This is a genomic window from Salipiger sp. 1_MG-2023 (assembly GCF_030547555.1).
Lineage (GTDB): Bacteria > Pseudomonadota > Alphaproteobacteria > Rhodobacterales > Rhodobacteraceae > Salipiger.
This window is the reverse complement of record NZ_JAUOQN010000042.1, coordinates 1-41,728: the sequence shown is the minus strand read 5'-3', so window position 1 is coordinate 41,728 and position 41,728 is coordinate 1. Positions and strand designations below refer to the sequence as shown.

Annotated in this window: 45 protein-coding genes and 1 tRNA gene; 34 read left to right on the top strand and 12 right to left on the bottom strand. The window is 64.9% G+C overall.

All coding sequences use genetic code 11. The features are described from left to right. Nucleotides 1-209: 209 nt before the first annotated feature. Nucleotides 210-575: a hypothetical protein gene (locus Q4543_RS17485; RefSeq protein ID WP_303440412.1), complete on the top strand. Its 366-nt coding sequence runs from the start codon at nucleotides 210-212 to the stop codon at nucleotides 573-575. A 100-nt stretch (nucleotides 576-675) separates the two neighbouring features. On the opposite strand, the gene Q4543_RS17480 is transcribed toward Q4543_RS17485, so the two are convergent. Next, nucleotides 676-752: transfer RNA gene (locus tag Q4543_RS17480), tRNA-His, on the bottom strand. A 329-nt stretch (nucleotides 753-1,081) separates the two neighbouring features. Between Q4543_RS17480 and Q4543_RS17475 the strand changes: the two genes are divergently transcribed. Beyond that, entirely contained in the window at nucleotides 1,082-1,276 is a 195-nt protein-coding gene (locus Q4543_RS17475; RefSeq protein WP_216004989.1) for a DUF6324 family protein, read from the top strand. Here the strand turns inward: Q4543_RS17475 and Q4543_RS17470 are convergent. Then, nucleotides 1,273-1,737 carry an MmcB family DNA repair protein gene (locus Q4543_RS17470; RefSeq protein ID WP_216004988.1) on the bottom strand — a complete coding sequence of 155 codons (465 nt, stop codon included), beginning with the start codon at nucleotides 1,735-1,737 and terminating at the stop codon, nucleotides 1,273-1,275. The two genes, Q4543_RS17475 and Q4543_RS17470, sit on opposite strands and share 4 nt — an antisense overlap. Nucleotides 1,738-1,849: 112 nt before the next feature. Between Q4543_RS17470 and Q4543_RS17465 the strand changes: the two genes are divergently transcribed. After that, on the top strand, nucleotides 1,850-3,139 hold the full coding sequence (locus Q4543_RS17465) for a hypothetical protein (protein ID WP_303440411.1): 1,290 nt from the start codon (nucleotides 1,850-1,852) through the stop codon (nucleotides 3,137-3,139). Between the two features lie 5 nt (nucleotides 3,140-3,144). Continuing rightward, nucleotides 3,145-3,879 (top strand): hypothetical protein, encoded by a 735-nt coding sequence (locus Q4543_RS17460; protein WP_303440413.1) that lies wholly within the window; start codon nucleotides 3,145-3,147, stop codon nucleotides 3,877-3,879. Nucleotides 3,880-4,252: 373 nt separating this feature from the next. On the opposite strand, the gene Q4543_RS17455 is transcribed toward Q4543_RS17460, so the two are convergent. Beyond that, entirely contained in the window at nucleotides 4,253-4,573 is a 321-nt protein-coding gene (locus tag Q4543_RS17455) for a hypothetical protein (protein WP_303440410.1), read from the bottom strand. A gap of 291 nt (nucleotides 4,574-4,864) precedes the next feature. On the opposite strand from Q4543_RS17455, the gene Q4543_RS17450 reads away from it, so the two are divergent. From Q4543_RS17450 to holA, 6 genes are all read left to right on the top strand, one after another. Then, the gene (locus Q4543_RS17450) at nucleotides 4,865-6,043 is read left to right on the top strand and encodes an efflux RND transporter periplasmic adaptor subunit (RefSeq protein ID WP_303440409.1); all 1,179 of its coding nucleotides are present in this window, start codon (nucleotides 4,865-4,867) and stop codon (nucleotides 6,041-6,043) included. A gap of 4 nt (nucleotides 6,044-6,047) precedes the next feature. Beyond that, nucleotides 6,048-9,143 carry an efflux RND transporter permease subunit gene (locus tag Q4543_RS17445; RefSeq protein ID WP_303440408.1) on the top strand — a complete coding sequence of 1,032 codons (3,096 nt, stop codon included), beginning with the start codon at nucleotides 6,048-6,050 and terminating at the stop codon, nucleotides 9,141-9,143. 14 nt (nucleotides 9,144-9,157) lie between these two features. Beyond that, nucleotides 9,158-10,540, top strand: a complete 1,383-nt coding sequence (locus Q4543_RS17440; RefSeq protein ID WP_303440406.1) for an efflux transporter outer membrane subunit — start codon at nucleotides 9,158-9,160, stop codon at nucleotides 10,538-10,540. A gap of 110 nt (nucleotides 10,541-10,650) precedes the next feature. Beyond that, nucleotides 10,651-13,221 carry a leucine--tRNA ligase gene (leuS, locus tag Q4543_RS17435; protein ID WP_303440404.1) on the top strand — a complete coding sequence of 857 codons (2,571 nt, stop codon included), beginning with the start codon at nucleotides 10,651-10,653 and terminating at the stop codon, nucleotides 13,219-13,221. Next, the gene (lptE, locus tag Q4543_RS17430) at nucleotides 13,208-13,693 is read left to right on the top strand and encodes an LPS assembly lipoprotein LptE (protein ID WP_303440403.1); all 486 of its coding nucleotides are present in this window, start codon (nucleotides 13,208-13,210) and stop codon (nucleotides 13,691-13,693) included. The genes leuS and lptE overlap by 14 nt, the downstream gene beginning before the upstream one ends. After that, nucleotides 13,690-14,718: a DNA polymerase III subunit delta gene (gene holA, locus Q4543_RS17425; protein ID WP_303440401.1), complete on the top strand. Its 1,029-nt coding sequence runs from the start codon at nucleotides 13,690-13,692 to the stop codon at nucleotides 14,716-14,718. Before lptE ends, holA begins: the two co-directional genes overlap by 4 nt. Here holA and Q4543_RS17420 read toward each other — a convergent pair whose 3' ends face one another. Beyond that, nucleotides 14,719-15,894: a hypothetical protein gene (locus Q4543_RS17420; protein ID WP_303440399.1), complete on the bottom strand. Its 1,176-nt coding sequence runs from the start codon at nucleotides 15,892-15,894 to the stop codon at nucleotides 14,719-14,721. Nucleotides 15,895-16,008: 114 nt separating this feature from the next. On the opposite strand from Q4543_RS17420, the gene ybgC reads away from it, so the two are divergent. From ybgC to folD, 15 genes are all read left to right on the top strand, one after another. Further along, the gene (ybgC, locus tag Q4543_RS17415) at nucleotides 16,009-16,395 is read left to right on the top strand and encodes a tol-pal system-associated acyl-CoA thioesterase (protein WP_216004977.1); all 387 of its coding nucleotides are present in this window, start codon (nucleotides 16,009-16,011) and stop codon (nucleotides 16,393-16,395) included. Next, a complete protein-coding gene (locus tag Q4543_RS17410; protein ID WP_303440398.1) occupies nucleotides 16,396-16,743 on the top strand; it encodes a hypothetical protein in 348 nt (115 codons plus the stop codon). Nucleotides 16,744-16,845: 102 nt separating this feature from the next. After that, nucleotides 16,846-17,541, top strand: a complete 696-nt coding sequence (gene tolQ, locus Q4543_RS17405) for a protein TolQ (RefSeq protein ID WP_216004976.1) — start codon at nucleotides 16,846-16,848, stop codon at nucleotides 17,539-17,541. Between the two features lie 3 nt (nucleotides 17,542-17,544). Next, the gene (tolR, locus tag Q4543_RS17400; RefSeq protein WP_303440397.1) at nucleotides 17,545-18,021 is read left to right on the top strand and encodes a protein TolR; all 477 of its coding nucleotides are present in this window, start codon (nucleotides 17,545-17,547) and stop codon (nucleotides 18,019-18,021) included. 10 nt (nucleotides 18,022-18,031) lie between these two features. After that, a complete protein-coding gene (locus Q4543_RS17395; RefSeq protein WP_303440395.1) occupies nucleotides 18,032-19,291 on the top strand; it encodes a cell envelope biogenesis protein TolA in 1,260 nt (419 codons plus the stop codon). Nucleotides 19,292-19,410: 119 nt separating this feature from the next. Beyond that, complete coding sequence (tolB, locus tag Q4543_RS17390; RefSeq protein WP_216004973.1) at nucleotides 19,411-20,733, top strand: Tol-Pal system beta propeller repeat protein TolB; 1,323 nt, start codon at nucleotides 19,411-19,413, stop codon at nucleotides 20,731-20,733. A gap of 108 nt (nucleotides 20,734-20,841) precedes the next feature. Further along, on the top strand, nucleotides 20,842-21,375 hold the full coding sequence (gene pal / locus Q4543_RS17385) for a peptidoglycan-associated lipoprotein Pal (RefSeq protein WP_303440392.1): 534 nt from the start codon (nucleotides 20,842-20,844) through the stop codon (nucleotides 21,373-21,375). A 4-nt stretch (nucleotides 21,376-21,379) separates the two neighbouring features. Then, nucleotides 21,380-22,216 carry a tol-pal system protein YbgF gene (gene ybgF / locus Q4543_RS17380; protein WP_303440390.1) on the top strand — a complete coding sequence of 279 codons (837 nt, stop codon included), beginning with the start codon at nucleotides 21,380-21,382 and terminating at the stop codon, nucleotides 22,214-22,216. Nucleotides 22,217-22,229: 13 nt separating this feature from the next. Then, nucleotides 22,230-23,498: a tRNA lysidine(34) synthetase TilS gene (gene tilS, locus Q4543_RS17375; RefSeq protein ID WP_303440388.1), complete on the top strand. Its 1,269-nt coding sequence runs from the start codon at nucleotides 22,230-22,232 to the stop codon at nucleotides 23,496-23,498. A gap of 85 nt (nucleotides 23,499-23,583) precedes the next feature. After that, nucleotides 23,584-25,494 carry an ATP-dependent zinc metalloprotease FtsH gene (gene ftsH, locus Q4543_RS17370; protein WP_216004970.1) on the top strand — a complete coding sequence of 637 codons (1,911 nt, stop codon included), beginning with the start codon at nucleotides 23,584-23,586 and terminating at the stop codon, nucleotides 25,492-25,494. Further along, nucleotides 25,491-26,267 carry a methyltransferase domain-containing protein gene (locus tag Q4543_RS17365; protein ID WP_303440385.1) on the top strand — a complete coding sequence of 259 codons (777 nt, stop codon included), beginning with the start codon at nucleotides 25,491-25,493 and terminating at the stop codon, nucleotides 26,265-26,267. Before ftsH ends, Q4543_RS17365 begins: the two co-directional genes overlap by 4 nt. 12 nt (nucleotides 26,268-26,279) lie before the next feature. Then, nucleotides 26,280-26,876 (top strand): MOSC domain-containing protein, encoded by a 597-nt coding sequence (locus tag Q4543_RS17360; protein WP_303440383.1) that lies wholly within the window; start codon nucleotides 26,280-26,282, stop codon nucleotides 26,874-26,876. A gap of 69 nt (nucleotides 26,877-26,945) precedes the next feature. Further along, on the top strand, nucleotides 26,946-28,616 hold the full coding sequence (locus tag Q4543_RS17355; RefSeq protein WP_303440381.1) for a formate--tetrahydrofolate ligase: 1,671 nt from the start codon (nucleotides 26,946-26,948) through the stop codon (nucleotides 28,614-28,616). Nucleotides 28,617-28,735: 119 nt separating this feature from the next. Further along, nucleotides 28,736-29,032: a chorismate mutase gene (locus Q4543_RS17350; protein WP_303440379.1), complete on the top strand. Its 297-nt coding sequence runs from the start codon at nucleotides 28,736-28,738 to the stop codon at nucleotides 29,030-29,032. A 10-nt stretch (nucleotides 29,033-29,042) separates the two neighbouring features. Next, nucleotides 29,043-29,939: a bifunctional methylenetetrahydrofolate dehydrogenase/methenyltetrahydrofolate cyclohydrolase FolD gene (gene folD, locus Q4543_RS17345; RefSeq protein ID WP_303440378.1), complete on the top strand. Its 897-nt coding sequence runs from the start codon at nucleotides 29,043-29,045 to the stop codon at nucleotides 29,937-29,939. On the opposite strand, the gene Q4543_RS17340 is transcribed toward folD, so the two are convergent. The 4 genes from Q4543_RS17340 to Q4543_RS17325 all read right to left on the bottom strand — a co-directional run bounded on the left by Q4543_RS17340 (nucleotide 29,936) and on the right by Q4543_RS17325 (nucleotide 31,976). Further along, a complete protein-coding gene (locus tag Q4543_RS17340) occupies nucleotides 29,936-30,349 on the bottom strand; it encodes a PaaI family thioesterase (RefSeq protein ID WP_303440376.1) in 414 nt (137 codons plus the stop codon). The two genes, folD and Q4543_RS17340, sit on opposite strands and share 4 nt — an antisense overlap. Then, a complete protein-coding gene (pdeM, locus tag Q4543_RS17335) occupies nucleotides 30,346-31,050 on the bottom strand; it encodes a ligase-associated DNA damage response endonuclease PdeM (protein WP_303440373.1) in 705 nt (234 codons plus the stop codon). Before pdeM ends, Q4543_RS17340 begins: the two co-directional genes overlap by 4 nt. A 156-nt stretch (nucleotides 31,051-31,206) precedes the next feature. Beyond that, nucleotides 31,207-31,542, bottom strand: a complete 336-nt coding sequence (locus tag Q4543_RS17330) for a helix-turn-helix transcriptional regulator (protein WP_303440370.1) — start codon at nucleotides 31,540-31,542, stop codon at nucleotides 31,207-31,209. Nucleotides 31,543-31,547: 5 nt separating this feature from the next. After that, on the bottom strand, nucleotides 31,548-31,976 hold the full coding sequence (locus tag Q4543_RS17325; protein WP_303440368.1) for a thioredoxin family protein: 429 nt from the start codon (nucleotides 31,974-31,976) through the stop codon (nucleotides 31,548-31,550). A gap of 520 nt (nucleotides 31,977-32,496) precedes the next feature. Here Q4543_RS17325 and Q4543_RS17320 point away from each other — a divergent pair. The 9 genes from Q4543_RS17320 (at nucleotide 32,497) to Q4543_RS17280 (ending at nucleotide 38,341) form a co-directional block, all read left to right on the top strand. Beyond that, on the top strand, nucleotides 32,497-32,625 hold the full coding sequence (locus Q4543_RS17320; protein WP_256444186.1) for a hypothetical protein: 129 nt from the start codon (nucleotides 32,497-32,499) through the stop codon (nucleotides 32,623-32,625). A 53-nt stretch (nucleotides 32,626-32,678) separates the two neighbouring features. Continuing rightward, nucleotides 32,679-33,287, top strand: coding sequence for a hypothetical protein (locus tag Q4543_RS17315; RefSeq protein WP_303440365.1), 609 nt, complete (start codon nucleotides 32,679-32,681; stop codon nucleotides 33,285-33,287). Between the two features lie 105 nt (nucleotides 33,288-33,392). Further along, nucleotides 33,393-34,310, top strand: a complete 918-nt coding sequence (locus tag Q4543_RS17310; RefSeq protein WP_303440363.1) for a cation diffusion facilitator family transporter — start codon at nucleotides 33,393-33,395, stop codon at nucleotides 34,308-34,310. A 118-nt stretch (nucleotides 34,311-34,428) separates the two neighbouring features. After that, nucleotides 34,429-35,058, top strand: a complete 630-nt coding sequence (locus tag Q4543_RS17305; RefSeq protein ID WP_216004958.1) for an ATP-dependent Clp protease proteolytic subunit — start codon at nucleotides 34,429-34,431, stop codon at nucleotides 35,056-35,058. A 151-nt stretch (nucleotides 35,059-35,209) separates the two neighbouring features. Then, nucleotides 35,210-36,475, top strand: coding sequence for an ATP-dependent Clp protease ATP-binding subunit ClpX (gene clpX / locus Q4543_RS17300; RefSeq protein WP_216004957.1), 1,266 nt, complete (start codon nucleotides 35,210-35,212; stop codon nucleotides 36,473-36,475). A 229-nt stretch (nucleotides 36,476-36,704) separates the two neighbouring features. Then, the gene (locus Q4543_RS17295; RefSeq protein WP_303440359.1) at nucleotides 36,705-37,067 is read left to right on the top strand and encodes a RidA family protein; all 363 of its coding nucleotides are present in this window, start codon (nucleotides 36,705-36,707) and stop codon (nucleotides 37,065-37,067) included. Between the two features lie 83 nt (nucleotides 37,068-37,150). Then, nucleotides 37,151-37,534: an NADH:ubiquinone oxidoreductase subunit NDUFA12 gene (locus Q4543_RS17290; RefSeq protein ID WP_216004955.1), complete on the top strand. Its 384-nt coding sequence runs from the start codon at nucleotides 37,151-37,153 to the stop codon at nucleotides 37,532-37,534. Nucleotides 37,535-37,538: 4 nt separating this feature from the next. After that, nucleotides 37,539-37,985: an outer membrane lipid asymmetry maintenance protein MlaD gene (gene mlaD / locus Q4543_RS17285; RefSeq protein ID WP_303440356.1), complete on the top strand. Its 447-nt coding sequence runs from the start codon at nucleotides 37,539-37,541 to the stop codon at nucleotides 37,983-37,985. Further along, nucleotides 37,985-38,341 (top strand): DUF2155 domain-containing protein, encoded by a 357-nt coding sequence (locus Q4543_RS17280; protein ID WP_303440353.1) that lies wholly within the window; start codon nucleotides 37,985-37,987, stop codon nucleotides 38,339-38,341. Before mlaD ends, Q4543_RS17280 begins: the two co-directional genes overlap by 1 nt. Here Q4543_RS17280 and aat read toward each other — a convergent pair. From aat to Q4543_RS17260, 4 genes are all read right to left on the bottom strand, one after another. Next, on the bottom strand, nucleotides 38,305-38,937 hold the full coding sequence (aat, locus tag Q4543_RS17275) for a leucyl/phenylalanyl-tRNA--protein transferase (RefSeq protein ID WP_216004952.1): 633 nt from the start codon (nucleotides 38,935-38,937) through the stop codon (nucleotides 38,305-38,307). The genes Q4543_RS17280 and aat overlap by 37 nt on opposite strands. Before the next feature lie 34 nt (nucleotides 38,938-38,971). Further along, nucleotides 38,972-40,327 carry an acetyl-CoA carboxylase biotin carboxylase subunit gene (gene accC, locus Q4543_RS17270; protein ID WP_216004951.1) on the bottom strand — a complete coding sequence of 452 codons (1,356 nt, stop codon included), beginning with the start codon at nucleotides 40,325-40,327 and terminating at the stop codon, nucleotides 38,972-38,974. Nucleotides 40,328-40,336: 9 nt separating this feature from the next. Continuing rightward, the gene (gene accB, locus Q4543_RS17265) at nucleotides 40,337-40,825 is read right to left on the bottom strand and encodes an acetyl-CoA carboxylase biotin carboxyl carrier protein (protein ID WP_216004950.1); all 489 of its coding nucleotides are present in this window, start codon (nucleotides 40,823-40,825) and stop codon (nucleotides 40,337-40,339) included. A gap of 155 nt (nucleotides 40,826-40,980) precedes the next feature. Next, nucleotides 40,981-41,460, bottom strand: coding sequence for a hypothetical protein (locus tag Q4543_RS17260; RefSeq protein ID WP_303440346.1), 480 nt, complete (start codon nucleotides 41,458-41,460; stop codon nucleotides 40,981-40,983). Nucleotides 41,461-41,728: the final 268 nt, after the last annotated feature.

Genomic DNA, 41,728 nt, shown 5'->3' with positions numbered 1-41,728 from the left:
GCGCGACTGACAAGCTCGGCCCGCCGGTGAGCGCGAGGCCCGTCGTGAGCTACACCATCAGTTGGGACATCATCGATTTTCGTGCCTTTGCGCATCCCATGTGCGCGGCGTCAGGCGGATCCGGTCTGGCGTATCCACGACCTTCGGCCAATTGTCACGTCAGCTAGGTCGGGACTGATTCCCGAAGAAACCACAAAGAAGGATACTGAGTGAAACCCGCTGAAGCGTTTGAAAGTCATAGTCTGACCGAGGCCGAGATGGCCTATATCGTCGGGGTTGAAGAAGATACGTTGCGGAACTGGCGCAGGAACGGCGAGGTGCTTGAGGGAATATCGCGAGACTTCTACATCTTCAGCAACACCTATGAGGTCTATAATCAGGCGAATCCCCGCACCTATATTTCTTCCAAGAGTAGGGCATTCGAACTTCCAAGTGATGTCGTGGACCGCGCGGAGCAAGTGATCGCTGGCAGTCAAGGTGCACATGCCGCCGCAGAGATGCGGCAGGCCTACGATGCTGAAGTGACGCGGTTGCGCGATGCTGGCCAAGTCTGGTCAGCAAGAACCCAAAATTAACAGCAACAGCTAAGGGCGCGATGTTGCTCTGGCATCCCACCAAAACAAGAATCCCCTATCGCTAGGGGCTTTTTATATCAGGCAAGTCTTTGATTTATAATGGTACCGCCTACCCGGCTCGAACGGGTGACCTCTTGATCCACAATCAAGCGCTCTAACCTACTGAGCTAAGGCGGCACGATGGAGGGGGACATAACGCCCACTCAAATTGATTGCAAGTCGGAATTCCGCAGGAAAAGCGCGCGATCCCAGCATTGTTCGATCAGCGCGGTTCCCTAGCCGTGCGCGGGGCGCGTTGCGTACGGCGCAAAGCCGTTTTCGCGCGCGTCGAGCCTGCCATGTGTGCCGACCAGCCAGCGCCGGTTCGGCGGGATGCAAACGGTGATGCGCACCCGGACCATAGCTGCGCGACCTCAGGCGCGCGCTTGCAAATCAAGCGCTCCGGCGCTAGGCCTGCGCGATCTTTTTGGCCTCCTCCGGGGGGCCGCGACAGGGACATGTGTATCATGGGCATCAATACCGAACGCGACGTCGAGGCGAACCTTCAGATCGGCCCCACCGACAAGGGCATGGTGCGGCTGTTCGTGCTTGCCGGAGACCTTGAGATTCCGATGGATTTCCATCCTGAGGAAGCGGAAGAGATCGCCGAAGAGCTGCGTGCCGCCGCCGCCACCGCCCGCAAGGTCAAGACCCGGCGCTAACCGGCACCATCCAGAAGCGCCCCGGGATCGCGCAGCGCCTGAAGACGGCGCGCCGCATGGACCGCAAAGCGGCGCACCAGCGCATTGCGCCGGGCGCCGGGCAGTTTCGATTCCGGCCCCATGCGCAGGATCTCCGCATCATAGGCATCGGCGATGATCAGCCCGGTGCCATCGGGCAGCAGATCGGTGGGAAACTGCTCGTCGACGGCCCAGAAATAACGGTCGCACCAGTCAAGATAGCCCTGCCACTTGCCATCCGACAGGAAATCGGCGCGGCTGCTCTTGCATTCGATCACCCAGATCTCGCCCTTGGGCCCCAGCGCCATCACGTCGACGCGTTTGCCGCGTTCGGGCACGAATTCTTCGATTACGGCAAAGCCGTGCCCCGCCGACAGGTGGCGGCACACGCCCCGCGCAAGCAGCTGGCCGGGCATCAAAAGCGGATCAGGGGCGCTCATCATGCGCTGATGATATGAACAATACGTGAACGAAAGCAAGCCCGCCGCGGCTCACCCTTCCTTGAGCGCCGCGCGCACCTATCTGACACAGGTTGCAACCCAGGGAGTTCCCGCGATGACCGAAATCCACGGCTCCAAGGCCCGTGGCGTACGCCATGCCCGCGAACTGCAAGACCACTTGATCTGGCTCGACACGTTTTCGGGCACTGCGCTCGGGGTGCTGGCGGTGGCGTCGGGAATCTATACCTATCTCGGGGTCTCGTCGCTGCTCGATGACAACGGCGCCATGTCCGTGTTCGCTGCGGTTGCCTATTCGGTCGCGGTCTCGGTGGGGATCTTCGTGTTCTGGTCCTACCTGATGCGGCTGTTTCCGGCGGTGAAGACCGCCCGCGCGCGCACCGGGCTGCTGGCGGCGATGGGGGCAGGGTGCCTTGCCATCGTCGCGATGTCGTCATGGCTCAACGCTGCGGCGCTGGCTGGCTCGGCGGCGGTGGAACAGCATCTTGCCAAGACGGTGCAGGATTATCAGGCTTCGCTCGAGCGCACGCATGAAATCGCCCTGTCGGCGCAATCGCTGGAACGCGATGTCGCCCGCGTGCGCCAGAGCTTCGAGGATCTGTCCGAACAAGAGGCCGCCGGCACGCTGTCGGGCCTTGCCGGGCGCGGCGCGGTGTTCCGGGTGCTGCGCCAGAAATCCGCCGAACTGACGGGGCTGGAAACCCAGATCGCCGGGCAGACGCCGCTGGTGCAGCAAGCCTTTGAACAGGGCAACGCCATCCTGTCGCGGATGCGCGCGCTGACGGTCGAACCCGGTCCGGTCGAGGCCCGCTCGGTGGAATTCTCCGAAGCCGCGGTGCAGTTGCAGGGGCTGCTCGCGCAGCTGCGCCAGCTGTCGGTGGCGCCGCTGGTGGAACGGGCAGCGCAGGATCTGTCGGCCTCGGTGGTGTTGCCCGATCTCGACGGCAGCACCGAAGAGATTCGCGGCAATCAGACCGCCACGATCGATTCCGTGCTTGCCGCGCTGGCCAGCCGCGCCGCAACGCTCGAACAGGCCGCGCGTGCGGTCACGGCGATGGCCCCCGCGAGCGAGGTCACCTACACGCCGGTCTCTTCCGCCGACGCGGTGATCCTCTATGCACGCAACTTCGTGCCGTCCTGGGCGGGGGCAATCGCCATCGACCTGCTGCCCGCGGTGCTGGTGTTCATCGTCGCCGTCACGCAAGGGGTGATACGCGAGAACCGCGAGGGCAGCGGCATCGAAGACAGCATGAGCCTTGCCGAACTGCGCGCTGCCCTGGCCGCACTGCGCGATGTCGAAGCCGACCTCGCCAAGCTGCCCCCCACGCCAGACCCCGCCGCAGGAAACGAGCCTGAGATCCCGCGCCTGCAAGGTCGGGCAAGCTGATGGCGATGGGCGTGGGCCGCGTCCTCAGCGGCATCCTCGGGGTCCAGATTGTGCTGGGCGCGCTTCTGGTGGTCGGAGACGTGCAGGACGGGCTGCGCATGCCCTCCTTCGGCCCCTCTGCTCCGCGTCTCAGCGAGCCGGTGCGGCCCGGCGATCAGCGCCGCCTGTACAATCCAGACTACCAGCGCCCGCCGCTCGACCCTGCCCGCAATCCCGGCGACTTGCCCAAGCGGCTGATCCTGACGCAGGACAGCGGCACCACATGGCGACTAGAAGGCACCATTGCAGGCGGCGACGCAGAGCGCATCATCGACCAGCTGACCGCCGCCGATCCCGCCATCGCCACCCTGATCCTGCAAAGTCCGGGCGGCTCTGTTCAGGACGCTCTGCAGATCGGACGCCACCTGCGCGATGCGGGCATCGGCACGGCGATGCTTCGCGGCGAGATCTGCTATTCCGCCTGTCCCTACCTCTTCGCGGGCGGCGCCGAGCGCCGCATCGAAGATGGCGCCTCGCTTGGCGTGCACCAGCATTACTTCGGCGAAAGCACGATCCTGCCCGCCTTCGTCGCCGTCGAGAGCATCCAGCGCGGACAAGGCGAAGTGATGACCTATCTCAATGACATGGGGATTGATCCGATGGTCATGCAACACGCCCTGACCACCCCGTCAGACGAGATCTACGTGCTGCTTCCCGAAGAACTCGACCGTTACGGTTTCGAAACTGCCGCAGACAGTTGATGCCCTGCGCCGCGCCCGCCCTTCATCTTGCCAGATAAACTCCGGGGGGTGAGGCCGCAGGCCGAGGGGGGCTGGCCCCCCTGAAACGCCACCCCTCCGCAGCAATTTCAACGAAAGATGACAACAAGGGATTGCCGGAACCGGTCCGCGCCCCTACATGGCGGTCAGGCGGGTTTCTGCGCTCCTCGTGCACGGTTGCATTCCGGTGGCCTTAAGCAATTCCGAGGGAGCTGGCTCTGTCCGGGCCCTGGCCCGTTTACCTGGCGCCCACCTGTACATACAGGTCCTCGGGAATGAGATAACCCCACGGTTGCCGCGGTTCCCGCCACTTCGCCTGACGCTGAAAAGAAAAACCGCCCCGCGGGGCGCTCGATCAAAGCGGGCGGCCGCGCGCCGACGGCGCTTTGATCCGCACTGTCGCGGGTTCCATCGTCGCGACCCGCATCCGTTTGCCGCCAGAGGGCGCCGCGCCGTCATCGCCCATCCGCATGATCGAGATCGCGAACTGCACCCCGGCAAACACCAGCCCGTTGAACAGCCACAGCAGGAACACCGCAAGCAACCCCGCCTTGCTGCTGGTCACGAGGTGATACAGGTTCGCCACGTTCAGCCACAGCAGTAGCCCGACGAACACGGCCGACAGGGCAAAGCCGGCGACAACCTGAATGATATAAAGACGGATGAGCTTGGGCATCACGCAATACTCCCTTGGCATATTTTTCATGCTACGGTGTATGTCGCTACCTTGATGCCGTACCGCTGCAAGCCGGATGCACCATCACGAGGGCGACTTTATCACGATAATGTAATATGATGGCGAGTGAAATCGGCCCATTCGTCGCAGTTTTGCACCACCCGCGCAGCGTCATGAAAATATTCCTCTTTGCGCGGCGGAAGCTGGGGTTTGCTGCGTTCACATAAGAATTGACTCCAATTTGGAAGTTCAGTTTCAACCCCGCGCCGGATCATTGTCTCGAGAGGTTCCATGCAGTTCTTTCTTCGCACCATCCCCCGCGCTGCTGTTTGCGCGCTTGCTCTGTCCCTTGTCGCGCCTGCCGCGGCGCAGCAGGGGCCGGGCGCGTCGGGCCCGGGAGGCGGTGCAACCGCTGTCGGCATTGTCACGCTGCAAAAGCAGAACGTGCCCTTCACCACCACCGTGCCGGGCCGCGCCGTTGCTTACCAGCAGGTCGACATCCGCCCGCGGGTCGGCGGCATGATCTCGGAAATCGTCTATCAGTCCGGCCGCCCGGTCAAAGCGGGCGACGTGCTGTTCCGCATCGAAGACGATACCTATCAGGCCGATGTTGACGCCGCGCAGGCGTCGGTCGATCTGTCGCAGGCCTCGGTCGAAGATGCCCAGCAGACCGTCGATCGCTACACCCGTCTGCTTGGCACCGGCATCACTCAGGAAGAACTCGGCACTGCGCAGGTCGCGCTGAAACAGGCGCAGGCGGATCTCAGCTCGGCGAAAGCCGCGCTTGCGGTGGCGCAGCTTGACCTAGAGCGTACCCAGATCACCAGCCCGATCGATGGCTTTCCCTCGGTGCCGGATGTGTCGGTTGGCACGCTGGTGACCGCGGCGCAGACCGACGCGCTGACCACGGTGACCCAATCCAACCCGATCTATGTCGATGTGGCCGAAAGCAGCCGCCGCATCGGCGAGATCCGCAACCAGATCGAGGCCGGCCAGCTTCAGCGCGGCGAAAGGCTTCAGGCGGCGCTGGTGCTGGAAACCGGCGAGACCTATGCGGGCGAGGGTGAGATGATCTCGCCCGGTGCCACGGTCTCGACCACCACCGGAACCCGCGAGATGCGCCTGAAATTCGCCAATGAAGAACATCGCATCGTGCCCGGCCAGTTCCTGCGCGTCGACATGACGCTTGGCAGCATGGAGGCGGTGCTGGTGCCGCAGGGCGCCACCTCGCGGTCGGCCACAGGCGCGCTGACCGCCTTTGTTGCCATGGATGGCAAGGCCGAGCAGCGGACCCTGACCGAAGAGGGCAGTTATCAGAACAGCTGGGTGGTGACCGATGGGGTCGTCGCGGGCGAGTCGCTGATCGTGGACGGGCTGAAGACCCTCCAGAATGGCGCGACCATCACCACCACGCCGGTGAGCATCGACGAAAACGGCGTGGTCAGCGATACCGCCACCAACGGGAACTGATCTGATGGGCCTCTTTTTCATCCGCCGCCCGATCTTTGCCTATGTTCTGGCGATCATGACCGTTCTGGCGGGCATCTACGGCTATTTCAGCCTGCCCGTGTCGCAATATCCCGATATCGCGCCGACCACGGTGCGCATCTCGGCCAGCTATTCCGGCGCCACCGCCTCGGCGGTCGAAAACTCGGTGACCCGCGTTATCGAAGACAACATGACCGGGCTCGAGGGCATGCTCTACATGACCGCCCAGAGCTCGCAGGGCTCGTCGTCGCTGTCGCTGGTCTTTGATGATGGCATCGACCCGTCGCAGGCGCAGAATGACGTGCAGTCCAAGGTCAGTCAGGTCGAAAGCCAGCTTCCCAGCGCGGTACAAAGCGCCGGGGTGACGGTCACCCGGTCCAGCTCGTCGATCCTGATGGTCGGCGCGCTGGTGTCGACCGACGGCAAGTACAGCTCTCTCGAACTGGCCGACATATTTGAAGAAACGCTCGAGGGGCCGATCCAGCGCACCGACGGCGTTGGCAGCATCAACCAGTTCGGCTCGGGCTATGCGATGCGGGTCTGGCTCGATCCGATCTCGCTGGCGCGCTACCAGCTGACCGCGACCGATGTGGTCACCGCCGTCACCAACCAGAACACCACCGTGTCGGTCGGCTCGCTCGGCGATCAACCCACGACGCAGGGCCAGCAATTCACCGCGACGATGACGGCGCAAAGCCAGCTGACCACGGTCGGAGAGTTCGAGAACATCCTGCTCAAGACCGACGAAGACGGCGGCGCGGTGCGCCTGTCGGATGTGGCCACGGTCGAGATCGGTCAAGAGGATTACGGCGGCGATTCGCGCTTCAGCGGGCTGAATGCGGCCGGCTTCGGGGTGAACCTTGAAACCGGAGCCAACGCGGTCGACACCGCCGCCGCGGTGCGCGAAACGCTTGCCAGACTGGAAAACTCGCTGCCCGAGGGGGTCGAGTTCCGCACCGCCTACGACACCTCGCCCTTTGTCGAGCTGTCGATCGAGCAGGTCTACGACACGCTGATCGAAGCGGTGATTCTGGTCACCGCCGTGCTGATCATCTTTTTGCAAAGCTGGCGGGCGACGCTGATCCCGCTGGTCGCGGTTCCGGTGGTGCTTGCGGGCACCTTCGCGACGCTGATGATCACCGGCTATTCGATCAACACGCTGACCATGTTCGCCATGGTGCTGGCCATCGGCCTGCTGGTCGATGACGCCATCGTGGTGGTCGAAAACATCGAACGCATCATGCAAGAGGACAAGCTGTCGGCCCTTGAGGCCACCAAGCGCAGCATGGGCGAGATCACCTCGGCGCTGTTAGGCATCAACGTGGTGCTGGCGGCGGTGTTTCTGCCGATGGCGTTTTTCGGCGGATCGACAGGGGTGATCTATCGGCAATTCTCGATCACCATGGTGTCGGCGATGGCGCTGTCGCTGATCTTTGCCATCGTGCTGTCACCGCCGATGGCCGCCCGGCTGCTCAAACCGTCGCACGGGCCGACACGCTTTGCGCCCGCGCGCTGGTTCAACGCCGGCATGGAACGCTTTGTCGATGGCTACACGGCGGGCGTGAAGGCCAGCCTGAAAGCCCCGGCCATGATGCTGCTGGTGCTGGCGCTGGTGCTGGGCGGCGCATGGGCGGTCTATTCGCGGCTGAACAGCTCGTTCATTCCGACCGAGGATCAGGGCGTGCTGATGACCGTGGTCCAGCTGACCGAAGGCTCGACCAGCCAGCAGACGCTGGAAACCGTCAAGCAGATCGAAGACTACCTGCTGACCGAGGAAACCGGCGCGGTGGAATCGACCTTTGCCGCCTTGGGTTTTGGCTTTGCCGGAACCGGTCAGAACAACGCCATGGTCTTCGTCAAGCTGAAGGATTTCGAAAAGCGTCAGGGCGATGACACCTTGTCGGCTGCGGCTTTGGCGGGGCGGGCGAATGCACGCTTTGCCGGGCATCGGGCGGGGCAGGTGATGTTCCGCCAGCCGCCCGCCATTCAGGGACTGGGCAACACCGGCGGCTTCACGATGTATCTTGTCGATCAGGCCGGCAACGGCACCGATGCGCTGATCGAGGCCGCCAAGGATCTGGTTGCCGCGGCGCAGGCCGACGGGCGGGTGGTCAACGCCTCGGCGCGCGGCACCGACAGTGAAAGCGCGCTGCGCGTCGCCATCGATCAGGAAAAGGCCGAAAGCTTCGGCGTGTCCCTGTCGGCTGTGAACAGCATGCTCTCGACCATCTTCGGCGGCACCGAGGTCAACGATTTCGTGCTGGGCTCGTCGCTGCGGCCGGTCATCGTGATGGGGGATGCGAAGTACCGGATGCAGCCCGAGGACGTGATGAAATGGTACGCCACGAACTCGGTTGGCGAGATGGTGCCGTTCTCGGCCTTCATGACCACCAGCTGGGAGCCGGTGTCGCCCAGCCTGCAACGCTACGGTGGCAGCTCGGCGATCGAGATTTCTGGCTCGCCGGCGACCGGGCTCAGCTCTGGCGAGGCGATGGAGGCCATGGAAGAGCTGGTTTCGAGCCTTGATGGCGGCTACGGTGCGGCCTGGACCGGCATCAGCTATCAGGAACGCCAGTCCGGCACGCAGGCGCCGGTGCTGTACGCGATTTCGGCGCTTGTCATCTTTCTGGCGCTCGCAGCCCTTTATGAAAGCTGGACGATTCCGTTCTCGGTGATGCTGGCGGTGCCGGTCGGGGTGCTCGGTGCGCTTACGGCAGCGTGGCTTTTTGGTCAGTCTAACGATGTTTATTTCAAGGTCGGCATGCTTACGACGATCGGACTTGCAGCGAGGAATGCTATCCTTATCGTAGAATTCGCCGAAACCCTGCGGGCGCAGGGTCGAAGCGTTATCGATGCGGCCGCAGAAGCCGCGCGACTGAGGCTACGTCCGATCCTGATGACCGCGCTGTCCTTCATCCTCGGCGTTTTGCCGCTTGCCACTGCGACAGGGGCAGGGGCCGCCGCCCAGAATGCCATCGGTACCGGGGTAATCGGGGGCATGGTGGCGTCAACATTCATCGGCATCTTCATGGTGCCAGCGCTTTACGCGCTCATCATGCGACTGGTCGTGAGGACCAAGTAGAGAGACTCGAGCACATGACATTCCGCAATTTCGCCTTTGTCCCGCTGATGGTCGGCCTGACCGCCTGCACCGTCGGCCCGGACTACAAGGCCCCCTCGGCCGTGCTGGCCACCAGCTTTGCCGAAAGCGGCGCCGTCCCCATCGGCGATGCCTCGGCGCAATACTGGTGGCGCAGCTACAATGACAGAATCCTGAACGATCTGATCGAACAGGGGCTTTCGCAGAACCTCGACATCAAATCCGCCATTTCGGCCGTAAAGGAAGCGCAGGCCGCCGCCCGCGTTACCGGCGCGCCCGAGCTGATCTCGGGCAACGTGTCGGGCAGCCGCACCATCTCGGGCAATGAAAACACCGACAGCAACAGCGTCACCGACACCGGCAGCTTCAGCCCGGCGGTGATCCTTGATCTATTCGGGGGCGTGCGCCGTCACCGCGAGGCGGCGTTGCTGGACCTTGAATCGGCGCAGCTGGATGTCGGGACGGCGCGGCTGGCCTACCTGTCGTCGGTTGTGTCAAATTACATCGATCTGCGCTATTACCAGAACGCGCTGGCGATCACCCGGCAGACCATCCAGACCCGCCGCGATACGCTCGGGCTGGTCCAGAGCCAGCGCGAAGCGGGCGCCGCCACCGCGCTGGATGAAGCACAGGCACAGGCGGCGCTGGATGAAAGCCTCGCCAGCCTGCCTGGGCTCGAAAGCGGTTTCTACGCGGCATCTTACGCGATTGCGACGCTGCTGGCCGTCCCGGTGCAAAACATCGAAGACAGGCTGGAACGCGGTGCCGCGCAACCCAGTGTCAGAGCCGGATCAAACGTTGGGGTGCCGGCGGACCTGCTGCGCAACCGCCCCGACGTGCGCGCGGCGGAACGCAGCTACGCCTCCTCGGTGGCGGATATCGGCGTGGCCGAGGCGGATCTCTACCCGTCCTTGCAGCTGAGCGGCACGATCTCGCGATCGAATGCGGTGACCGGCTGGTCCTATGGGCCATCGGTCTCGATCCCGGTGCTGAACCGGCCGACGCTGCTGGGCGCGCGCGATGCCGCCATTGCCGCCGCCGAAAGCGCCGAGATCGACTGGCGCGCCACGGTTCTGGATGCGGTCGAGGATGTCCAGACGGCGCAGACCGACTACCTGCGCAATCTCCGCGCCGTGGCCGCCTATCAGCGCAGCGTCAACAGCTATGAGCGCGTGGTGTCGCTGTCGCGCGAAACCTACAACGGCGGCACGACCACGCTGCTTGACCTGCTCGATGTGCAGCGCTCTCTGGCCAGCGCGCGCCTGACGCTGGCGTCCAACCAGCGCGATCTTGCGGCAAGCTGGGCCACGTTGCAAGTTGCGGCGGGCAAGGGCTGGGCACTGGGCACAGCCGCACCCGCGCCGTCCAGCGACAGCTGATCGGGCCTTGGGCGGGGCGATTGCGTCCCGCCCTGCCAGCCGGGGCTTTACGCCCGTGCGCGCAGACCCTATCACCCGTGGCAAACCCGTCCGCCTATAGGGATAAGAGAATGTCGCGTTACGACCCCGCCGAAATCGAGCCGAAATGGCAGGCCGCCTGGGATGAGGCCCTGACCTTCAAGGCGTCCGACGACACGTCGAAGCCGAAATATTACGTGCTGTCGATGTTTCCCTACCCGTCCGGGCGCATCCATATCGGCCATGTGCGCAACTACACGCTGTCGGACGTGATTGCGCGCTACAAGCTGGCGGGCGGGCACAACGTGCTGCACCCGATGGGGTTCGACGCCTTCGGCATGCCGGCTGAAAACGCCGCGATGGCCAATGGTGGCCACCCCAAGGACTGGACCTACGGCAACATCGACGACATGGTTGCCCAGATGAAGCCGATGGGCTGGTCCTTTGACTGGTCGCGCAAGTTCGCCACCTGTGACGAGGATTATTACGGCCAGCAGCAGGCGCTGTTCCTCGACATGCTCGAGGCCGGGCTGATCTACCGCAAGAACGCCATGGTCAACTGGGACCCGGTCGACATGACCGTGCTGGCCAATGAGCAGGTCGAGAACGGGCGTGGCTGGCGCTCGGGTGCTCTGGTGGAACGCAAAGAGCTGACGCAGTGGTTCTTCCGCATCTCCGATTTCTCGGACGAGCTGCTCGAAGGGCTGGACACGCTGGATGACTGGCCCGCCAAGGTCAAGCTGATGCAGGCCAACTGGATCGGCCGCTCGCGCGGGCTGCAATTCGCGTTTTCGACCGTCAATGCGCCCGAAGGCCATGACCGGATCGAGGTTTACACCACCCGTCCCGACACCCTGCTGGGCGCGAGCTTTGTCGGCATCTCGCCCGATCATCCGCTGGCCAAGGTGCTGGAGCGTGACAACCCCGACGTTGCCGCCTTTACCGCCGAATGCCGCAAGGGTGGCACCACCGAAGAAGCGATCGAGACCGCCGAAAAGCTGGGATTTGATACCGGCATCACCGTGCGCCACCCCTTCGATACGGCGGTCGAGTTGCCGGTCTATATCGCCAATTTCATCCTGATGGATTACGGCACCGGCGCGGTCTTCGGCTGCCCCGGCCATGACGCCCGCGACCATGAATTCGCGACCAAATACGGCCTGCCCATCGTCGAGACCTTCGAGCCCGTCGAGGGCGGCATCGACATCAAGGCCGAGCCCTTTGTGCCGCAGAAAACGGAAAAGGTCCGCTACACCCGGCTGATCGCGGGCGAAGAGATCCAGACCAGCGAAGAGGCGGTCGAGGCCGCCGTGGCCTTCTGCGAGGCCAATGGCGTCGGGCAGGGGGTCACCAAGTACCGCCTGCGCGACTGGGGCCTGTCGCGCCAGCGCTACTGGGGCTGCCCGATCCCGGTGGTGCATTGCGAGACCTGCGGCACGGTGCCCGAAAAGAAAGAAAACCTGCCTATCGCGCTGCCTTACGACAATGGCGGTGAGGCGATCGATTTCGCGATCCCCGGCAACCCGCTTGACCGGCACCCGACATGGCGCGATTGCGCCTGCCCGTCCTGCGGCGGGGCGGCAAAGCGTGAAACCGACACGATGGACACCTTCGTCGACAGCTCGTGGTATTTCGCCCGCTTCACCGCGCCGCGCGCGAAAACGCCCACCGACATGGACAAGGCGGGCTACTGGATGACCGTCGACCAATATGTCGGTGGCATCGAACATGCGATTTTGCATCTGCTCTATTCGCGCTTCTTCACCCGCGCGATGATCCAGACCGGCCATCTGCCCGAGTCCTGCGCCGAGCCGTTCAAGGCGCTGTTCACCCAAGGCATGGTGACCCACGCCATCTACCAGACCACCAGCGACGCGGGCCGCCCGGTCTATCACTACCCCGAAGCGGTCACCATGAAGGACGGCAAGGGCTTTCTGGCAGACGGCACCGAGGTCGAGATCATCCCCTCGGCCAAAATGTCGAAATCCAAGAACAACGTGGTCGATCCGGTCGCCATCATCGAGCAATACGGTGCTGACACCGCGCGCTGGTTCGTGCTCTCCGACAGCCCGCCCGAGCGGGATGTGGAATGGACAGCCTCGGGTGCCGAGGCCGCCAACCGCCACCTTGGCCGCGTCTTCCGCGCCTGCGCCGAGATCGCCGAAGCCGAGGTGCCGCCCACCGGCGAAGACGAGGCGCTCGCCCGCGAGATGCACAAGGCGATCCGCGATGTGACGCTGGCCGTCGAAAGCTTTGGCTTCAACGCGGCCATCGCGCGGCTTTACGCCTTTACCAACGCGCTGACCAAGTCGCGTGCCGGAAGCGAGACCAAGCGCGCGGCAGCCAAGGCGCTGGCGCAGCTGATGTCGCCGATGACGCCGCATCTGTCGGAAGAAATCTGGTCGCTGCTGGGCGGCGAGGGGCTGATCGCCAACGCGCCGTGGCCTGTGGCCGATGAGGCCATGCTGGTCGAGGACAGCGTGACCCTGCCGATTCAGGTCAACGGCAAACGCCGGGGCGAGCTGACCGTGCCGGTCGACATGGCCAAGGACGAGATCGAAAAACTGGTGCTGGCCCATGCCGCCGTCGAGCGCGCGCTGAACGGGGCCGCGCCGAAAAAGCTGATCGTTGTGCCGGGGCGGATCGTCAATGTGGTCGCCTGATCGCCGGTGGGTCCTGCTGGGGCTGGGGGCGCTGGCCGCTTGCGGCTTCACCCCGGTCTACGGGCCGCAGGGCGGCGGCAGCAAGCTGCTCGGCAGCATCGCGCTGCCCGATCCGGAGGATAGTGACGACTACGCCTTCAACCTGCGCTTCGAGGAACGCATGGGCCGCGCTTCCGGCCCCTATGCGCTGGTGCGCGACATCACGGTGAATTCCACCGGGCTTGGCAGCCTCGCGGACGGGACCACCACGCGCTATCAGCTGACCGGGCGCGCAACCTACGCGCTGATGCCGGCTGGCGGCAGCGAGGTGCTGATCTCGGGGCGGACCGACGCGTTTACCGGCTATTCGGTCACCGGCTCCAGCGCCTCGCGGCAGGCGTCGCAAAGCGATGCGCGCCAGCGCTTAATGATCCTGCTGGCGGATCAGGTCATCGATCGGCTGCTGCTTGACGCGGACGAGCTGGCGCAATGAAACTGACGGGGCGGGACGCGCAGGCTTTCTTTCGCAAGCCCGACCCGACCCGCGCGGGCGTGCTGCTGTTCGGCGATGACACCATGCGCGTCGCGCACCGCCGCCAGCAGGTCATCGCCGCGCTGATCGGCCCCGAGGGCGAGGCCGAGATGCGCCACACCCGCATTCCCGCCGCCGATCTGCGCCGCGATCCGGCGCTGCTGCTGGATGCGATCAAGGCGCAGGGGTTTTTCCCCGGCCCGCGCGTTGCCTTTGTCGAAGACGCTGGCGACGGGCTGGCCGACACGCTGAAACCCGCGCTTGAGGATTGGCGCGAGGGCGATGCGCAGGTCATCGTCACCGCCGGTCAGCTCAGCGGCAAATCCAAGCTGCGCAAGCTGTTCGAGGGGCATCGCAACGCGCTGTCCATCGGCATCTATTCCGAACCCCCGGGCCGCGAAGAGATCGAGGCGGCGCTGCGCAAGGCCGGGCTTGAACAGATCGACCGCGCCGCGTGGGATGCGCTTGAATCGCTGGCGCGGGCGCTCGAACCGGGCGATTTCCGTCAGGTTTTGGAAAAGGTCTCGCTTTACAAGCTGGACGATCCCGCGCCGCTGACCCCGGATGAGGTGATGGCCTGCGCGCCGGCCTCCATCGAAGCAGAGCTGGATGACATCCTGCATGTGGTCGCCGAAGGCCGTTCGGCCGAGATCGGCCCGCTGATGCAGCGGCTGGAGGCGCAGGGGATGAACCCGGTGACCTTGCTGATCATGGCGATGCGGCATTTCCGGGTGCTGTATACGCTGGCCTCGGCGCGGGGCGGGCCCTCGGCGGCGGTGCAGAGCCTGCGCCCGCCGCTGTTCGGGCCACGGCGCGAGCGGATGCTGCGGCAGGCGCAGGGCTGGTCGGCCGATGGGCTGGAACGAGCGCTGGGGATGCTGATGGACACCGACCTGTCGCTGCGCTCGGCCGGGCAGCGCGCCCCGGCCATGGCGCTGGTCGAGCGCGGCTTTGTGCGGCTGGCATGGCTGGCCAACCGGCGCTGACTATTCGATTGGCACCCCGAACAGCGTGATCGCCGCGCCGAGCAGCGCCAGCGCGCCAAACAGCGCCGCCCTTGCACCGCGCGCCCCGCGCCATGCGATCAGGCATTGCAGCGCGTAATAGGCGGCAAAGGCCCGCGAGGCATAGGCGATGATCTGGAACACATCCGCGCCCCATGTCAGCATCAGCCCGAACCCGACCAGCGCCGCATAGCAGACCCGCAGCGGCACCCGCCGCCGGGTCAGCTCCTCGACCAGCCCGCCTGCGCCGCCGGTGTCGGCCACCGCCGCGCTGAACTGCGCCGCCAATGCGGCCGCCGTCAGCAGCAGCGGCAGGATTGGCGACACCTGCGCCATCATCCCGATGATCGCTGTCTCGTCCAACGCCCCGTCTGGCGTATCGAAGGCATAGGCCAGCATCGCCACATAGACCATGTAGATCGCCGCCGAGACGATCTGCGCCAGTTTCATCGACCGGATGCGGGTAGCCGCGTCGTATTCATCGCCAAGATAGCGCGAGGTTTCAAAGCCCTGCACCGTGACGATCAGGCCGAAACCGATGGCGAGTCCGGTCCAGCCGGTCTCGCTTGGCGCATCGATCCGCAGGCGGCCCTGCGACGCCAGCCCGGCGACATACCATGCCAGCCCCGCCAGCAACCCGGCGATGATGGCCAGCTTCAGCCCGACGCTGACCTGCTCCAGCCGTTCGAGCGCCGCAAACCCCTTGCGCCAGCCGATGACAAGGATTGCCAGCAGCACCGCGCTGGTCAGCACCCGCGCATGCACTGTGTCGTTCCACGGCGTCAGATGGGTGCCAAAGGCGCCCAGAAGGTTGAGGTAATAGGCGACAGAAATGAAATAGGCGACGGCCAGTGCCCATGAGGCCAGTGTCTCGACCCGCTCTTCGAAGGCGCTGCGCGCGCCCGCCGCGCGGCGGGCGATGTTGGCCCGTATCGCCGCGCCAAAGCTCCAGGCCACAAGACACAGCGCCGCCATGGCCAGCGGGGCAAAGCCCCCGTAGGCAGCGTTCAGCACCGGCCCGAGCACGAGGAACCCGCTGCCGATGATCGACGCCAGTGGGGTGATCGTGGCGCGCCACAGCGTGGCTTTTGCCAACCGGGGCCAAGCGAGGAACGCACCCGCGCTCAGGGTGATCGCAAGGATGAGGATCGTCTGCATGACGCGAGGTTTAGGCGCTTTGAGCGCGCCGGAAAAGCGCGGGTTGCGCTCTGCGCCTGCGACACATACGCTCGCGCCGGGACAGGCAGGACATCCACGCAAGAGGCGGGCGCAATGCATGAATTCCGGGTGCAGGTCTATTACGAAGACACCGATATGGCGGGCATTGTCTATCACGCCAACTACCTGAAATACATCGAACGGGCCCGGTCGGACTGGGTCCGCAGTCTTGGCGTCGACCAGAACGCGCTGCGCGAGCACGAGGGCGTGGTGTTCGTTCTGCGCCGGATCGAAGCCGATTACCGGGCCCCCGCCAGATTTGGCGAGGATCTGATGGTGACCACCCGCACCGCATCGGTCAGCGGTGTGCGGCTGGTGCTGCATCAGGAGGTGCTCAAGGCCGGCGCGCCGCTGTTCACCGCCGAGGTGACACTGGTTGCCATGACCCTCGACGGGCTGCCGACGCGCCTGCCGCAGCAGATCCGGCGCAAGGTGCACTGATTGCGCCGCTCTGGCATGGGCCACGTCATGTCGCCCGATGCCGAAGGCGGGATCGGGGATGTCCGGATCGAAGTCGAGCTGCGTGGCAACGGAGCTGATGGGCGGGGCATTCTGCTGACAAGAGAGCTTGCCCCCGAACCGCTGCGCGACGCACCGGGCCGAACTGCCAATGGCAAGGGCATCCTGCTCTCTGCCCGTCCTTTGCCCGCAGATCGCGGCTGCATCACCGGCGGCAAGCACATGTGCGATGCGCCCGCTGCGTGGCCCGGCGTTGATCATATGCCCTCCACATGGCGGGCCACTCGGCGCACATCCGCCGACGATAATTCGTCCCGCGTCAGGATGTAACGACCCACACGTCAATGTGTTGGCGTTGGCTCTGCAAATCCGTTAGAATCACGGATAACGAGAGCCTCGTACACAGGGGCCCGACGAGAGAAGAGCAGGCTTATGGATCCAAACACCCTTGCGGTCGCGCAGGAGATAGATTTCTCCATGTGGGGCCTTTTCGCGCGTGCCACGCTGACGGTGAAGCTGGTGATGCTGATGCTGGTGCTGTCCTCGATCTGGGGCTGGGCGATCATCGGCGAAAAGCTGGTGAGCTACCGCCGCGCCCGCCGCGAGTCGCGCCGCTTTGACGAGGCGTTCTGGTCGGGCGAGCCGCTCGACGAACTGTATGACCAGATCGGCGCAGCGCCCAAGGGCCGCTCGCAGCGGGTCTTTGCCGCTGGCATGACCGAATGGCGCCGCTCGCATCGGGAAGATGGCGGCATGATCGCCGGGGCGCATGCCCGAATCGACCGTTCGATGGACGTGGCGATCCTCAAGGAATCCGAAAGCCTGCAAAAGGGCCTGCCGGTGCTGGCGACGGTCGCGTCTGCCGCGCCCTTCGTCGGGCTGTTCGGCACGGTCTGGGGCATCATGCATGCCTTCATCGAGATCGCGCAGCAGCAGGACACCTCGCTTGTGGTCGTGGCCCCCGGCATCGCCGAGGCGCTGTTTGCCACGGCGCTTGGCCTTGTCGCGGCGATCCCGGCGGTGATCTTCTACAACAAGCTCTCTGCCGACAGCGACCGGATCATCGCCGGATACGAAGCCTTTGCCGACGAATTCTCGACCATCCTCTCGCGCCAGCTGGATTCCTGATCCATGGGCGGGGGTGTGATGAAATCGAGCGGCGGCGGTCGCAGGCGGCGGCGCGGCAGCGGTGCCAACCGGCCCATGGCCGAGATCAACGTCACCCCCATGGTCGACGTCATGCTGGTCTTGCTGATCATCTTCATGGTGGCGGCTCCGCTGTTGACGGTGGGCGTGCCGGTCGAGCTGCCCAAGACGGCGGCGAGTTCGCTGCCCGCCGATACCGAAGAGCCGCTGACCGTGACCATCACCGCCGAGGGTCTTGTATCGATCCAGACCACCGAGGTCACGATGGAAGAACTGGTGAGCCGCCTGCGCGCCATCGCGGCCGAGCGGGCCGATGATCGCATCTTCCTGCGCGCCGACGGGGCGGTGCCCTATCAGACCGTCGCTCAGGTGATGGGGGCGCTGAACAGGGGCGGCTTTTCCTCGATCGGTCTGGTGACCGACACTGGCGGCCCCGCGCTTGACGGCGCGAGCGGCGGTTGAGGGGGCGCGATTGCGCAGATCACTTGCCATATCCGGAGGGGCGCACGCCCTCGTGATCCTGTGGGCGTTGCTTGGCAACGTCTTCCGGCCCGATCCGCCTGAATTCGAGGTCGCCGATATCTCGGTGATTTCCGAGGCGGAGTTCGCAGCGATGACAGAAGCGGCGCGTGCGCCGAAGGTTCAGGATCAGGTCGAGGCGCCCACCTTGGCGCCCGAACCCGTGCCTGCGCCCGAACCCGTGCCTGCGCCTGACCCCGTGCCAGAACCGGAGCCAGCGCCCACGCTCGATCCCGAGCCGACGCCCGAGCCTGAGCCGACGCCCGCGCCAGAACCCGAGGCAGCGCCCGAGCCGATTCCGGAGCCTGCGCCTGCGCCCGAAACAACCCCCGAGCCCGCTGTGGTGCCCGAACCGCAACCCGTTCCCGAACCGCAGCCGGTGCCCGAGCCGCTGCCGCCTGCACTCGAAGAGGTGCCGCAGGTTCTTGCGCCCGTCACCGCGCCGCGCCCGAAACCGCGGCCCGCGCCGCGCGTCGCCGCCGAGCCGGTGATTGCCCCCGCGCCGGATGTTGCGGAGGCCGAAACCCGTCAGGACGCCGCCGAGCCCGAGGCCGTGGCGCCTGAGATCGTGGAAGAGACCCAGGAAGCAACCGCGCCGCCGGAAACCGCGACCGAAATCGTCACCGAGGCCGAGGAACCGGCTTCGGCCCCGGCATCCTCGATGCGGCCCAAGACCCGCCCGCGCGACATCGCGCAGGCGCAGGAAACTCCGCAGCCCGAGGCCCCAGCCGCCGCGGCAGCCGACAAACCCGCCGCTGCTAAGCCAGCGGAAAAGCCCGCCGCGAAACCCGCGACGCAAAGCGCCGAGGTCAAGGAAGCGGTCGCCGATGCCATCGCCGAAGCGCTGGCGGGCGGCGGAGCACCGACGCAGGGGGCAGCGCCCTCGGGGCCGCCGCTGACCCGCGGCGAGCAGGACGCGCTGCGGGTCGCGGTGCAGCGTTGCTGGTTGGTCGACGTGGGCAGCGAGGCCGCCAGCGTCACGGTGACCGTCGCGATGGATATGGAGCCCAACGGCCGTGTGGTCAGCTCCAGCCTGAAGCTGCTCAGTAGTAGCGGCGGCAGCGGCGCGGCCTCCGAGGCGGCGTTTCAGGCGGCGCGACGCGCCATCCTGCGCTGTCAGGGCGACACGGGTTACACGCTGCCCTCGGACAAGTATGAGCAGTGGAAGCGTATCGAGATGACCTTCAACCCCGACGAGATGAGGCTGAGATGAGCATAGAGGCGGCCAGACATCGCGCATCGCTGCGTCTTGCGGGATTTTCAGGGGGGCCGTCGCACCCCGATGCGTCACAACAAGAGGGGCGAGATGCCCCCAGAGACATGAGGTTCGGAATGAAACAGCTGATGGCGCTTTGCCTTGCCCTTCTTGCGGTGGTGGCGTTGCCCGCCGCATCGCAGGCTCAGAACGGCCCGCTGCGGATCGAGATCACCGAAGGCACGATCGAGCCGATGGCCTATGCCGTGCCCGATTTTGTCGCCGAAACGCCGGGGGCGTCGCAATACGCTCAGCAACTGGCGCGGGTGGTGGCCGACGATCTGAGCGGCACCGGCCTGTTTCGCGAAATCCCGCGCGAGGCGCATATCAGCCGGGTGACCTCGTTCGAGGCTCCGGTGCAGTTTGCCGACTGGCGCGCCATCAACGCGCTGGTGCTGCTCACCGGCTCGGTCGCCGAGCAGGGCGGGCGCATCACGGTGAAATTCCGCGTCTGGGATGTGTTCTCGGGCACCGAGCTGGGGCAGGGGATGCAATTCGCCGCCACCGCCGACGGCTGGCGCAGGCTGTCGCACAAGGTGGCCGATCAGGTCTACACCCGCCTGACCGGCGAAAGCGGCTATTTCGACAGCCGCGTGGTGTTCGTGTCTGAAAGCGGCCCCAAGGACCAGCGCGCCAAGCGGCTGGCGATCATGGATTACGACGGTGCCAACGTGCAATACCTGACCGATTCGCGTTCCATCGTGCTGGCGCCGCGGTTCTCGCCCAGTGGCGACCGGGTTCTGTATACCAGCTACGAGACCGGCGAGCCGCGCATTCATGTGCTCAACGTCGGTTCGGTGCGCAGCCAGATCCTGCAGAACGGCGGCGGCGTCATGAGCTTTGCGCCGCGCTTTTCGCCGGATGGCAGCCGGGTGGTCTATTCGGTGACCTCGGGCAGCAACACCGACATCTACCTGATGGAGCTTGCCAGCGGTGCGACGCGGCAGCTGACCTTCACGCCCTCGATCGAGACCGCGCCGAGCTTTTCGCCCGATGGCAGCCGGATCGTGTTCGAAAGCGACCGCTCGGGCACGCAGCAGCTGTATATCATGTCGGCAGCGGGCGGCGAGGCGACGCGGATCAGCTTTGGTCAGGGGCGTTATGGCACGCCGGTCTGGTCGCCGCGCGGCGATCTTATCGCCTTTACCAAGCAGCTGTCGGGGCGCTTCCACATCGGGGTGATGCGCACCGATGGCAGCGAAGAGCGCCTGCTGACCGCCTCGCCGCTTGATGAAGGCCCGACATGGGCCCCCAACGGGCGGGTGATCATGTTCAGCCGCGAGACGCTGGGCGCGCAGGGCACGTCGTCGCTGTATTCGGTCGATGTCGCCGGGCGCAAGCTGACCCGCGTGCGCACCCCCGATGGCGCCTCCGACCCGGCCTGGGGCCCGCTTCAGTAACAGGGTGCCCGGGAAATGCGCCTATGGTTCATCCCGGGGATGCTGCAACCGTTTTCAAGACGTCACCGCCATGTTAAGACATCGGCAACATTCGAGCAGGACATCTCCATGCATATCTTCTCCAAGGCTCTGATCCTCACCGCCGTTCTCGGTCTGGCGGCCTGTACCAATGGTGGCCGCTTCGGCAGCGGCAACGGCGCTGGCGACGGCTACGGTTCAGGCGTCAATGGCGGCGTTTCCGGCGGCGTGCTGCCGGGATCGGCGAACGATCCGGCCTCGCCCGCCTATTTCAACCAGACCGTCGGGGACCGCGTGTTCTTCGCGGTCGATCAGTCGACCCTGAGCGCGCAGGCGCAGGCCACCCTTGACGGTCAGGCGCAATGGCTGATGACCAACAATGACTATCTCGCCGTGATCGAAGGTCACGCCGACGAACAGGGCACCCGCGAATACAACATCGCGCTTGGCGCTCGCCGTGCCAACGCCACCATGGAATACCTGATCTCCAAGGGCATCGCGCCGAACCGCCTGCGCTTTGTATCTTACGGCAAGGAACGCCCGGTCGAGGTTTGCGCCTCCGAGGCGTGTTATTCCAAGAACCGCCGCGCCGTGACCGTGATCTCCATGGGCATGGGCAGCTGATCCGATGCGCCTGACCGCCCTTGCCGTCTCGCTCGCGCTTGCTGCGAGCGGGGCCATCGCCCAGGACAGCCAGAGCCTTGCCGACATCCGGCAGGATCTGACCGCGCTGTCGGGACAGCTCTCCGGGCTTCGCCAGGAACTGAGCGCATCCGCCAGCAATGGCGTGCAGGTGAGCGGCTCTGTGCTTGACCGGATCAATGTCATCGAGGCGGCGCTTCAGCAGCTGACCGCGCAAACCGAGCAGCTGTCGCATCGCATCGAAACCGTTGTGCAGGATGGCACCAACCGTATCGGCGATCTGCAATTCCGGCTTTGCGAGATCGAGCCGGGCTGCGACATCGGCGTTCTGGGCAGCACGCCCCCGCTGGGCGGCGCGGCCCCAGAGACGGCGGTGACCGCGCCCGCGCCAGCCCCCGCAGCGCCCTCCGGGGCGCTGCCGTCGGGCGGCGCAGAACTGGCCGTGGCCGAGGAAGCAGACTTCAGGCGAGCCCGGGAGGCGCTCGCCTCGGGTGACTTTCAATCCGCCGCGAACCAGTTTGCGGCCTTCCGCGAGACCTTTCCGGGAAGCCCCCTCGAAGCGGCCGCCCTCGTCAGCGAGGGCAACGCCCTGAGCGCCACCGGCGATGTCAAGGAAGCGGCCCGCCGCTTCCTGTCGGCCTATGCCAATTACCCGGCCAGCGAGGCGGCACCCGAGGCGCTGTGGCGTCTGGGTGCATCGCTGGGCCAGCTTGGCAGCACCAGTGAGGCCTGCGTGACCCTGTCAGAGGTCGAGACGCGCTATCCCGGCACCGACCCCGTGGCCGAGGCCAAGGCCGAGATGGGCCGTCTCGGCTGCCAGTGAAAGGCCGCAGCGGGTGAGCACGCTCGACCAGCGCTTCGCCGAGGCGATGGGCGCGGCGCTTGGCCCTGCGTTTCCATCCGAGATCGCGCTTGCGGTTTCGGGGGGCGGCGACAGCATGGCGATGCTGACCCTTGCCCATAACTGGACGCATCGCTGGGGCGTGCGGCTGCGCATCGTTACAGTCGATCACGGGCTGCGCCCCGAAGCCGCGCAGGAAGCTGCGCTGGTGCGCGCGACCTGCAACGAGCTGGGCCACCCTCATGATATTTTGCACTGGCAGTGGGACGGGCAGGGCAACCTGATGGATGCCGCCCGACGCGGGCGTCTGACGGTCATCGGCGACTGGTTGCAGGGCACGCGCCATCTGCTGCTGGCCCACACCCGCGATGACGTGGCCGAGACCTTTTTGATGCGACTGGCGCGAGGCTCGGGGGTCGATGGCCTGTCCGCGATGGCGCCCTTGCGGGACATCGCCCGGCCTGATGGCAGCAGTTTCAGCGTGCTGCGGCCCTGCCTCGACATGGGGCGCGACGAGCTGCGTCATTATCTGCGCACGCTCAAGGGCGCTTGGGTCGAAGACCCGTCCAATCAGGATGACCGCTACGAGCGGGCGCGCCTGCGCAAGCTGCTGGCCACGCTGGGTGCGCATGGGCTGGATGCGGCGACGCTGGCACAAACCGCCAACCGGATGTCGCGCTCTGCCGACGCCTTGCGCCAGCGCGCCGCCGACGCCTGGACACGCATCGGAACCGAGGATAGCGCCGCCGCGACGCTGAGCTTTGAGCGCGACTCGTTTGCCGCGCTCGACCGCGACACGCAGGCCCGCCTGCTGGCCGCCGCGCTTCAGTTTGTCGCGCAGGCCAGCTATCGCCCACGCAGCGCAGCGCTTGAGTCATTGCTCGACCGTCTGCTTGCCGGCGGGGCTGGCACACTGCATGGCTGCGAGGCGCGCTGCGGGCGCAGCAATCTGCGGATTTTTCGTGAATATGCTGCCGTTGCAGCAACGCGTACCCCGGCAGCGGCGGGCCTGTGGGATGGCAAGTGGCTGATATCGCATCCTGATTGCGCTGACCTGACGGTGCGCGCCCTTGGCGATGACGGCTGGCAGCAAGCGGAAGCTGCCCGTGAACACGGCCCCGCCCATGCCATTTCCCGCGGTCTTCCCTCGCTGTGGCGGGGCGATAGGCTGGTGGCCTGCGACGCGCTGAACCTTGGTCCGGGGGGCACCGCAACACTGGTTCCGGGCGCGCGCGGTTTCGCGGGGTTTCTCCTTTCGCGGTGAATCACGTTGAACCGGGGCGCGCAGTCTCTATGTTGTAACAAACGCGTTCCTGTCAGGGGCGCGCGACGCATGTTTGGAGGATTCCTTGGGCAACGCACGCAATATCGCCTTCTGGGTGGTCCTGTTTCTACTCATTCTGGCTCTGTTCAACCTGTTTTCAGGGGGTGGCAGCACCCTTCAGAGCCGCGAAATCAGCTATTCGGATTTCGTGAACTCGGTTGAGGACAACAGTGTCAGCTCGGTCACCATAGACGGCGAGCAGATCCGCTATCGCAGCAGCGACGGCAACGATTACGTCACGGTCAAGCCCGAGGACGCGCAGGTCACCGATCTGCTGATCGACAACAACGTGACGGTGCGGGCCGAACAGCAGGAACAATCGGGCTTTCAGGCCTTTCTGCTGAGCCTTCTGCCCTTCCTGCTGCTGATCGGCGTATGGATCTATTTCATGAACCGGATGCAGGGTGGCGGCAAAGGCGGCGCCATGGGCTTTGGCAAGTCGAAGGCCAAGCTGCTGACCGAAAAGCACGGGCGGGTCACCTTTGACGACGTCGCCGGGATCGACGAGGCCAAGGAAGAGCTCGAAGAGATCGTGGAATTCCTGCGCAACCCGCAGAAATATTCCCGCCTTGGCGGCAAGATCCCCAAGGGTGCGCTGCTGGTTGGCCCTCCGGGCACCGGTAAAACGCTGCTGGCGCGTGCCATCGCGGGCGAGGCCGGCGTGCCGTTCTTCACCATCTCTGGTTCCGACTTTGTCGAGATGTTCGTCGGCGTCGGCGCAAGCCGGGTGCGTGACATGTTCGAGCAGGCGAAAAAGAATGCGCCCTGCATCGTCTTCATCGACGAGATCGACGCCGTGGGCCGCAACCGTGGCTCTGGCTATGGCGGTGGCAATGACGAGCGCGAACAGACGCTTAACCAGCTGCTGGTCGAGATGGACGGTTTCGAAGCCAACGAGGGCGTGATCATCGTTGCCGCGACCAACCGGCGCGACGTGCTTGACCCCGCGCTGCTGCGTCCGGGCCGTTTTGACCGTCAGGTCATGGTGGGCAACCCCGACATCAAGGGCCGCGAAAAGATCCTTGGCGTGCATGCGCGCAAGACCCCGCTTGGCCCGGATGTCGATCTGCGCATCATCGCGCGCGGCACCCCCGGGTTCTCGGGCGCGGATCTGGCCAACCTCGTGAACGAGGCGGCGCTGACCGCCGCCCGCGTTGGCCGCCGCTTTGTCACCATGGAAGATTTCGAGAACGCCAAGGACAAGGTCATGATGGGCGCCGAGCGTCGCAGCATGGTCCTGACCGCCGAGCAAAAGGAAAAGACCGCCTATCACGAGGCCGGTCACGCCGTGGTGGGCCTTTTGCTGCCGCAATGCGACCCGGTCTACAAGGCCACGATTATTCCGCGCGGCGGTGCGCTTGGCATGGTGGTGTCGCTGCCGGAAATCGACCGTCTGAACTGGCATCTCTCCGAGTGCGAGGAAAAGATGGCGATGACCATGGCTGGCAAGGCCGCCGAGATCATCAAATACGGTGCGGCCAACGTGTCGAACGGCCCGGCGGGCGACATTCAGCAGGCGTCGGCACTGGCGCGGGCCATGGTGCTGCGCTGGGGCATGTCGGACAAGGTCGGCAACATCGACTATTCCGAAGCGCATGAAGGCTATCAGGGCAACACCGCCGGCCTGTCGGTTTCGGCTCACACCAAGGAGCTGATCGAGGACGAGGTGAACCGTTTCATCACCGAAGCCTACAACCGCGCCTACCAGATCCTGACCGATCATAACGAAGATTGGGAACGTCTGGCGCAGGGCCTGCTGGAATACGAGACCCTGACCGGCGAAGAGATCAAGCGCGTGATGCGCGGCGAACCGCCCCATTCGACGAGCAAGGACGACGATTCCGACGACACGCCGTCGATCACGGCGATCCCCAAGACCAAGCCCAAGGCAAAACCCGAGGGCGACGGCAGCATGGAACCCGAGCCCACCGCATGAGTGAAAGCGTCCATCGCGACTGGGACCCCGGACTTTATCACAAGTTCCGGGGTCTTCGTTTGCGCCCCGCAATGGATCTGCTGCGCGCCGTAGGGCCTTTGCCCGAAGGCGCGGTGGTCGATCTTGGCTGCGGCAGCGGCGCGGCAGGCCCGGCGCTCAAGGCGCTGAAGCGCCCGGTGAGCGGCGTCGATCTCAGCGCGGCGATGCTGGAAAAGGCGCGGGCAACCGGCTGCTACGATGCGCTGGTTCAGGCAGATCTGTCGGACTGGGCCCCCGAGGTTCCGGCGGCGCTGATCTTTGCCAATGCCTCGTTGCAATGGGTCAAGGATCACGAAACCCTGCTCGAACGGCTGGCGGGCCATCTGGCCCCCGGCGGCACGCTGGCGGTGCAGATGCCGCATCAGAACAACGCGCCCTCGCATCGGCTATGGCTGACCATGGCGCAGGAGCTGTTTCCGGATGCCATCGATCCCGAGACCATTCCGGGCGTGATGCTGCCGGCGGAATACCACCACCTGCTGTCCTCTCTGGGCACCGTCACCCTGTGGGAGACTGAATATTATCAGGAACTGAGCGATGAGGGCGACGGCCACCCGGTGCGCCGCTTTACCGAAGCAACCTTTGCCCGCCCGGTGCTGAACGCGCTGAGCGAGGGCGAACAGGCCCGCCTGATCGCCGCCTATGAAACCGTGGTCGGATCTGCCTATCCGACCGGCGCAAACGGGCGGGTGCTGTTCCCGTTCCGTCGCCTGTTCTTTACCCTCACCATCTGAAAAGGCCCTGCAATGCCGGCATTGAAACCCACCGATTTTACCGGAACCATCCGCTGGCTCGGGCGGGTCCCGGTTGATGGCGACGCTCTGCGATCAGAGCCATGCGAGGCGCTGGAGCTGAGCTTTGAAGGCGTGGCCGGTGAGCGGCATTCGGGCCTGACCCGCGCCGCGTGCAGCCGCGTCACGGCGCAGCATCCGCGCGGCACGCCGATCGCCAATGTGCGCCAGTTGACCGTGCTCTCTGCCGAAGAGATCGCCCAGACCGCCGCGCTGATGGGGCTCGATGCGCTCGATCCGGCATGGGTCGGCGCCTCGATCATCGTCGAAGGCCTGCCCGACCTGACGCATCTGCCGCCCTCCTCGCGCCTGCAGGGGCCGGACGGGGCGACGCTGGTGGTCGATATGGAAAACCGGCCCTGCGTTTTGCCCGGCCGAGAGATCGAGAAAGACCGGGCAGGTTTTGGCAAGCTGTACAAGCGCGCCGCCGACTCGCGGCGCGGCATCACCGCATGGGTCGAACGCCCCGGCACGCTGCGCCTTGGCGACACGCTGACGCTGCATGTCCCCGACCAGCGGCTCTGGGACCATGCTGAGGCGGTGCTGGGCTAAGACCGTCTATCGGCTTTCGTCCCTTGCCTTTTCCGGTAAATGGTCGCGGCAACATCCAAAGGAGCCACCATGATCCCCGATATCGAGATCGCCCGCGCCGCCAGCAAACGCCCGATCCTCGAGATCGGCGCAACGCTCGACATTCCGCCCGAACACCTGCTGCCTTATGGGCATGACAAGGCCAAGGTCAGCCGCGACTTCATCGCCGGGCTGGACGGGCGCGCGAGCGGCAAGCTGATTCTTGTCACCGCGATCAACCCGACCCCGGCGGGCGAGGGCAAGACCACCACCACCGTCGGGCTGGGCGACGGGCTGGCACGGATCGGCAAGAAGACGGCGATCTGCATTCGCGAAGCCTCGCTCGGGCCGAATTTCGGGATGAAGGGCGGCGCGGCGGGCGGTGGCCATGCGCAGATCGTCCCGATGGAAGAAATGAACCTGCATTTCACCGGCGATTTCCATGCCATCACCAGCGCCCACAATCTGCTGGCGGCGATGATCGACAACCACATCCATTGGGGCAACGAGCAGGATATCGACCTGCGCCGGGTGGTCTGGCGCCGGGTGGTCGACATGAACGACCGGGCGCTGCGCGACGTGGTCTGCGGGCTTGGCGGGGTGCCCAATGGCTTTCCGCGCGAGAGTGGCTTTGACATCACCGTTGCGTCGGAGGTCATGGCGATCCTGTGCCTTGCCGACGATCTGAGCGATCTGCAACGTCGGCTGGGCGACATGATCGTCGCCTATCGGCGCGACCGCTCGGCGGTGTATGCGCGCGACATCAAGGCCGATGGCGCGATGACCGTGCTGCTGCGCGAGGCGATGCAGCCCAATCTGGTGCAAACGCTGGAACACACGCCGGCCTTTGTGCATGGCGGCCCGTTCGCCAATATCGCCCATGGCTGCAATTCCGTGGTCGCCACGCGCACCGCACTGAAGCTGGCCGATTACGTGGTGACCGAGGCGGGCTTTGGCGCGGATCTCGGGGCCGAGAAATTCTTTAACATCAAGTGCCGCAAGGCCGGGCTGACCCCCGATTGCGTGGTGCTGGTGGCGACGGTGCGGGCGCTCAAGATGAACGGCGGGGTCAGCAAGGACGCGCTTGGCAGTGAAGACGCCGAAGCCGTGTCGCGCGGCTGTGCCAACCTTGGGCGGCATATCCAGAACATCAAGGGCTTCGGCGTGCCGGTGGTGGTGGCGATCAACCATTTCACCGGCGACACCCCGGCCGAAATCGAGGCCGTCCAGAGCTATGTTTCGGGGCAGGGGGCCGAGGCGTATCTGTGCACCCACTGGGCCGATGGCGGTGCAGGGGCCGAGGATCTGGCGCGGCGCGTGGCGCAGATCGCCGATGCCGGGGGCACGCAATTCGCGCCGCTCTATCCCGATGAGATGCCCCTGTGGGACAAGATCCAATGCGTGGCCGAACGCATCTATCACGCTCATGAGGTCACCGCCGATACCCGCATCCTTGATCAGCTCAAGGAATGGGATTCGCTCGGCTACGGCCATCTGCCGATCTGCATGGCCAAGACGCAGTACAGTTTCAGCACCGACCCGCTGCTGCGCGGCGCCCCCGAAGGCCATGTGGTGCCGGTGCGCGAAGTGCGGCTTGCGGCGGGCGCGGGATTCGTCGTGGCGATCTGCGGCGACATCCTGACCATGCCCGGCCTGCCGCGTCGCCCCGCCGCCGAGGGCATCCGCCTCAATGCTGCGGGCGAGGTCGAAGGGCTGTTCTGAGCCGCGTCGTCGCCTTTCGGAAACCTCGGTGACGCAAGCTTTGTGCATTTCGTCGCGTCGGTGCGTTGAACATCCGGCGCGGCTGCGGCATCAGGGGGCAAGTCATACAGGAGCCCCGGATGCGCGACCCCGCAACCCTTTCGGACATGACCGAATTGCGCGTCGAGATCGACAGGACCGACGCCGAGCTCAGCGCGCTGCTGGCGCATCGGGCGCGATTGATCAGCCGCGCCGCCGAACTCAAGGCTGCCAATGGCTGGCCGGCGCGGATCGATGCGCGGGTCGACGAGGTGATCGCGAACGCGCGTGCGAACGCCGCGCGCGATGGCTGGGACCCTGCGCTGGCGGAATACATCTGGACGGAACTGGTGGAATGGTCGATCCGGCGCGAGGAAACCGCGCTTGGGCGGGAATAGGGAAAAGCGCATGGCGGCAAGCATCATCGACGGCAAGGCCTTTGCGGCCAAGGTGCGGGAAAAAGTGGCGGAGCATGTCTCGCGGCTGAAGGCGGATCATGGCATCACGCCGGGGCTGGCGGTGGTGCTGGTGGGCGAAGACCCGGCGTCTCAGGTCTATGTGCGCAACAAGGGCAAGCAGACCGTCGAATGCGGGATGCAAAGCTTTGAGCACAAGCTGCCGGTCGACACCCCCGAGGCCGACCTGCTGGCGCTGGTGGCGCGGCTCAACGCCGATCCGGCGGTGCATGGCATTCTCGTGCAGCTGCCGCTGCCTGCGCATATGAATGCCGATGCGGTGATCAATGCCATCGACCCGGCCAAGGATGTCGACGGGTTCCATATCTCCAACGTCGGGCTGCTGGGCACTGGTCAGAAAAGCATGGTGCCCTGCACGCCGCTGGGCTGCCTGATGATGCTGCGCGAGCAGCTTGGCAGCCTGTCGGGGCTGAACGCGGTGGTGATCGGGCGCAGCAATATCGTCGGCAAGCCGATGGCGCAGCTGTTGCTGGGCGAAAGCTGCACGGTGACCATCGCGCATTCGCGGACGAAGGATCTGCCCGAGGTGGTGCGCCGCGCCGATATCGTGGTGGCAGCGGTGGGCCGCCCGCAGATGGTGCCGGGCGAGTGGATCAAGCCGGGCGCGACGGTGATCGACGTCGGCATCAACCGCATCGACGTGCCCGAGACCGGCAAGACCCGGCTTGTGGGCGATGTCGATTACGACAGCTGCGCGCAGGTGGCCGGGGCAATCACCCCGGTGCCGGGCGGGGTTGGTCCGATGACCATCGCCTGTCTTCTGGCCAACACGGTGACCGCCTGCTGCCGCGCCAACGGCCTTGCCGAGCCCGACGGGCTGACAGCCTAAGCCGGCACCGGCACGATGGTGCCAATCAGCAGAGCGATCTGAACCTCGCCCTGATCTGACAGCGCAAAGACATCGGCGGCGGCGATCACCAGCCGCCGCCCCGGCTTGATGATGCGCCCGCGCGCGATCAGCCGGTCTCCCCTTGCGGGGGCCAGCAGGTGAATCTTCATTTCCGAGGCCAGCACCTCCATGCCCTCGGGCAGGATCGACAGGGCGGAATAGCCCGCCGCGCTGTCGCCGATGCCAAAGGCCAGCGCGGCGTGGCCAAAGCCCTGCTGCTGCGAGACCTCTGCGCGAATCGGAGCCTCGATCTCGACGGCGCCGGCGCGGATGCTGCGCAGCCGCGCGCCAAGCGTTTCCATCATGCCCTGACGGGCAAAGCTGTCGCGGATGCGTTGATCGATGTTCATCCGCGCATGGTGCCGGGCGGCACGGCGGCTGGCAAGGTGCGGCGTGGCATCGGCAGGGCGCAGGGCTTTGGCCCGGTGAGGATCGCCGTCGCCCCATCGCCCATCATCGTGTTCAGCGGCGCACGATCGCAGCGCAGACCGCCGGTATAGGCGCCGTAGGCAGGCATGATCAGCCGCGCCGCGTCGATCAGGAAACAGGGTCGCGACAGGCGGCGCCCGCGCAGGTTCAGCAGAGCCTTGGGGTGGTAATGCCCCGAGACTTCGGCGCTGGCACCGTCTTGTGCGATATGCCGGAACAGCAGCGGGCCGATCCGGGCCTCTGCCAGATGAGTGCCGCCAAGCGCGGCGGGATCGGGGTCGTGGTTGCCTTCGATCCAGATCCAACTGCGCCCAGCCTGCAGGCGGAGAATCCACAGCCGGTCATCCTCAGGCAGCTCATCGGCGATGCCGATGGCGTCGAAGCTGTCGCCCAGACAGATCACCCGGCTGGCCTGCGTTGCCTCGAGATCTGCGTCAAGCTTCAGCAAGGTATCGCGCGTCTCGTAAGGGGGCAGCGCGGCGCCGCCAACCGCAGACAGACGGGCGGATTTGCCGAAATGCAGATCCGAGACGACGAGCAGGTCTTCGCCCGGCCAATGCAGCGCGCCAGAGGGCAGGGCGCGCAGATCCGCGCCATGGAAGCGGAAATCGTGGGTGTTCATGACATGTTCCATTGCCACGACGGGTGCGGCTTTGCAAGGAGCGCGCTATTGGGCAGGGGTGACGCCACGGATCAACTGGCGCAGGTCAGGCAGCGCGAAATTGCCGACGGTTTCCGCCGCCTGCAGGATGCGCTGACAACAGACCATGCGCCGCGCTCAGTCGTCGCCGCAGAACAGCTCGTAGACAGTTTCCAGCATCCGCTTGGGGCGGTCGTCGGCGAGGCGGTAATAGATCGCCTTGCCTTCGCGGCGGGGCACGACCAACCCTTCGAGCCGCAGCCGCGACAATTGTTGCGACACCGCCGCCTGCCGGGCCGACAGCAGGTCTTCGAGTTCGGTCACCGATTTTTCGCCACTCACAAGGTGACACAGGATCATCAGCCGCCCCTCGTGGCTGATCGCCTTGAGAAAGGCCGCGGCATTGGCCGCCTTTTCGGCGATGCGGTCGAGCTCTTCGGTGCTCATCTTGTCGTTGATCACGGGGAGTGTCATGTTCGTCATCCACCATCCGGGGGGCCTTGCGGCATCGTGGCTGCGCCCTCTGGGGGCGCCAGATCGAGGCGGTAGCTGGTATGTGCGGTCCACATCCTGTCCCGCATCGGCCAAGAGAAATCCGCCCCCGGATGGCTTTCGAACCGGGGTCGCTCAACGTCGACGTTTACAGCAAGAAAGGCCGGTGTGAACAAGGGCTTGCGCTTGTCTACAATGCCGTCCGTCCGGATTTCGCGCAGTTCTGCCTGCAAACGCGGCGCAAAGCGTCTTTCGGAGGTCTCGGGATAGGCGGGCGTGATTTCGATGGTGCCGCAGGCACATCCGGGCTGTTCGATCAGCACCGAGTGCGGTTCTGCCGGTGCCTGCAGCGCCAGAAACGGCAGCCCGCAAAGCGCGGCCAGCAGGGCAGAGCGTATGTTGCGCAGACGGATCATCGCAGACCGATTGACTAGGTTTTAACGATTAACATAATATGAATATATGAATTCAACAAGCGACAAGGGTCTTGCTTGATATGTGCTGCACGGGGGGGGGGCTGGCCGGTCCGCCTCTCTTTGCCCCGCATCCTGTACTATGGGGCGGTTGCAGCTGCGCTTTGCCGCCGGGGTGGCGATGATCCTCCGCGGCATGGGCTTTTGGACAGCGTCAGCCTGCCGACCATTGACGCTGTGGGAAAGGCAGCAAGCTGCCATTCGCCGGCCGGCGTATAAGTAGCAAGACCGACGCGGAGATCGAGTCTTGCAAAGGCATTTTGCAACCTCCTGTCGTTGGACTGGTTTCTGCCCCCTATTCAAGGGGCGGCGTCTTGCCGTTTTCGGCGGTCTGGAATCCCTCCGTTGCGGGTCGCGGTGGAACCAGTCAGACTGGTGGTGTTTCTGGCGCAGGTTTTTCTGCCCAGCCGTGTCTTCATCAGGGCCGTTCAATTTCAGGGCGGCAGTTCGAGGAGTTTGGTAGATGACCTTTCGTATGGGAATTCTGTGGCTTGCCGGCTTTATTGCCTTTGGCGCTGCCGTCGGCCTTGTGCCACGGGGTGACGATATCGCGCCGGGCAGCGTGCCAAGGGCGGTTGGATTCAAGCTTTGATCGCAAGCTGGCGTTAACCGTATTTTTCCGATCGCGGTGCTACGGATCACCGCATGAAACAGTTGCGTCTTCTTGTTGTTCTGCTTGCGCTGGCGGCCTGTTCGGTCGGGCCACCCCCACCTCCTGGCCAGATCAAGGACAGGGATCGCGACGCGCTGACCCTGGCAATCATGCGACTGGGGCCGGGGGTTGCCTATGACGAGGCGAAACGGATCAGTTCGGTGGCGTATTCCTATCCACATGTGCTCTTGCGCGACTATCAGGCGGAACTCGGGGCGCTGAACGCGAGACGCCCGCCCGTTTTCGATGTCAAAACGCCGGCGGTCTGTGCAAAATGGGCGGACAGGCACCTGCAAAGGCTGTTGCAGGAGGCGCCGCGCACGCTTGATCTGCGCATGGCGATGGCCGACCCGTCGATCAACACACCGTTTGCGCATAGCACCGTGGTGGTAACTGCAAAAGGCGCGCCGTTGACGAGCGGGCTGGTGTTGGATGGCTGCCGCCGCAGTGGCAACCTGTATTGGAAGCCGGTGACGGATGATCGGTACCGGTGGCGCCCCCAATCCGATATGCTGTGGGACCGCACATTTGGGCGCAAACCCTGGTACGCCAGAACCCCGTTGGAGGGGCGCCTTGTGCGGCCAGATCCGCTTGCACCGTGAGAGCGCTGCGCTCAGGTGACCGCTTCGGGGTTGACCTCGGCGGAGTGGCAGCCACCTAGTGGGGCAAATGCCATGCAGGTTCACCGGCAACGCTCAGGAGACACGATGCCCCACGACCACCACCATCACCACTCGATTGACCAGAATGCGGGCGATGGGCGGCTGATCGGGGCGATCTCGGTGAACCTTGGCCTGACGGTGGTTCAGGTTGCTGGTGGCATCGTGTCGGGCAGCCTTGCCATGATCGCGGATGCGCTGCACAACTTCTCGGATGCGATCTCATTGATCATCGCCGCCGTGGCGCGGCGCATCGCGCGCAGACCGGCGAACGAGGATATGCCTTTTGGCTATGCGCGGGCCGAGATCGTGGCCGCGCTGGTCAATTACACCACGCTGATCGTGATCGGGATCTATCTTGCGATGGAAGCGGTGCTGCGATTCCTGTCGCCTGAGCCGGTCGAGGGCTGGCTGGTGGTAATCATCGCTGCTGTGGCCCTGCTTGTGGATCTGGTGACGGCGATGCTGACCTGGGCGATGTCGAAGGACAGCGTCAACATCCGCGCGGCCTTTCTGCACAACGTCGCCGATGCGCTGGGCTCGGTTGCGGTGATCCTTGCGGGCACGCTGATCCTGTTGTTCGACTGGACCTGGATCGACCCGGCGGTGACCCTGCTGATCGCGGGCTATATCCTTTGGATGGCGCTGTCCGAAATCGGCGGGGTGATCCGCATTCTGATGCTAGGCAGCCCTCCGGCCTTGGCCCCTTCGGAGGTGCTGGGCGAGGCGCAGGCGATCGAAGGCGTCGCCGGGGTGCACGAGGCGCATCTTTGGCAGATCGACGAACACACTGCGGCGTTGCAGGCGCATCTTGTCGTCATCGATGGTGCGTGGGGCAGGGCCGACGACATCAAGGCAGAGGTCAAGGCGCGGATGAAGGCGCGGTTCGGCATCTCGCATGTGGTGCTGGAGATGGAGTGCGCGCGGCATGCCTGCGCCGCTCCGGCGCAATGGGGCGACAGCTGATGCATCCTCGAACCGGTGCCAATTCGGGCGGCAGCCCTTGCAGCCCCTCCGGCCCGATACTAAGAATCTCTCAACACCACCCGGCTAGGCATCACAGAGTTACGACAGGCAGGCAAATATGAAAGATCCAATCGAGACATACATGAACACGCTCGTTCCGATGGTGGTCGAACAGACCAGCCGCGGCGAACGGGCCTACGACATTTTCTCGCGCCTGCTGAAGGAGCGGATCATTTTCGTTTCCGGCCCGGTGCATGATGGTATGTCGTCGCTGATCGTGGCGCAGCTGCTGCACCTCGAGGCGGAAAACCCGTCGAAAGAGATTTCGATGTACATCAACAGCCCCGGCGGCGTCGTGACCTCGGGCCTGTCGATCTACGACACCATGCAGTACATCAAGCCGAAGGTGTCGACGCTGGTCATCGGTCAGGCGGCCTCGATGGGCTCGCTGCTGCTGGCGGCGGGCGAGTCGGGAATGCGGTTCTCGCTGCCCAACAGCCGGATCATGGTCCACCAGCCGTCGGGCGGCTATCAGGGGCAGGCGACCGACATCATGATCCACGCCGAGGAGACGCTGAAGCTCAAGCGCCGCCTCAACGAGATCTACGTGAAGCATTGCGGTCGCACCCTCGAAGAGGTCGAGAAGGCGCTCGAGCGTGACAACTTCATGTCGCCCGAGGATGCCAAGGCCTGGGGCCTGATCGACGAGATCGTCGAGAAGCGCGGCGGCACGGACGACGCGGCCTGAGTGCTTGCCCCGGGGCCATCGGGTCGCGGGGCAATTTCCGGATTGTAGAGCAAAGGGGTCTGCCCTATCCTCTACAGGATGCTAAAAGAGAACGGGCCACGGCGGGCAATGGGAGCTCGCCCAGGCGATCAAAGGCCCTGAAAGGTGTGATATGGCGACCAATTCCGGCGGCGGTGACAGCAAGAACACCCTCTACTGCAGCTTCTGCGGCAAGAGTCAGCACGAGGTCCGCAAGCTGATTGCGGGACCGACGGTGTTTATCTGCGATGAATGCGTAGAGCTGTGCATGGACATCATCCGCGAGGAAACAAAGGGCGCCGGACTGAAATCGTCCGAGGGCGTCCCGTCCCCGCGCGAAATCTGCGACGTGCTCGATGATTATGTGATTGGCCAGTTCACGGCCAAGCGCGTGCTCTCGGTTGCGGTCCACAACCATTACAAACGACTGAACCACAGTCAGAAGTCCGCGGACATCGAACTGGCGAAGTCGAACATCCTGCTGATCGGTCCGACCGGCTGCGGCAAGACGTTGCTGGCGCAGACGCTGGCGCGCATTCTTGACGTGCCGTTCACCATGGCAGATGCGACCACGCTGACCGAAGCGGGCTATGTCGGCGAGGATGTCGAGAACATCATCCTCAAGCTGCTGCAATCGTCCGAATACAACGTCGAGCGGGCGCAGCGCGGCATCGTCTACATCGACGAGGTCGACAAGATCACCCGCAAGTCCGAAAACCCGTCGATCACCCGCGACGTGTCGGGCGAGGGCGTGCAGCAGGCGCTGCTCAAGCTGATGGAAGGCACCGTGGCGTCGGTTCCGCCGCAGGGCGGGCGCAAGCACCCGCAGCAGGAATTCCTGCAAGTGGACACCACGAACATCCTGTTCATCTGTGGCGGTGCCTTTGCTGGTCTCGACCGGATCATCGCGCAGCGTGGCAAGGGCTCGGCGATGGGTTTTGGCGCCGATGTGCGCGACCCGGAAGAACGTGGCGTCGGCGAGATCTTCAAGGAACTCGAGCCCGAGGATCTGCTGAAATTCGGCCTGATCCCGGAATTCGTCGGCCGTCTGCCGGTGATCGCAACGCTTGAGGATCTGGACGAAGATGCGCTGGTGACCATCCTCACCAAGCCGAAGAACGCGCTGGTCAAGCAGTACCAGCGGCTCTTCGAGATGGAGGACACCAAGCTCAACTTCACCGATGACGCGCTCAGCGCCGTGGCCAAACGGGCCATCCAGCGCAAGACGGGCGCACGGGGTCTGCGCTCGATCCTCGAAGGCATCCTGCTCGACACCATGTTCGAGCTGCCCGGCATGAACGATGTGACCGAGGTCGTGGTCAACGAAGAGGCGGTGAACTCGGACGCGAAGCCGCTGATGATCTACGCCGACCAGAAAAAGGAAGGCGCTTCGGCCTGAGCCGGGCTGAGGCCCGACCCTGACGGCGAAGATGTTACGCCGTCGGACGCAAACAGAATGATGGCGCCTCTCGCTTTGTCGGGGGCGCCATTTTTTGTAACGTCGCCTTGCCGACCTCGGCAGGGCACCGAAGAATGGCACCTGTTGCGGGGCGGAGTCAGGCGATTGATGCTCTGGCATTCCCCCGATGCATCCTCGTATACAAGCGCAGATCACCCAGGAGTATCGAATGATCAGACGCATTCACACCGGCAGCCCCTTCGAAGCAAAGATCGGCTATTGCCGCGCCGTCGTCGCCGGCGGGTTCGTGCATGTCGCGGGCACCGTCGGGCAGGGCGAGACGGCACCGGAGCAGTGCCGCTCGGCGCTCGAGACCATCGGCAAGGCGCTGGCCGAGGCCGGGGCCAGCTTTGCCGACGCGGTGCGCGTGACCTACTATCTGCCCGACGCGGCAGAGTTTGAAGCCTGCTGGCCGGTGCTGGTCGAGACCTTCGGAGACAACCCGCCTGTCAGCACGATGATCGAAACGAACCTCATCGATCCGAAATACCGCATCGAGATCGAGCTGACGACGCTGGCCCCGGCGGTCTGATCGCGCCGATTTGCAGCGCCCCGTGCTGGACGCGGGGGCTGCAAGTTGCCATAAGCAAAACAGGAAGATCCGAGGAGTCGCCCATGGGAATGCTGAATTCGCTTCTGAAGGCCGTGACCTGGTGGAACGGCGCCACGCTCAACACGCTTATCTGGAGCAAGCGGCACGGCACCCGCGTCGGCGAGGATGAACAGGGCAACGCCTTTTACCAGACCAAGGACGGCAAGCGCCGCTGGGTGATCTTCAATGGCGAAATCGAGGCGTCGCGCGTCAGCCCCGATTGGCACGGCTGGCTGCATTACACCTTCGATCAGCCCCCGACGACGCGCCCGCTGACCCATAAAAGCTGGGAAAAGCCGCATCTTGAAAACCTGACCGGCACCGCGCTGGCCTATGCACCGCAAGGCTCGATCCGCCAGCCGCAGCCCAAGCCGCGCTCGGATTACGAGGCTTGGAGCCCGGAATAACCCCATGACCACCTCCACAACCGAGGTGCTGGTCGGCGGCGTCGTCCTTGCCGCAGCGATCGCCTTTGGCGCCTACGCCATCACCACCACCGGGTTCTCGATGGGCGGCGACGGCTATCCGCTGACCGCCAGCTTCCGTTCGCTCGAGGGGGTGAGTGTCGGCAGCGATGTGCGCCTTGCCGGGGTGAAGGTGGGCACCGTGTCGGAGATCGCGCTCAACCCCGAGACCTACCGCGCCGATATGTCGTTGACCATGGAACGCGGTGTACAGGTGCCCGATGACAGCGCCATCCTGATTTCCTCCGAGGGGCTGCTGGGTGGCAATTTTGTCGAGATCAGCCCCGGCGGCTCGATGTTCTTCCTCGAAGCCGGAGATGAGATCGTCGACACCCAAGGCTCTGTCAGCCTGATTTCGCTTCTGCTGAAATACGTTGGCGGAGGAAACAACTGATGCGGTTCCTTCTTCTTGTCGCAACGATTCTGGCTGGCAGCGCCAGCGCTCAGGAGGCCACCGATACCGGCAGTGGCGCCATGCTGCGCGGGCTCGACAAGCTGACCGGGCGCGCGGGCGATATCGAGATCCGGTCTGGCGGGATGGCGCAATTCGGTCGCATCGAAGTGTCGATGTCCGAATGCCGCTACCCCGAAGGCGATCCTGCCAGCGATGCGTTCGCCTTCTTGACCGTGCGCGAGGCGGGCAAGGCCGAGCCGGTGTTCCGGGGCTGGATGGTTGCCTCGTCGCCGGCGCTGAACGCCATGGATCACCAGCGCTATGACGTGTGGGTGTTGCGCTGCACGACCTCGTGACCGCTGGTCAGCGGCGTTCCGGCAAAATCCGCACTGCGTGACAGCGCGTCGCGCAGGCGGAAGCGATAGTCCATCCGGGTGATCTCGACCCCGCCGAGCGAGGCCAGATGCTCGGTCAGGAATTGCGTGTCGAACAGGGTGAACCCCGCGCGGCGGCACAGGTCCACCAGCCAGCAAAGCGCGATCTTCGAGCCGTCCCGGCGGCGCGAGAACATCGATTCGCCGCAGAAGGCCGCGCCGATTTCGACCCCGTAGATCCCGCCAATCAGCTCTCCGTCGATCCAGACCTCAAGCGAATGCGCCACGCCGCGCTGGTGCAGTTCCAGAAACAGGCGGCGGATCTCGGGGTTGATCCAGGTTTCCGGCCGGTCGGCGCAGGCGTCGATCACCGCCTCGAAGGCGGTGTCGACGGTAACGGTATAGTCGGTCTTGCGCAGGCGGCGGGCAAGGCTGCGCGAGATGTGCAGCCCGTCAAGCGGGATGATGCCGCGCCGCCGGGGATCGACCCAGAACAGCTCCGGGTCGTCGCGGTGCTCGGCCATCGGAAAGACGCCCGAGCGGTAGGCGATGAGCAGCTGCTCCGCGCCAAGGCTCATGGCCGGGTGCCCCCGAATGCCCCCAGCCGCTGCATCACTCGGCCTTGAACGGATCCGTGGCCAGCCATTTTTCCAGCCAGTGGATGTTGTAGTCCCCGCTATGGATCGCCGGTTCCTGTAGCAATGCGTGGAACAGCGGGATCGTGGTGTCGACCCCATCCACGATCAGCTCGGCCAGCGCACGGTTGAGCCGCGCCAGCGCCTCGGTGCGGTCGCGGCCCTTGACGATCAGCTTGCCGATCAGACTGTCGTAATAGGGCGGGATCGAATAGCCCTGATACAGCGCCGAATCCATCCGCACGCCAAGCCCGCCGGGGGCGTGATACTGGCTGATCTTGCCGGGGCAGGGCGAGAAATTCGGCAGCTTCTCGGCGTTGATGCGCACCTCGATGGCGTGCCCGTCGATTTTCAGATCGTCCTGAGTGAACGACAGCCCCCGGCGTTCGGCAACGCGAATCTGCTCGCGCACCAGATCGACGCCAAAGATCGCCTCGGTCACCGGGTGTTCGACCTGAAGCCGGGTGTTCATCTCGATGAAATAGAACTCGCCATCCTCATAGAGGAATTCCACGGTGCCAGCGCCGGAATAGCCCAGCTCGGCCATGGCATCGGCGCAGGTCTTGCCGATGCGCGCGCGCTCTTCGGGGGTGATGCAGGGGCCGGGGGCCTCTTCGAAGACCTTCTGGTGACGGCGCTGAAGCGAGCAGTCGCGCTCGCCCAGATGAACCGCCGTGCCCTTGCCGTCGCCAAAGATCTGAATTTCGATATGGCGCGGTTTTTGCAGGTATTTCTCGATGTAGACTTCATCGTTGCCAAAGGCGGCCTTGCCCTCGGCGCGGGCGGTCTGAAAGGCGCGCTCCATCTCGGCTTCGTTGTTGGCAACCTTCATGCCGCGCCCGCCGCCGCCGGCGGTGGCCTTGATGATCACCGGATAGCCGAAATCGCGGCCGATCTGCTTGGCCGCCTCGACATCGGGCACGCCGCCTTCGGAGCCGGGCACGCAGGGCACGCCAAGCGCCTTCATCGTATCCTTGGCGGTGATCTTGTCGCCCATGATTCGGATATGCGCCGCAGAGGGGCCGATGAAGGTGAGACCGTGGTCTTCGACCATCTGCACAAATCGGGCGTTTTCCGACAGGAAGCCGTAGCCGGGGTGAATCGCCTGCGCCCCGGTGATTTCGCAGGCCGAGATGATCCCGGCGGGCGACAGGTAGCTTTCCGAAGACTGCGCCGGGCCGATGCAGATGCTTTCATCGGCCATGCGCACATGCATGGCGTCGGCGTCGGCGGTGGAATGCACGGCAACCGAGGCGATGCCCATTTCGCGGCAGGCGCGGATGACCCGCAGCGCGATCTCGCCGCGATTGGCGATCAGAATCTTGTCGAACATGATGCCCCCTTATTCAAGGATGACGAGAGGCGCGCCGTATTCGACGGGGGCGCCGTCCTCGACGAGGATGCGCTTGACGGTCCCGGCGCGGGGCGCGGGAATGTGGTTCATGGTCTTCATCGCTTCGACGATGATCAGCGTGTCGCCTTCGCGCACCTGCTGGCCGACGCTGATGAACGACGGCGCGCCCGGTTCGGGCTGCATGTACACGGTGCCGACCATGGGCGAGGTCACGGCGCCGGGATGGGCGGCGGGATCTTCGGGCATGGTGTCTGCGACGGGCGCAGCGGGGGCGGCGGTGGCCGCCGCCATCGGGGCCGCGGGGGCCGCCATCGCGACCGGAGCGGTCATGTGCGTATGGCGGCTGACGCGTACGTTGAGGCTGTCGTCCTCGGCATAATCGCGCTTGACCTGAAGCTCGGTCAGGTCGTTGTCGCGGAGCAGCTCCGCCAATGCCTTGATGAAGGCCACATCGGCTTCGTGGGTGTTCTTGCTCATGCAATCCTCGCCGGTAGATGTCAGGGCCTGTGTCAGGGGGCCCGTGGATTGACGGGCTTATAGGCCAAGCCTTTCGCCATGAAAAGCGACGGCGCAGGGATTTGCGGCGCACAGGGCAGGTTTCCCACCACGAAGCCGTGACGGCAGGCCGTCATTCAGAGTTCTTCGTCAAAGCCGGTGTCCGTCGGCAGATCCGCGCGTGAGGCATAAGGTGTGGGCAAAGGCGGCGCCGATTTGGGGGTGTCCGGGTCCGGGGCGGGTTCAGGCGCGTGCGCGGTGACCGGTTCGGGGGCTGGCTCGTCGGGAGTCTGGGCGGTCTGGGGCTGGGGGTCTGCGGGCTTTGGCGCAGAGGCGCTTTCGCTTTGCATCTTGTCGGCCTGATCCTGAAGCATCTGTGCAATGCGGATCTGCATGACAGAGGGCGGCGAAATGCGTTGCGAGCTTTGCCGTGCAACCATCTGCCGGGACTCGGCAGAGGGATCCTGATCGGTGCCGGTCTGGGTTCCAGTGCTGGCCTGTTCCTTGACTGGCTGAACGCGCGAGATCCGGGCAGGTTCGCTTTGCACCGCAGGAAGCCCCTGGGGGTGGCCCGTCGCCAGAGGGGCCAGAAATTGCGTCAGACTTGGGAACTGCATAGACATACTCCATCAGATACAGCGCCCCCACTGCCTGCAGAGTACCAGCATCGGCGAAGTCTGTGTGATGTCTTTTCGCATGCGGCGCGATGGAATCGCAGCAATGGTTAAGGCCGTGTTCGAAAAACCGTGAAACCGGTAAAATGGGCGCGGAATGCCGCGCCCGGTTCGTTTTTCAGCCGGCTTCGGGGCGGTTACCCCTTGTTTGCGCGGTTTTCGATGAGGTCTTCGACGACGGAAGGGTCGGCGAGGGTTGAGATGTCGCCGA

Coding starts and splice junctions, on each gene's coding strand:
- leuS (WP_303440404.1), top strand. CDS start 10,651: ATGTCGCGTTACGACCCCGCCGAAATCGAGCCGAAATGGCAGGCCGCC.
- Q4543_RS17290 (WP_216004955.1), top strand. CDS start 37,151: ATGGGAATGCTGAATTCGCTTCTGAAGGCCGTGACCTGGTGGAACGGC.
- Q4543_RS17305 (WP_216004958.1), top strand. CDS start 34,429: ATGAAAGATCCAATCGAGACATACATGAACACGCTCGTTCCGATGGTG.
- Q4543_RS17315 (WP_303440365.1), top strand. CDS start 32,679: ATGAAACAGTTGCGTCTTCTTGTTGTTCTGCTTGCGCTGGCGGCCTGT.
- Q4543_RS17450 (WP_303440409.1), top strand. CDS start 4,865: ATGCAGTTCTTTCTTCGCACCATCCCCCGCGCTGCTGTTTGCGCGCTT.
- Q4543_RS17310 (WP_303440363.1), top strand. CDS start 33,393: ATGCCCCACGACCACCACCATCACCACTCGATTGACCAGAATGCGGGC.
- Q4543_RS17445 (WP_303440408.1), top strand. CDS start 6,048: ATGGGCCTCTTTTTCATCCGCCGCCCGATCTTTGCCTATGTTCTGGCG.
- Q4543_RS17465 (WP_303440411.1), top strand. CDS start 1,850: ATGACCGAAATCCACGGCTCCAAGGCCCGTGGCGTACGCCATGCCCGC.
- folD (WP_303440378.1), top strand. CDS start 29,043: ATGGCGGCAAGCATCATCGACGGCAAGGCCTTTGCGGCCAAGGTGCGG.
- lptE (WP_303440403.1), top strand. CDS start 13,208: ATGTGGTCGCCTGATCGCCGGTGGGTCCTGCTGGGGCTGGGGGCGCTG.
- tolR (WP_303440397.1), top strand. CDS start 17,545: ATGGGCGGGGGTGTGATGAAATCGAGCGGCGGCGGTCGCAGGCGGCGG.
- Q4543_RS17330 (WP_303440370.1), bottom strand. CDS start 31,542: ATGACACTCCCCGTGATCAACGACAAGATGAGCACCGAAGAGCTCGAC.
- Q4543_RS17470 (WP_216004988.1), bottom strand. CDS start 1,737: ATGATGAGCGCCCCTGATCCGCTTTTGATGCCCGGCCAGCTGCTTGCG.
- accB (WP_216004950.1), bottom strand. CDS start 40,825: ATGAGCAAGAACACCCACGAAGCCGATGTGGCCTTCATCAAGGCATTG.
- accC (WP_216004951.1), bottom strand. CDS start 40,327: ATGTTCGACAAGATTCTGATCGCCAATCGCGGCGAGATCGCGCTGCGG.
- Q4543_RS17325 (WP_303440368.1), bottom strand. CDS start 31,976: ATGATCCGTCTGCGCAACATACGCTCTGCCCTGCTGGCCGCGCTTTGC.
- Q4543_RS17360 (WP_303440383.1), top strand. CDS start 26,280: ATGCCGGCATTGAAACCCACCGATTTTACCGGAACCATCCGCTGGCTC.
- Q4543_RS17460 (WP_303440413.1), top strand. CDS start 3,145: ATGGGCGTGGGCCGCGTCCTCAGCGGCATCCTCGGGGTCCAGATTGTG.
- Q4543_RS17475 (WP_216004989.1), top strand. CDS start 1,082: ATGGGCATCAATACCGAACGCGACGTCGAGGCGAACCTTCAGATCGGC.
- ybgF (WP_303440390.1), top strand. CDS start 21,380: ATGCGCCTGACCGCCCTTGCCGTCTCGCTCGCGCTTGCTGCGAGCGGG.
- tolQ (WP_216004976.1), top strand. CDS start 16,846: ATGGATCCAAACACCCTTGCGGTCGCGCAGGAGATAGATTTCTCCATG.
- Q4543_RS17350 (WP_303440379.1), top strand. CDS start 28,736: ATGCGCGACCCCGCAACCCTTTCGGACATGACCGAATTGCGCGTCGAG.
- mlaD (WP_303440356.1), top strand. CDS start 37,539: ATGACCACCTCCACAACCGAGGTGCTGGTCGGCGGCGTCGTCCTTGCC.
- ybgC (WP_216004977.1), top strand. CDS start 16,009: ATGCATGAATTCCGGGTGCAGGTCTATTACGAAGACACCGATATGGCG.
- Q4543_RS17320 (WP_256444186.1), top strand. CDS start 32,497: ATGACCTTTCGTATGGGAATTCTGTGGCTTGCCGGCTTTATTGCCTTT.
- clpX (WP_216004957.1), top strand. CDS start 35,210: ATGGCGACCAATTCCGGCGGCGGTGACAGCAAGAACACCCTCTACTGC.
- Q4543_RS17420 (WP_303440399.1), bottom strand. CDS start 15,894: ATGCAGACGATCCTCATCCTTGCGATCACCCTGAGCGCGGGTGCGTTC.
- tolB (WP_216004973.1), top strand. CDS start 19,411: ATGAAACAGCTGATGGCGCTTTGCCTTGCCCTTCTTGCGGTGGTGGCG.
- Q4543_RS17280 (WP_303440353.1), top strand. CDS start 37,985: ATGCGGTTCCTTCTTCTTGTCGCAACGATTCTGGCTGGCAGCGCCAGC.
- holA (WP_303440401.1), top strand. CDS start 13,690: ATGAAACTGACGGGGCGGGACGCGCAGGCTTTCTTTCGCAAGCCCGAC.
- Q4543_RS17355 (WP_303440381.1), top strand. CDS start 26,946: ATGATCCCCGATATCGAGATCGCCCGCGCCGCCAGCAAACGCCCGATC.
- Q4543_RS17295 (WP_303440359.1), top strand. CDS start 36,705: ATGATCAGACGCATTCACACCGGCAGCCCCTTCGAAGCAAAGATCGGC.
- Q4543_RS17340 (WP_303440376.1), bottom strand. CDS start 30,349: ATGAACATCGATCAACGCATCCGCGACAGCTTTGCCCGTCAGGGCATG.
- aat (WP_216004952.1), bottom strand. CDS start 38,937: ATGAGCCTTGGCGCGGAGCAGCTGCTCATCGCCTACCGCTCGGGCGTC.
- Q4543_RS17260 (WP_303440346.1), bottom strand. CDS start 41,460: ATGCAGTTCCCAAGTCTGACGCAATTTCTGGCCCCTCTGGCGACGGGC.
- pdeM (WP_303440373.1), bottom strand. CDS start 31,050: ATGAACACCCACGATTTCCGCTTCCATGGCGCGGATCTGCGCGCCCTG.
- pal (WP_303440392.1), top strand. CDS start 20,842: ATGCATATCTTCTCCAAGGCTCTGATCCTCACCGCCGTTCTCGGTCTG.
- Q4543_RS17455 (WP_303440410.1), bottom strand. CDS start 4,573: ATGCCCAAGCTCATCCGTCTTTATATCATTCAGGTTGTCGCCGGCTTT.
- Q4543_RS17365 (WP_303440385.1), top strand. CDS start 25,491: ATGAGTGAAAGCGTCCATCGCGACTGGGACCCCGGACTTTATCACAAG.
- Q4543_RS17440 (WP_303440406.1), top strand. CDS start 9,158: ATGACATTCCGCAATTTCGCCTTTGTCCCGCTGATGGTCGGCCTGACC.